This window comes from Rathayibacter sp. AY1C5 (assembly GCF_002931705.1).
GTDB lineage: Bacteria > Actinomycetota > Actinomycetes > Actinomycetales > Microbacteriaceae > Rathayibacter.
In genome coordinates, this window is sequence record NZ_PSWD01000017.1 from 1 (window position 1) to 54,780 (window position 54,780).

Genomic DNA, 54,780 nt, shown 5'->3' on the forward strand with positions numbered 1-54,780 from the left:
GTCGGGGGCTGCGGGGAGGGATCGGGCAGTGCACTGGGCGGCCGGTGGGTTCGCGACCCGGCCGGTCGTCGTGCTCGGAGCATCCCGACCACTGCCGCGCAGGATCCCGCCGATCACGCCCCGTTCGGGCCTCCTGGCCCGACCTGCCGCCGCCTAGGCTGGCGCGGAGGAGGCGACATGGAGCCGAAGGACCCGCGCGACGAGGACCCCTCGAGCGGGCCGGCGCAGCCGCGTCCGGGGGACGGGCCGACGCCGTCCGAGCAGGCGCTGCGCGCCATCCGCGATGTCGCGAACGGGGCGGACCCGACGAGCGAGGCGTTCCGGCTGTCGAACGACTTCACCGACCGGCAGGCCGAGCGGCTCCGGAGTCTCCTCGCGCGCTTCCGCCGCGGGCGCTGACGGTCACGAGGGCGGCCTGCCGCCGGCGGCGGGCGATCGATCGCTGCGCGCCGGTCGTGTCGGCCATCGCCGAGGGCGCGCTCCCGATGCCGCCGTCAGCCACGCCACCCCGCACGGTCGCGATCCGCGCCCTCGCAGGCCGCGGACTCACTCCTCCGGCCCGCTCCGCCGCCCCGCATCACCCCCGAATGGCCGCGATCCGCGCCCCTTCACGCCGCGGACGCCCCGCACGAGCCCACTCCTCCGGCGCTCGGCTAGCCTCGGAGGCACCCGCGAGGAAGGCCCGCATGACCCACGACACCGCCTCGGCCGCCCCGACCCTCGAAGCCGTCGCCGCGCTGGCCGGAGTCTCCCGCGCGACGGTCAGCCGGGTCGTCAACGACTCCCCGCGCGTGAAGGACGGCGCCCGGACGGCCGTGCTCGCCGCGATCGAGCAGCTCGGCTACGTGCCCAACCGCGCCGCGCGCTCCCTCGCCAGCCGCCGCACGCAGACCGTCGCGCTCGTGGTGCCGGAGTCGGCGGCGAAGGTGTTCGCGGATCCGTTCCTCGCCTCGGTCGTGCAGGGCGCCGCGATGGCCTTCGCCGGCACCGAGTACACGCTCACCATCGTGATCGCGTCCGAGGCGGCGCCCGAGAAGACGCGGCGCTACCTGCTCGGCGGCAACGTCGACGGCGCGCTCGTCGTCTCGCACCACAGCGGCGACCACTCCTACGCGCAGCTCGGCGCCTCGCTCCCCGTGGTCTTCGGCGGGCGGCCGCTGACGGAGGAGGGCGGCAGCTACTTCGTCGACGTCGACAACACCGGAGCGGCGCGCACGGTCACCGAGCACCTCCTGGGCCTCGGCCGCACGGCCCCCGCGATGATCGCGAGCCGCCAGGACATGCCCGCCGCGATCGACCGCCTGTCGGGCTGGCGCTCGGCCGTCACCGCCGCGGGGCTCGACGACTCGCTCGTCGAGTACGGCGACTACTCGCCCGAGGACGGCGCGACGGCGATGCGCCGCCTGCTCGACTCCGGCCGGCCGATCGACGCGGTCTTCGCCTCCAACGACCAGATGGCGGCGGGCGCCCTGACGGCGCTGCGCGAGCGCGGCCTCACGGTGCCGGGCGACATCGCGCTCGCGGGATTCGACGGCGACTACTTCGCCGAGGCGAGCGAGCCGCGCCTCACCACGGTGCGCCAGCCCTCCACGGGCCTCGGCGAGGCGATGGCGGACGTGCTGGTGCGCCTCCTGGCCGGCGAGGAGGTGCAGCGCGTGACGCTGCTGCCGACCGAGCTGCTGGTGCGCGGCTCCACGGTCGCGGGCGCGTGACCCCGCGCTGAGTGCGCTGACCCGTTCGCTGAGTCGCCCGGATCGGCTCCCCGCTGCGGTGTGTCGCGAGCCGATCCGGGCGACTCAGCGCTGGACGGGCTCGTCGGGGACGTCGAGCAGGTGGAAGGGGCCCCGGGGGAGCGGGCCTGTGCTCCACAGCGCGACGACGGCCCAGCCGAGGTCGGCGTGCGCGACGGCGCCCTCGGGCAGGGTCCGGGTGAAGAGCGCGTAGTCGATCCCGTCGAGGGGGAGGGGGCTCACGTCCCACGCGGGCCGGTCGGCGGCCAGCTCCTGGGCCCGCGCCTCCGCCGCCACCATCGCCGCTCGCGCCCGGTCCCCGGGCAGGCCGGCGGGGATCACCGAGAGGAGGAGCGAGCCGATCGCGAGCGCGGCCGTCGCGACCGGGTCGGTGACCACTCCGTGCACCGAGCCACGCGGGCCGAGGCGGACACCGGTCAGCCGCAGCGTGCGGACCGAGTACGAGCCGGCGTCCCGCTCGGCGCGGACCGAGAGGTCGTCGACCGGCCCGTCGTCCGTCCGCCCACTCCCGTCGACGGACCACGGATCGGAGACGGGGACCAGCGCGCGCACGCACTCATCCGACTCCCTGCGGTGCCGCCGGTCAAGAGGCGCAGGGCGAGGATCCGCGCTGTGGTGCTCGGATCGGCCGGCCGCTCCGGCGTGTCGTGAGCAGATCCGGGGCACCTCAGTGCGGAGCCGCGGAGATGCTGAGGCCCGCAGGCGCGCCTCAGAACTCCTCGTAGTTGTAGGGCTCCGGGTCCTCGTCGATCACGGGGCGCGCGATCGTGGCGCGGTTGCTCTTGATGCGGGAGCGGATGTCCTCGACGGCGGCCTCGACGGCGCCGGTGGTCGACTCCTCGTCCTTGATGGAGACCTCGACGGGGACGGCGACCAGCTCGCTGCTCGCGTCGAGGGTCATCTTCGCCTCGATGAGCTCGCCGTCCTCGGTGAACGCCGGGACCGTGACCGCTTCGGAGTGCTCCTGGCGGTCGATCGCGGTCACCAGGTCGAGGAGGGCCTCGGTCACGGCGTCGGTCGTCACGAAGCTCTTGGAGGCGTAGGTCAGCTGCTGCATGCCTCCACTCTCCCGAACGGGAGCGCCCCTCGCGCGGGGTTGCGCCTCGTCGGCCCAGCCCGTAGCGGAGGGGCAGCACGACCGGCGCGGGCGCGAGGAGTCAACCCTCTAGGCCGCGATCCGGGCGTCCGCTTCCCTGGTGGCGGGGCCTCGGGAGGAGGCGCGGGGGTCTCGGGATCCCGGGGCCCCGGCACTCGATCGGGAGGGGACCGGATGCGGCGTCGGGGACTCCGCGGCGACCGGGCGTTCCAGGGCGGCCTCCTGATCGGAGTCGGCCTCATGGCGGCCGTCGACGAGATCGTCTTCCACCAGATCCTCGCCTGGCACCACTTCTACGACCGCTCCACTCCGGCGATCGGCCTGCTCTCGGACGGGCTGCTGCACGCGGCCGAGATCCTCGCACTCGTCGGCGGCGGCTTCCTGCTCGCCGACGCCCGGCGCCGATCCGCTCTGCGTCCGCGCACGGCGTGGGCCGCGGGGCTCACGGGGGCGGGGCTGTTCCAGCTGTGGGACGGAGTCGTCGACCACAAGCTGCTCCGGGTGCACCAGGTGCGCTACGACGTCGACCTGCTGCTCTACGACTCCGTCTGGATCGCCTCGGGAGCGGTGCTGCTCGCGGCGGGGCTCCTCCTCCTGCCTCGGCGACGGCGCGCGACGGCGTGACCCCGCACGCCGACCACTCCCTGCTCGACCCGGGCCTGCTGCTCCTGGTCCCGCTGGCCGCGGCGGCGGCGCTCGGAGGGGGCGCCGCGGCACTCGAGCGGCGGCGCGGACGGCCGTGGCCGCTGCACCGCACCGCCCTGCTCCTCGGCGGGCTCGCGACCGCGGCGCTCTGCTTCACGGGTCCGCTCGCGGAGTGGTCGCACGCGGATCCGCGCGGGGCGATGCTGACGCACCTGGTCCTCGGGATGCTCGCGCCGCTCCTCCTGGTGCTCTCGGCCCCCGTCACCCTGGCCCTGCGCGCGCTCGACGTCACCGCGGCCCGACGGCTCTCGCGGCTGCTCCGGAGCCGCCCGGCCCGTCTCCTCGCCCACCCCGTGACGGCGCTCCTGCTCTCGACGGGCTCCCTCTGGCTCGTGCACGCGACCGGACTGCTCGCCGCCGCGCACGCCGATCCGCTGCTGCACCTCGCGCTCAGCGTGCACTTCCTCCTCAGCGGCTGCCTGCTGACGGCGGCGCTCGCCGGAGTCGATCCGAACCCGCACCGCGCCCCGTTCGGCCTGCGCCTGGGCGTGCTCGGAGCGGGCATCGCCGCGCACGGGCTGCTCGCGACCGTGCTCTACGCGGAGGCGCCGGACGAGACCGGACGCCAGGCGGCGCTCCTGCTGTTCTACGGAGGCGACCTGCTCGAGACGGCGCTCGCCGTGGTCGTCTGCGCCCGGCGCTACGCGGCGACGGCGCCCCGGCAACCCCCTCCGCCGAGCGCGCCCTGCTCCCTACGCTCGAACGCATGCTCCTCATCTTCGGGACCCGAGCCGTCGAGGACCTCCTCCGGACGCTCGTCTTCGTCTGCCGCGTCTGCGGGCAGCGCGACGAGCAGCGGATCCTCCGCCGCCGGACGCGCCTCTCGCTCTTCTTCGTCCCCGTCCTGACCGTCTCGACCCGCTACCTGCTCGAGTGCTCGCACTGCCGCACAGTGTCCCCGATCAGCAAGGAGGAGGCGCAGGGCTCCGTCCGCTGGGCCGGCAACTCCGACCAGTGAACGCCCCGAGCGGGAGGCTCCCGCGGTGCGCTCAGCGCACCGGAGCCGGCACCGCCGCGGGACGCGCGGCGACCGCGGCCGCGCGCCGCGTCGCCCAGTTGTTGAGCAGCAGCGCCGTCACGACGATGGCCGCGCCGAGCAGGGCGACGGGCCCCGGCCGGTAGCCGCCCGCCATGCTGATCGCGAAGGTCGTGACCGGGACGAGGTTCTGGAAGAGCGTGCCGTTGAGGGCGCCGAGCAGCTTGATGCCGGCGTTCCACAGCAGCACGGCGACGACGCCGGCCAGGAGGATCAGGTAGGCCAGCTGCGGCCAGGCCGCGAGCACCTCGGCCCCGGTCGGCGGGTGCGCGGAGCCGGTGACTGTCGCCACGGCGACCGCGACGGCGATCGAGGGGCAGCCGAGCGCGGTGGTGAGCGTCGAGTACCGCAGCGCCGACCAGCCGGGGAAGGCCGCGGCTCCGCGCGTGTAGACGACCCAGCAGATCGCTCCGAGCAGGGCGAGCAGCTCGCCGAACCCCAGCTCGCCGTCGAGGAGGAGGGCGACGTCGCCGCGGGTGACGACGAGCGCGACTCCGGCGAGCGCGAGCAGGATGCAGCCGACGGTGGCGGCCGGCGGCAGGCGACGCGCGCCGATGCTCGCGAGCACCGCGCCGATCGCGGGCATCATCCCCATCATCAGGCTGACGTTCGGGGCCGAGGTGAAACGCAGAGCCGTGAAGGCGAGCAGGCCGAAGCCGGCGAATCCGGAGGCGCCGAGCAGCGCCAGCCGCCACCCGCGGCCGTCGAGCCGGAAGGCGCGGAGCCCCTCCGCCCGGGCGAGCAGCAGGGCGAGGACGACCGCGGCGGCGGTGTAGCGGATGAGGGTCATGAAGAAGGAGTCGACCGTCGCCGCGATGCTGTCCGCGACCGGCAGCATGCCGCCCCAGAGGATCGGCGGGATCAGGCAGAAGAGCAGACCTCGCGACCGCATGGCGCCCCTGACCCGTCGGGTGCGGCCGCCCCGGGCGGGGGCCGTCGCTCGATGGTGGACCCCGGCGGCTCGGCGCACAAGAGCGCCGCCGACCCCCGAAGAGCCCGCCGCGGGGCCGAGCGGAGAGGGGTGCGCCGGGTGTGGAGGAGGCTCGGCGAGCCGACTGACCTACTACGACGAAGACGAAGAAGCCGCAAGGACCTTGCGTGGCCCCTTTAGGGTGACAAAATTCACTTGCTTCCATCATCTCCGTGCCCCTAGGTTGATCGCAGCACCCCCGATGCTGTCCTCTGTCAGGCCCTGCTCCGATCCCCCCGTCGGACGCCGATCCTCACTCGGGTCGCGCCCACCCCGGCGACGACCTCCGTTCCGCGCGGGCGCTCATCAGCGCACATCGGCCCCCGGCCGCGGAGAGGAACAGTCATGAGCACACAGCCCGGCCACGGCGCGGACGAGCCGGCGGCTCCCCGTCGCCGGGCGACCTGGGAGGCGCACGACGAGACGGCCTCGCGCCCGCTCTCGGGACGCCGTGCCGCCCGCTCCGGGCGCGAGCGGGTCTCCGCTCCGCGCCGCCTCGCGTCCGCGACGCCTGCCGGAGCGGTGACGGTCCCCGCCGCCCCGACCGCGGTGCTGGAGCGTCCGGCCGCCCCGCCCGCAGTGGTCGAGCGACCGGCCGCCGCGACCGCTGTCCTGGAGCGTCGGGCCGCGATGGTCGAGGGTCCGGCCGCGCCGACCGCCGTGGTCGAGCGTCCGTCCGCCGCGACCGCGCTCCTGGAGCGCTCGGCCGCCCCGACCGCGCTGCTCGAGCGTCCGCCGGCCCCCGCCGCGGTCCTCGAGCGCACCGCACTCCCCTCCGTCGACGCCGACCGGCTCCCTCCGGCATCCACCCCGATCGCCGGCACGCGCCCCCGCAGCGGCCGCCGCGCCTCGTCGCGCATCGGCGACCTGGTCGCCGCCCTCCCCGCCCACAACGAGGAGGCCGGGATCGCCGCGGCGATCGAGGGCCTGCGCCGGCAGACCTGGCCGCCGGACCGGATCGTCGTCATCGCCGACAACTGCACCGACGCCACGGTCGAGATCGCTCTCGCGCACGGCGCCGAGGTCTTCGTCACCGTCGGGAACAGCCACAAGAAGGCGGGCGGCCTCAACCAGTTCCTCGCCGAGGTCCTCCCGGGGCTGCAGGACGACGACCTGGTTCTCGTGCAGGACGCCGACTCCGCGCTCGACCCCGGGTTCCTCGAGATCGCCCGCGGCAGGCTGCACGGCGGCATCGGCGCGGTCGGAGGAGTGTTCCGCGGCGGCGAGGGCGGCGGCTTCGTCGGCCACCTCCAGCGCAACGAGTACGCGCGCTACGCCCGCGACGTGCGCCGGCTGAACGGGAAGTGCCTCGTCGTCACGGGCACCGCGGCCGTGCTCCAGGTCGCCGTGATGCGCCGCATCAGCGCGGCCCGCCTGGCCGGCTCCCTCCCCTCCGGAGACGGCATCGGCGGCATCTACGACACCACGGTCCTCACCGAGGACAACGAGCTCACGTTCGCGATCCGCCACCTCGGCTACGACGTGCTGAGCCCCGCCGGCTGCACCCTCGTCACCGAGGTCATGCCGACCTGGGGAGACCTCTGGCGTCAGCGCCTGCGCTGGAAGCGCGGAGCGGTCGAGAACTGCGTGCAGTACGGCTTCACGCGGGTCACGGCTCCCTACTGGGGGCGCCAGCTGCTCACGATGTTCGGCTGCATCATCACCTACGTCTACCTGGCCACGATCGTCTACGCCGTCGGCTGGGGCGAGCTGAGCCTCCAGCCGTTCTGGCTGGCCGTCACCGCGATCTTCGTCGTCGAGCGGATCGTGACGGTCCGCGACCGCGGCTGGCGGTACATGCTCGCCGCCGCGTCGATGTACGAGCTCGTCGTCGACCTGTTCCTGCAGGTCGTCCACACCAAGGCCTACCTGGATGCGCTGACACGCCGTCGGCGCGACTGGTGAAACAGAGAGAGAGACATGTACAACCACATCGGAACAGCCGCCGGAGCCGGAGTCGGTGCCGGAACGCTCGCCATGACCGGGTTCGACTCGGTCTGGCTCGCCCTCGCGGCCTTCGCCCTCATCGCTGCGGGGACCGCCGTCCTGCGCATCGCTCCTCGCCGCAAGCGCGAGGTCTGAGACACGGTGGCGGGCGGGGGACAGCCCGCGCCCGTCACCGTCCCACGACCGCCGTCGCCGCGGAGGTCCGGCTCGCGGTGGAGTAGCCGGTCTTCGTCCCGGTGACGGTCAGCGTGATCCGCTTCCCCGCCTGAGCCTTCGTGAGCGTGAACCGCGGCGACGTCGCTCCCGCGATGGCCGCGCCGTCCGCCTTCCACCGGTAGGTGAGGTTGACGGGGGTCGGCGTCCACGGACCCGGGGCTGCCGTGAGCACCGCTCCGACCCGGGCCGTGCCCGTGACGGTCGGCGTCGCGGCGCCGAGGGTGCCGGCGGCGACCGGTGCGGTCGGCTGCGAGGTCGTCGGGCCGGAGCCGTCGGCGGCGCTCACCGTCACGGTCACCCGCTTGCCGACCGCGGAGGAGGGGACCACGAGATCCGGACCCGTCACTCCCGCGATGTCGACGCCTCCCGCCGCCCAGCGATGCACGAGCGGTCCCGTCCGGCCGGCGGAGGAGGACAGGGTCGCGCCCACCGCGGCGGTCCCGACGACGACCGGAGCCGGCGCCGCGTCGGACCGGTAGACCGCGACGTGGTCGACGAGCATCGTCCCGCCGGAGCTCTTCGGAGCGGCTGCACTGTCGCACCCGCACACGCCGTTCGGCAGCCCGCCCCCGATGGCGAGGTTCAGGATCAGCAGCACGTCGTTCGGGACCGCGGCCTGCCACGCGGCCGTCCCCACCTCCGACTCCCGCACCACGTGCCGGGTGACGCCGTTGACGAGGAACTCCACGCGCTCGTCGCCGGGCACGGTCCGGTCGAGCAGGGCGGAGTAGCGGTGGAACCCCGTCACGCAGGACGCGCAGTCCAGCATCCCGCTCGTCCGGCCGGCGGGCTCGTCGCAGGGGCCGCCGTCCGGCGCTCCGCAGTGCAGCGTCTGGATCACCTGGGCGGTGCCGTTGACGGCCTCGAGCATGTCGAACTCGCCGGTCGCGGGCCAGTCGATGACGGCGTTCGCGTCCCGCCCGAGAGCCCAGAAGGCGGGCCAGTAGCCGGTGGCCTGCGCGACGTCCGGCAGCTGGATCGAGGCGGTCATCAGCAGTCGGCCGCCCGCCGGCGCCGAGAACGACTTGTCGGCGGTGACGATCCGCCCGGACGTCCATGCTCCGGCGGAGTCGCGGAGGGCGCGGATGCCCAGAGCGCCGCCGCCCGTGAGGAAGACGTTCGCCGTCGACGCGGTCGTCCGGTCGACCGCCCCGGTGCCCCAGGTGCCGACCTCGTGCTCCCACTGGCTCCCGACCGGCGCGCCCGCCGGCCCGGTGAAGTCGTCGCGCAGGAGCGTGGTCCAGCCCGGGGCGTCGGCGGGCGCCGCCGTGACGGCCTGGCCGGCGGACGAGGCGGTCGGAGTCGCGGACGCCGGTGCGAGGGCGGCGACCGCCTGCGGGGGTGTCGCCGCCAGCACTCCGAGGCACAGGGCTGCGAGGGCGAGGGCGAGTCGCGGCCGGTCGAGGAGTCGTGAAGGCATGGCGAGTCCTCTGCGTCGAAGGGGCGCGCAGCTGCACGCGCCTCGACGCTAGTGAGGAGTACTCGCTCTCCCCCCACCCTCCAGGCGGGGTGATCTCCGGCACGAAAGCTCACGACCGGGCTCGGCCGGGCCGGGTCCAGGGTGCTGGCAGAGGGGCGGCCGCCGTCGCCTCCGATCGCCCGTTCGAAGGAGAACACCATGCACCGTCGTCTCACGGCCACGCTCGCCGCGATCGCCCTCGCCCTCGGAGGGGCCGTCGCCGTCGCTACCCCCGCCTCCGCCGGGCAGCTCGTCTACCGGAACGGCGGCCCGGGCAACTGCTGCGAGGTCCGCTCGCAGCGCGACTCCCTGGGTCGCGCGCAGGTCACGGTGTGGTGGCACTGCGACCAGGCGAGCAACGTCAAGGTCATCTGGAGGAACGGCCCGGACAGCGGCTGCAACACGATGAGCGTCATCAACCGCAAGTTCAGCGACAGCTCGGGAGTCGCGTCCCGCTTCGACCGCCTCGTCTCCTGCTGACCCGGACGGGCTGCCCCTGATCCCTTCCGCGAGACGCCACCTCGGTACGCGGCACGTCGCGCGAGGTACTCGGGTGGCCTCTCGCGGGAGGGGGGGCGGCGGCGGCCCCGCTCAGTGCTCGGCGCGCCCCGAATCCTCGATGAGGCGCACCTTCACGTTCACGGCGAGCGGCCCCGAGACCGACGGGTCGGCGGCGAGCAGCGCGTGCATCCGCTCGCCCACCAGGCGGAGCGTCTCGGGGGCCGGCAGTGCGGCGGACGCGGCGATGTGCGCGCTCACCGTGGTGAACCCCTCCGACCGGTCGATGTCGACCAGCACGTCGGGCTGCCGCAGGTCCAGCTTCACGGCGAGCGCGTCGGCCGCGGCCTCGACGATCGGCTGGGCGGGGTAGACCCCCGCGACTCCCTCGATGTCGCGGATCTCGGCGGTCAGCCGCTGCGAGAGCTCGGTGTCGTCGGTCATTCCCGCTCCTCCCGGTGGGGGTACACGTCGTCGACCGTCACGTCGATCGCGCCGACGGTCAGCTCGGTGTGGCGCTCCAGGGCGTAGCGGATGCGCTCGCGCAGGCGGTCGGCGGCCACGGCGACCGGCAGGCCGAACTCGAGGGCGCAGGTCACGTCGATCCGCACCACGGCGCCGGGAGCCGAGACGTCGCCGTCGAGGGTGCAGCGGCCCATGATGACGCCGCCCATCGTGTCGCCGGCGCGACGGATCATCCCGCGCACGGCCGCCTCGGTGAGCGCCAGGCGGAGGGTCGGGTCGGGGTGGCGGACGGGGATGTCGCGGCCGGAGCGCACCTCGGAGCGGATCGCGTCGAGCAGGCCGGCGATCCAGACCTCGTCGCGGTCGGGCTCGCGGTCGGCCTCCTGGCGCAGCGCCCGCGCCGAGAGCTCGGTGAGGCGGGTGAGGTTCGCGAGAGCGAGCCGGCACGCGGCCGAGTTCTCGATCGAGGGGTCGCGCGGCTCGCGGCCGCGGTCGAGGTACTCGCCCAGCTCCTCGAGCGTGTGGCCGTCGAGGTCGTCCTCGGGCACGGCGGCGTCGTCGGTCATCGCCATGCCTCCAATTCGTGGAGCAGGAATCGACGGGCCCGGGCGAGGAGGCCGCGGACCGTCGAGACGGGGAGTTCGAGAGCGTCGGCGATCTCCTGGTAGCTGTAGCCGGCGGTCTCGCGGAGTAGCCAACAGCGTCGCTGATCAGCAGGCAATCGGTCCAGCGCTTCCCAGACCGCGTCCAGCTGGAGTCGCGCCTCCACGATGCGCTCGGGCGAGTGCTCGGGCGGCGCGGGCGGATCCCAGTCGTCGATGTCGTCGTGGCGGCGGCGGACGCGGATCCGGTCGATCGCCTTGTGGGTGACGATGCGCATCAGCCAGTTGCGGATGTGCGCCGGGCTGTCGAGATCGGCCAGACGCCGCCAGCCGGTGAGGAACGCCTCCTGCACCACGTCTTCGGACTCCGCCTCGGAGCCGAGGAGCTTCGCGGCGTAGACGCGCATGAGGGCGCCGTGGCGGCGGGCGAGCTGCTCGAACGCCTGCACGTCGCCGTCGACGGCGCGCGCGGCGAGGGTCGCGTCGGACGCGTTCAGGAGGGGGTCGTCGTCGATGAGCGCCTCCTCCGCGGTCCCGCGCGCGGTGTCCCCGCGCGCCGATGCCCTCAGTGTGGGGCGCCGTCCGGCATGACTACCAGCCTTGACAACGGGCCGCCGAATCCGCTGGCCGGATTGCGAGTGCCGCCGATGGGGGACGTCTCGAGACGGGATTCGTGACATTCCGGCTCCTCGACACGTCTTGATTCCGTACCCCTCGTGCGTCCCCCCGAGCGCACGGACCCCGAACCCGGAAGAAGTCCCCATGCACTGCTCCCTCCGCCGCCGCCCCGGGCGGACGTCATGAGCGAGTCGACCTTCACCCTCGGCAGCCCGTTCGCGGGCGACGAGCGGGCCGACCGGCGCTACGAAGCCTCCGGCGACGATCCGTCCGCCGCGTCCGCCGTCTACTCCGAGGCGTACGGCGGAGGGGAGTTCCGCGTCGCTCCGTCGCAGCGCGGCTTCTCCTACCGCTACGCCGTCCGCGGCAGCGACCGGGTGACCCTGCGCACCTCCGACTGCTCCGGCGCCCTCACCGGCCAGGTCCCCCACCTGAAGGAGTACGTCGTCGGCTGGTTCCGCGCCGGCGGCGGACGCCTGAACCTGCCGCCATTCACCCGGACCGGCGCGCTGTCCGCCCCGTTCCTGTTCCCTGCGGAGCGCCAGTTCGGGCTCGAGTTCGAGCCGCACCGGCAGAACCTCATCCACTTCGCCCCCGGGTTCCTCGAGGACGTCGCGACCGAGACGCACGCCGGCCCCCGCCAGCCCGTCTCCTTCGACCACGGGGCGGACGCCGACCCCGGCGTCCTCGCCCGCTGGCGCGCCGCGGTGACGGAGGCGAGCGCCGCGCTCGCGACGGCCGCGATCACTCCGCTCGTGCGCTTCACCGCCGAGCTCGACCTCGCCCGCGTGCTGCTTCTGCTGTTCCCGTGGCGCGCGTGGGACGTGCCGGCCGTGCTCCGGCGCCCGTCCGCCTCCCGCACCCGTGTCGCGCTCGACTTCCTCCAGCACCACGCCCACGAGCCGATCACCCCGGCCGACGCCGCCCGCGCGGCCGGACTGCACACCCGCACACTGCAGCAGGCGACGAAGCGGCACCTCGGGGTGTCGCCGTCGGTCTACCTGCGCGACGTGCGCCTGGACCGCGCCCACTCCGACCTGGTCGCCGGCGACCCCTGCTCGACCACCGTCGCCGCGGTCGCCCGCGAGTGGGGCTTCGGCAACCTCGGCCGCTTCGCGAGCGCTTACCAGGTGCGCTTCGACGAGAAGCCGAGCCACACGCTGCGCCGCTGACGCGCAGCCCCAGCGTGCCCGAGGGCCCGGACCGTCTCACGGCAGTGCCGGCCCTCGTCGTCTCCGGGTGCGTCCCGAGGGGCCGTTTCGGAGGATGCTTCTCGTGTCCTCCGACCGGTCTTCCGGACACGGACCTCGTGACACTCGGCGCCGGCTCAGCCCGGCTGATGCACGTGGATGTCGCTGCTCGACGTCACGCCGTTGAGCTCGAGATACAGCTGCCCCTCGACGACCGACACGGTCAGCGTGTTGCGGCGCTCGAGTACCGCGACCGCGGCATCCAGGAACCCCTGGTCGAAGCTCTGCACGGTGATCTGCTCGAGCTGGTGGACGCGCTTGCCGGACCACGCCGCGATCACCTTCTCCGGGTTGCGATGCGTGTAGACCGTCGTGCGGTCGGCCAGCTTGCTCCCGAAGTGCAGTCGCTCGGCGTCCGGCGCGCCCACCTCGATCCACGTGGTCAGCCTGCCGGTGAGATCGCGGACCAGCACCGCCGGCTCGGTCGCCGTCGACGAGATCCCCTCACTGAAGGTGATCCCCTCCACGTATTCGAGGCAGTACGCGAGCACGCGCGTCATCATGTACGCGTCGGTCTCGGAGGGGTGCCGAGCGGCCCGCAACGTGATGTCCTCGTAGACACCGCGGTCCACATCAGCCAGCTGTATCGCGAAGTTGTACATCACTGCGCCGGCTGCCACGTGTGCGAGCTTATGTCCTCTCGCTCATCGAGGAGCGCGAGGCTTCTCCGGCGCCGGTGGGGGCATCGTGTCCGCGCGCCTCCACCCAGGAACGGCCCGGCAGGAGGCATCCACTCCGTCGAGAGCGTCTCACTCCGGGCGACGTCGGCGCGCATGCGCAGGTCGATGACGACGGGAGCCGACCGCTCGGCTCGCCGGGAGGGCGCGAGGCCCCGACCAGGCGACCGGACCACTCCGTTCATCCGCCTCGGGAATTCCCCGCCACTCTCTCGCCTTCTTCTGCCTGCATGCAATATATTGCATGCAGTCATCCGACCACCTCATCCCGAAGGAGCAGCCATGTCCACGTCCGCGTTCACCCCTGAGGGCGACCGGCCCACCGTCGTCCTCGTCCACGGCGCGTTCGCCGAGTCGTCCAGCTGGAACGGAGTCGCCTCCCGGCTCCTCGCCGAGGGCCTGCCCGTCCTCGCGGTCGCCAACCCCCTCCGCGGGCTCGCCCCCGACGCCGAGTACCTCCGCAGCGTCCTCGACGGGATCGACGGACCCGTCGTCGTCGCCGGCCACTCCTACGGGGGCTCCGTCGCGAGCGAGGCGGCGGAGGGCGCAGCGAACGTGCGGGCGCTCGTCTACGTCGCCAGCTTCCTCCTGGAGCCGGGCGAGAGCACCGGGGAGCTGACCGGGAGGTTCCCGGGCGGCGAGCTCGGCCCCGCCCTGACCCCCGTCCCCTTCGCGTCCGGCGGGTTCTCCGGCGACGACCTCTACATCCAGCAGGACCGGTTCCGCGAGGTCTTCGCGGCCGACGTCGACGAGCCCACCGCCGCTCTGATGGCCGCGACCCAGCGGCCGATCGCGGCCGCCGCGCTCGAGGACTCGGCCACGGCGGCCGGGTGGAGGAGCATCCCCTCCTGGACCCTGATCACGCGTCAGGACCTCGCCGTCCCCGCCGAGTCGCAGCGGTTCATGGCCGAGCGCGCCCGCTCCACCGCGGTCGAGATCGACGCGTCGCACGCCGTGACGGTCTCGGAGCCGGACGCGGTCGCGGAGCTGATCCTCGACGCGGTGCGGGCGACGCGGTGACGGGGCGGGCGGGCCGAGGGGCCGCCTCCGGCCGCCGGACCCGGGCTGCCGCGGTCGTCCTCTCGTCCGCGCTGCTGCTCGTCGGCTGCGCGGGCGCGGCCGATCCCGGCCCGGCCGTCGAGGACGCAGCCGAGGCCGCGGCGGGCGGATCCTTCGCCCTCGCGGAGGTGGACGGCGTCGACGGCTCGGACTTCCTCGTCGTCTGCCCCTACGAGTCGCCGGAGTCGGTCGAGGAGCGGACCGGGATCTCCTGGTCCGGGCCCGACCGGTCCGAGGACGAGGGGGTGCAGACGCTGATCGTGCTCGACGGCCGCGAGGTCGTGACGACGAGCGGACTGGACCGGGACCGCGTCGACTTCTGCTCGGGCGACCGGTGGGAGCCGCTCTCGCTCGACACTCGGCTCGCGGTGGGCGGAGCGGGCGCGGTGTCGGTGGAGTGACGCCGGTGGCGGCGGTGGAGTGACATATGCAATATATCGCGCGGTGCTATCGTCGTCGTATGCCCATCCCGAAGACGACCGCCGTCACCCCCCGGTCCCTCCTCCGCGACGACGTCTACCGTGCCCTGCGCGACGCGATCGTCGACGGGACGTTCGAGCCGGGGGAGCGCCTCCGCGACCAGGAGCTCGAGGCCTGGCTCGGAGTCAGCCGGACGCCGATCCGGGAGGCGCTGCTCCGGCTGGCCCGCGTCGGCCTCGTCTCGGCAAAGCCCGGCCGGGCGACGATCGTGACCCCCGCCACGGCCGAGAGCATCAGCGACGCCCAGCAGATCGCCGCCGCCATGCACGAGCTCGCCACGCGCCTCGCCGGCCCGGCCGTCACTCCGGAGGCGCTCGCCGCGATGGAGTCGGCGAACGACGACTTCGCGCGGGCGCTGGCGGAGGGCGACGTCGAGCTGGCGCTGCGCTCCGACGACGCGTTCCACGCGGTGCTCACCGGGCTCAGCGGCAACGGGATGATCGAGGACGTGCTCGAGCAGGCCACTCCGCTCATCCGCCGTGCCGAGCGCCAGCGCTTCGCCTCCCTGGCGGCCCGCGGATCCGTGGAGCAGCACCGCGCGATCGTGGAGTCCCTCCGCGCGGGCGACACCGACGGCGCCGCCCGTCTCAGCCGCGAGAACTGGATGACGCTCGACCGCCACCTGCACTCGGCCTGACGCGCTGCTCCTCCGCGGGGAGGAGTCCGCGCTCGGTCATGCGCGAGGCCGACGCGATCGCATCCGCGACGAACCGCTCGGTCAGGTCGGCATGCCCTCGCCCGCGCGCTCCGCATCCGTCCCGAGAGCTGAGCGCCGCCCTCCCCGCGCCTCCGCCGCCGGGATGCGGGTCGAGGCGGGTGCCGGGCGCGGCGCGGAACGACGGACGGCCGACGCGCGGGCGGCCGGAGCGCTCTGGAACACTCGAGCGAGGGGCGGGGGCTCCGGAGCGGGGGAGCCGTGGCGTCACGCTTCGTCGAGCTCGACGGTCTGCGCGGCCTCGCCGCCCTCGGCGTGGTCGTCTACCACTTCACCACCGCGTTCTCGCTCGATCATCCGGATGCACCGCCGGGATCCGTCGCGCTCCCGTTCGGCGAGTTCGGCGTCCAGCTCTTCTTCGTCATCAGCGGCTTCGTGATCCTGATGTCCGCGGACCGCGCGCGGCGGCCGTCGGACTTCGCGATCTCCCGCGTCAGCCGCCTCTACCCGGCCTACTGGATCGCGGTGGTCGTCTCGATCGTCGTCGGCGCTCTCGCCCGCGTCCCCGGCACCGACCTCACGCCGCTGGAGCTGCTGCTCAACTTCACGATGGTGCAGCGGTTGCTGCTGGTGCCCAACGTGAACGGCGCGTTCTGGACGCTGGCCGTCGAGATGCAGTTCTACCTGCTGGTGCTGCTCGTGCTCGTCCTCACGAAGTGCCGGTTCACGGATCGGCTGGTCCGCGTGCTGGTGGTCGTCTGGCTCGGCGTCGCCGCGACCGCCTCCGTCGCCGCCCACCTCGCCTCGGGAGGCGTCGACGTCGTCTCGGCGCCGGTCGCCGTCCGGGTCCTGGCGAACCTGACGCTGGCCGAGTACGGACCCCTCTTCTGCGTCGGAATGCTGCTGTTCCTCTCGCGACGGCAGGGGCGCTTCGAGCTCCTCGCCGTGCCGGCGGCTCTGATCGCGGCCCTGAACGCCCAGCTCCTCCACGGCGGGCCGGACGGAGCGGTCGTCCTCGGCGTCTGCGCGGCCGTCACGGTCGTCGCGATGCGGCGCCGGACCGCCGTGCTGAGATGGGCGCCGCTGCTCTGGCTCGGGCGGATCAGCTACTCGCTCTACATCCTCCATCTGGTCGTGGGCAGCGCGATCGTCAGCGCGCTCTGGCCGCTGATCGGCCGCGACGGAGCCGGACTCGTCGCCTTCCTCGTCGTCCTCCTGCTGTCGTGGGGCGTCAACGCGGTCGCCGAGGAGCGGTGGAGCCCCGCCTGGCGCCGCGCCCTCACCCGTCGGCGCGACCGCCGGCTCCCGGCGGGGACGGCGACCGCGGCCTGACGCGGCTGTGCACTCCGCTGGCCGCTCAGCGAGTGCGCCGAAGGAGCCTGTGGACGCCGGTGGCCGCGAAACGCATCTCCGCTCGACGTTCCCTGCACCTTGGCTGAGCCACCGGGACGTCCGAGCCCCGGGCCACGTCTTCATCATGTGCCACGGATCGTGAGCACCGCGGCCCCGGCCACGACCTCTGACCATCTGGAGAAGATCATGACCAACGTCACCCCCACCAGCCTCGCCAACGCCTCCTCGGCCAAGCACGGCACCGCCACCTCGGCCGGCAAGAACACGATCGCCGACGGCGTCGTCGAGAAGGTCGCCGGCATCGCGGCCCGCGAGGTCCCCGGCGTGCACGACCTGGGCAACGGCGCCGCCCGCGCCATCGGCGCCATCCGCAACGCGATCAACGCGCAGGACCGCGGCCAGGGCATCTCCGTCGAGGTCGGCGAGAAGCAGGTCGCCGCCGACATCACCGTCGTCGCCGAGTACCCCGTCGCGCTGCAGAAGCTCGCCGACAGCATCCGCTCCGCCGTCTCCGAGGCCATCTCCTCGGTCGTCGGCATGGAGGTCGCCGAGGTCAACGTCACCATCTCCGACGTCTTCATCCCCTCGGACGACAAGGACGACGAGACCGAGAGCCGCGTCAAGTGACTCCGTCCCACATCGGCCTGGTCCTCGGCGCGGTCCTCGCGCTGACCGCTCTCGTCTTCGGCTTCTGGGCGCTCCTCTGGGTCGCCCTCGCCATGGCGATCGGCTACGGCGTCGGGCGGGTCGTCGAGGGCAAGCTCGACCTGCGCTCCCTCGGCGACACCCTCCGCGGGCGGCGGTCTTCGTGACCGCGGCGGTGATGGCCGACGAGGCCAGCCACGGCCGCACGACGATCAGCTCGCGCGCCGTGCGCCGAGTCGTGTCGGCCGTCACCGCGGAGGCGCTGGACGTGGACTCGTCCGATGTGTCCGTCGAGCTCGACGACGAGGGAGGACGCCTCCACGTCGTCGCGCACGCCCCCATCCACGTCACGCCCCTGGGCGAGACGGGCCGCCGCTCCTCCGGGACGCTGCTGGACCGACTCAGCCGGGCGCAGACGACCATCCGCTCGCGCTGCCTAGAACTGACGGGCTCCACGATCGGCCGGGTCGACCTCCGGATCACCGGTGCCGACCTCCGAGAACGAAGGAGGGTGTCGTGACGACTCCCACCACTGCCGGCCGGGCGCTCTACCCGCGCCTGGTGCGGCGCGAGACGCACTCGTCCCGCTCCGGATCGGCGATCGTCCTCGCCGTCCTGCTCATCCTCCTGTTCGCGTGGCTGGGCACGGAGGCGGTCCTCGCCGTCCTCGGCCAGCCCGCGCTGCTCGTGGCCCCGCAGGACGGAGCGTCCTCGCTGCTCAACGCGGCCGCGGCGCCCATCGCGCTGACCGCCGCCGCCGGCGCCGTGCTCGCGCTGATCGGGCTCGTCCTGATCGTCGTGTCGCTCAAGCCCGGCCGCCGCGGCCGTCGCGCCGTCAGCACCGACCGCACCGCGGCGATCGTCGACGACCGCGTCATCGCGCAGGCCGTCGCGCGCACCGCCGGCTACGCCGGTGACGTCGACCCCGACAACGTGTCGGTGTCGGTCGGATCCCGCGTCGTCGACGTGACGGTCTCCCGCACCTCCGGCCGCAGCATCGACGTCACGCCGATCCGCGAGGCCGTCGACGCCGAGCTCGCCACGTTCGACTGCACCCCGCGCCTGCGCTCCAAGGTGCGCCTGTCCGAGAAGGGAACGGTCCGCTGATGACCACCACGAACCGATTCCTCAACCGGCTGCTCCTGTTCGTCGTGGGCCTCGTCCTCCTCCTCGCCGGCGGCGCCGTCGCGGTGGGGTCGCTGCTCCCGCAGGTGCAGGAGAACGTGTCCACCGCCGCGCAGGACGCGGCCGACCCCACGAGCCAGGCCCTCTCGGGCGGCACCCCGTGGATCCTCTGGGTCATCGCGGTCGTCGCGCTCGTCCTCATCCTGCTGCTGGTGCGCTTCATCGTGCGCCAGGGCCGCGGCCGCACCTCCACGCTGCTGCGCGTCGGCTCGGGAGAGGGAGCGGGGACGCCCACGGGCGGCTCCGTCACCATCGACGCGAAGGTCGCCGAGCAGGTCCTCGAGGAGGCCCTGTCGCAGGAGCCGTCCATCGTCGCGGTCGACGTGACCGCGTTCGAGATCAAGCACCAGAAGGTGCTGCGCGTCACCGCGCACACCCGCCGCGGCGCCTCGCCCGCCCGCACCCGGCAGACGGTCGACCAGGCCGTCCGCCAGTGGGACGCCCTCCTCGGCGAGGAGACGCCCGTCGTCATCCAGATCGTCAGTGGTCTGCGGACGAAGATGAGCGGCACCGCCCGCGTGCAGTAGCCGCCGGCACCACCGTCCGGCCCTCCCGATCGGGAGGGCCGGAGAGCCCCGCTCAGGCGGGATGGAAGTCTTTCTGAAGGAGCACCCCATGTCCGATCCGATGGAGCCCGGCACCGTCGAGCTCATCCGCACCGATGAGCAGCCGACCCCGAACGAGCAGAGCCGGCGCGAGTCCGCCCGCCGCGACGGGAAGCCGTCCGAGCCCGAGTCGACAGAGAGCCGGGTCGCGACCGCCGCCGGCGAGAGCGCCCAGCGCGTGTCCGGCGTCCACCACCTCGGTGGAGCCGTCGCCCGCGGCCTCGACCGCGCCTCCCGCCGCGTGCTGGGCACCAGCACCGTCCCTGGAGTCACGGTCTCGAAGGCCGACGGCGTCACCACCGTCGACATCGACCTCGTCGTCGAGTACCCCCACCCCGTCCGCGAGGTCCTGGACGCCGTGCGCGATCAGGTGCAGCGCGTGGCGGAGCCGGTCGCCGGCGGCCACGTCGTCGTCAACGTCGAGGCGACCGACGTCCACGGCCCGTTCGACCCGATCGAGAAGCCGGAGGAGGACGAGGAGCCGCTCGTCGACACCGCCAAGCGCGCCGCGTCCGACGCCCGCGACTCCGCCAAGGAGGCCGCCGGGAACGCTCGCGACGCCGTCTCCGGTGCCGTCGACTCCGCCCGCGGACGTCTGGCGGACGCCGCCGACGACGCCGCTGACGCGATGGACCGTGCGGCCGACGAGCGCGACGAGCGCGCAGCCGCCCAGAAGACGGCCGACGCCGAGCGCGCCGCCGAGCGCGACGAGGACGACCCCCGCGTCGAGACCCACGCGGCCCCGGCCGTCGTCGAGACCGCGGAGTTCGTGGTCCGCGTCCAGGTCGAGCCGGTGGACGACGACGGCGACCCCCGCACCGCGACCGTCGAGGTCGCTCCGGCGGAGGAGTCCGAGCACGTCGAGCGCGACGAGGCCGCGGCCGATCGCGACGCCGCGTCCGACGACGCCGACGCCCACCGCTCCGAGGACGACCGCGCGTCGTCCGCCGCCGGTCGGGAGTAGTCCCGTGCGCACCCGCTCGTACGGCGCGCGACGCAGGCCGCGTGCGGCCTGGATCGCGCTCGGCACGGGCGTCGTGCTCTCGTTCGTGGTCGTCGTCGCCGTGCTGCTGCCCGTCCTCGGGCTGATCGGCGCGGCGGACGGCACCACGGCCGGGGCGCTCGACGTCCCGGTCGGCGCGATCGTCCTCTCGATCGTCCTCAGCTACGCGGTCGGCCTGGCCTGCCTCGCGGTCGCGTTCCTCTCCCGCAACGCGGCCCTCGCCTGGGTCGCCGCGGTGGCCGCCGTGATCGCGACGCTCATCGGCTCGATCTGGCCGCTCGTCGCGACCGGATTCGCCAGCGTCGACCAGGCGAAGGACGTCATCCCCTTCATCCAGGACCTGATCGCCCGGGTCCGGGGGTAGCGTCGGGGCGATGAGCTCCGACTACCTCCGCGCCTACGACGACCAGCTCCGCTCCGACGCCGAGACCCCGAGCGCCGTCTCCGTGACGCGCGAGGGGCCTCTGCGTCTGGTGACCTTCGCCGGCGGACGCGGCTTCGTCACCTACCGCGACCTCGCCGGCGCCTCCTCCGCGGAGATCGCCCGCCTGGTCGCCGCGGCCTGCGCGCACTTCGACGCCGATCCCGGCATCACCCGCGTCGAGTGGAAGACCCGCGGCCACGACGAGGCCCCCGGCCTGCACGACGCGCTCGTCGCGAACGGCTTCGCGCCGGACGAGGCCGAATCGATCATGATCGGCCCGGTCGAGGCACTGCTCTCGGACCGGCCGGTCCCGGAGGGGGTCGTCCTGCGGCGGGTCGTCGACGAGCCGGACGTCCGCGCGTTCAGCGCCATGATCGACGCCGCCTTCGAGGAGGAGGTCGACGTGTCGATCGCCGATTCGCTCGTCGCCCGCCTGGCGCGCGGCGACGGCATGGAGCTGTGGGTCGCCGAGGTCGACGGGCGCATGGCGTCCGGCGGCCGGCTCGAGCCCGTCCCGGGCACCGCCTTCGCCGGCATCTGGGGCGGAGCGACGCTGCCGGAGTACCGCGGACGCGGGCTCTACGGCCTGGTCACGGCCGCCCGCGCCGCCTCCGCACAGGCACTCGGGAAGACCCTCGTGCACAGCGACTCGACCGAGTACTCGCGGCCCATCCTGGAGCGCGCGGGCCTGGTCCGGGTGTCGACGACGACTCCGTACCGTCGACGTCGTCCGTAGTCCGCGCTCCGTGGGTTCGCGAGGATCTCGAGACGCGCGCTGAGCGCGCTACTCGATCAGCATGTCGGGGACTTCTGCTGGTCGAGTAGCCCGAAGCGGCGTATCGAGACCTGCCCGTTCGTGCGTGGAGATCTCGATACGCGCGCTGCTCCGATCAGCTCGGGGACGTGATCTCGAGCGCGATGTTGTCGGGGTCGCGGAACTCGAGGAGGCTCATGCCGCCGGCGTCCTTGATCGGCTCGTGGGCGATGCCGAGGTCGTCGAGCACGGCCGCGGCGGCCTTCAGCGCGTCGAGGTCGGGGACGGTGAAGCTGACGTGGTCGAGCCCGACCCGGTCCTCGTCGAAGCGGTCGTCGCCGGGCGCGACGGGGCGCAGGCCGAGCAGTCCGCCCGGGAACTGGTAGATCACGCCGCCGAACACGAACGCCAGCTGCTCCTTCTCCTCCGGCGACGCGTCGGCCGGCGGCGCCTCGAAGGCGACGTCGAAGCCGAAGACGGAGTCGTAGAAGGGGCGCGAGACGGCGATGTCGCGGACGGTGAGTCGGACGTGGTTGTAGTCGACAGCGGGGATCGGCACAGGGGTTCCTCTCGGCGGGGCGGGCGGAGTGCCCGTCTCCAGTTGTTCGGAGGCGGCGGGCCGCCGGTTCGGGGCTGGCGCCGCCTCCGGGGATCGGGTAGCGCGTCAGTCCAGCTCGGTCGGGCGCGCCGGCTCGGCCAGCAGGGCGCGCGCCGCCATCCCGATCACCGCGCTGTAGGTGGGGTAGGCGAAGCGGACGTTCGCGAGGGTCGCGAGGTCGACTCCGGCCGCCATCGCCGTGGTCACCGACTGCACGACCTCGATCGCGTTCTCGCCGACCGCGTGCGCACCGAGCAGCAGCTCGCGGCGCCGGTCGGCGATCAGCGTGAGGAACCCGTTCTCGCGGTCGTCGATGACGGCGCGGTCCAAATTGGAGAACGGCACCGAGGCGACGACGCACTGCGGGTCGCGCTCGCGGGCCTGCTCCTGCGTGAAGCCGACGCCCGCGTAGTCAGGGTCCGTGAATCCGCCCGCGGGCAGGAGGAACTGGGGCGTGCGCCGGTTCGCGCCGAGCACCGCGTTCTCGGCGGCGGCCTCCGCCTCGAACTGCGCCGCCTGGACGAGCATGTCGCGCCCGTTCGCGTCGCCGACCGCGAAGATGTGCGGCACGACGGTGCGGAAGTACTGGTCGGCGGGGATCGCCGAGCGGACGACCTCGATGCCCGCGTTCTCGAGTCCGAGGTCCTCGACGTCGGCGGGCCAGCCGGTGGCCATGATCACCACGTCGACCTCGGCCGTGCGGTCCTCGCCGCCCTCGCGCCACGCGATCGCGAGCGAGCCGTCGTCCTGCCGCTCGATGCCCGACACCGTCTCGATCCCGGTGCGGACGCGGACGCCCTGGCGCTCGAAGGCGGCGCCGACGTGCTCGGAGATGCTGGAGTCGGAGGTCATCAGGATCCGCGGGGCGACGTCGAGGAGCGTCACCTCGGAGCCGAAGGCGTTGAAGACGGTGACGAGCTGGGCGCCCGTGTTGCCGCCGCCGATCACGGCGACGCGGCGCGGCAGCTCGGTCAGCCCGAGCACGTCCTCCGGCACGGTCGCGAGCTCGGCGCCCGGGATCGGCAGCCGCCGCGAGTGCCCGCCGACGCAGACCATGATCGAGCGCGCGCGGATCCGCCGCCCGCTGTCGAGCACGAGGGTGCTCTCGTCGACGAAGCGGGCGCGGCCCTCGTGGATCAGGTCGACCCCCGCCTCCTCGAACCGCTGCGCCTCGCGCTTGATCGAGCGCACCAGGTCGACGCGCTCGTGCACGTGGCGCACGGTCGCGGCCCAGTCGAGGACGGGAGTGCCGATCTCGATCCCGTAGTCGCCGGCGGAGCGGGTCTCGCGCATCATCCGCGCCGTCTTCGCGAGGACGCGGGTGGGCACGCAGCCGGTGTTGACGCAGGTGCCGCCGACGCGCGCGGCCTCGAGCACGACGACGCGCGCTCCCAGCTCAGCGGCGCGGAGGGCGGCGGCCGTCCCCGCGGGTCCTGCGCCGATGACGGCGACGTCGTACTCGGCCTGCTCGGGAGTGCTGTCGGGCACGGGGACCTCCGGTTCTGGGTGTGCTCCGATCCTGCCGCTCCGCGCCCCGCTGCACCCGGCCTTGACAGCCCGCCCGCGGACCGGCGTCGCGGGCGTCCCGACGCTGAACATCGGCCGAGGACGGTTGCTCGGCGGGCGCCCGGCACGGTGGGATGACCGGGTGGGCTGCGGCGGGGGACTCGAGCGGAAGGCGCTCCGATGAGCGCCCGCACCTTCGGGGTGGAGGAGGAGTACCTCCTCGTCGACGCCGGCACGTTCCTCCCGACGCCCGCGGCGCCGCTGCTGCTCGGCTCCGTGCGCGGCTCCGCTGCGGTCGCCCTGGCCGCCGAGCTCAAGGCGGAGCAGATCGAGGCGGTCGGCTCGCCCGCCCGCACGTACGACGCGCTGCTGGCCGGACTGCGCGAGGGCCGCCGCCTGGCCGACGACTCCGCCCGCGAGGTCGGTGCCCGCGCCGTCGCGGTCGCGACCAGCCCCGCCGCGTTCGAGCCGCACCTCTCGGCCGACGAGCGCTACGACCGGATGGCCGAGCGCTTCGGCCTCGTCGCCCGCGAGCAGTTCACCTGCGGCCTGCACGTCCATGTCGGGATCGGGTCGCCGGAGGAGGGGATCGCGGTCCTCGACCGGCTGCGCGGCTGGCTGCCCGCCCTCCTCGCCCTGAGCACCAACTCCCCGCTGAGCGCCGGTGTCGACACCGGGTTCGCCAGCTGGCGCTACCAGTCGTGGGGGCGCTGGCCCACCGCCGGCCCGGTCGGCATCTGGGGCGACGTCGAGCAGTACCGGAGCGTCGTCGCCTCCCTCACCTCCTGCGGCGTGCTGCTGGACGAGGGCATGCTCTACTTCGACGCCCGTCTCTCCCGTGCGCACCCGACCGTCGAGGTGCGCATCGCCGACGTCCCGCTGCACGCCGAGGACTCGGCGCTGATCGCCGTCCTGATCCGGGCGCTCGCCGAGACGGCCGTGCGCGACGCGGGCGCCGGGGTCCCGCCCGTGCCGCTGCCGACTCCGGTGATCGCCGTCTCCTCGTGGCTGGCGAGCCGCCACGGCACGACCGGCGATTTCATCGATCCGGTCGACGGCTGCCCGGCCCCCGCCTCCGCGGTACTGGCACGCCTGCTCGACCACGCGGGTCGGGCGCTGGCGGAGTCGGGCGACGAGGAGGTCGCGGTGTGCGGCGTCGAGCGGGTCCTGGCGCGGGGCACGGGCGCCGAGCTGCAGCGCGCGGTGTGGGAGCGGACGGCGTCCGCGGCCGAGGTGATCGCGGACGCGGCGGAGGCGACGCGCGCCTAGAGGCTCGCTGGTCGCAGGCTCACGGCTCGCTGGTCGCGGGCTCGGCGGTTCAGGGCTCGCTGGTCGCGGGGTCCGCCGACCCGGACTCCACCGACCCGGACTCCACCGTTCCGGACTCCGCCGCCTCGGGCTGCGGCGACTCCGGCACCAGCTGGTAGCCGCCCTCGATCGTCCCGTCCGGGCGGAGCAGGATCTGCGTGTACACCGGGGCGCCGCTGCGGAGCGTCGTGCCGCTGACCCGGAGGGGCTCCCCGGCGAAGAACGCCTCCGAGCCGGTGCAGCCGGCGAAGAAGGACGCGTCCGGGCGCTGCACGGCGAGGCACACCGTGGTGCCGTTCGGCTCGGTGATCAGCAGGCGGTCGTTCTCGGCGGTGTCGAACCCGGAGCCGTAGACGACGGCCTCCCCGGCGAGCAGGGCGAGGCCCGGCGGGACGTCGGTGGTCGGCTCCCAGCCCTCGACGAGCGCGGCGAAGCGGTCGGCGGGATCCGCGGAGGCGGTCGGCGGGGCGACGGGGTCCGCGGGCGGAGGGAGGAGGAGCGCGGTGGGGACGATCGCGCCGACCGCGGCTCCGCCGACGATCGCGGCGGCGAGCACGAGGCGGCGGCGGGGGTGCGGCGTCCGCGGGGCCGGCCGGTCGGGGTGCTCGGCGGGCGACTCCGGAGTCCCGGAGCCGGCGGTCGCCGACAGCGGAAGTGCGGTCGCCGGCAGGGGGAGACGCGAGTCGATCGCCGTCCCGGGATGCGCCGCGCCCGGCTGCGCTCCAGACGGCGCGGCGCCGGTCCGCGCGCCGGACCGCGTCACTCCGGGAGGCGCGTCCTCCGCCTCCAGCTCGCCGAGCCGTCGCAGCGCCTCGCGCCGCTCGTCCCGGTCGGCGCCGTCGTCGCGGGGTCGGGCCGACAGGATCCGCTCGAGATCCCTGCGCTCGTCGTCCTCGGCCTGCACTCCGTCAGTATGGCGGCGCCGGACACGGGAACGGCCCGCGACCCCCGGGACTCCGCCTTTTCAGCGGTGTCCCGGTGGCCGCGGGCCGTTCCGGTGCGGGCGTCAGCCCGACGGGTTCTCGACCGGGTCGCCCTCGGGGTCGGTGGCCGTCTCGGGGTCGACGTGCTCGGGGTCGGTGGTCTGCGGGTCCTCGGGAGTGTTCTTCTCGGTCATCGGATCCTCCTTGTCGCTGGATGCGGAACGTGCGGACAGGTTCCACGCTACGGCGGGAGCTCCGTGGAGCGCGCCCGGTTGACTCCGCCGCCCGGTGTCCGGAACCGAGGTCAGGAGCGGCGGATCCGCCCGAGCGGCCCGTCACGCTGCTTCCGGCCTCGGCTCCGGACGCCGCTCGCCTCAGCCGGCCCCTTCACCCGTGGCAGCCGCGGGCGTCCACCGCAAGGCCTGGCAGCGCTCTGTCGCGATTCGTACGCTGAACCCATCGAGCCGAGGAGCAGCAGCGCCACATGATCCGCACCACCGTCACCATCGAGGGCAAGACCTACGGGCTGTCCCAGGGGACCGACGTCGCCGAGCTGAAGCGGTCGGCGACCGAGGCGACGCAGGCCGGAGGAGGCCTCGTCGACTTCGTGATCGTGGGCAACCGCCAGGTCAGCGTCCTGATCTCGACGGGTGTTCCGGTGATCTTCGAGGAGCTCGAGGTGCCGGACGACGACCGCGACACCGGTGACGTCCACCAGCCGTGGGACGACATCGACTACCTCGACTGACCCCGTCCTCCCGGTCGCGCCGAGTCGCGGCCGGGTCCCAGACGCCTGAGGGGCGCCGCCGGCTGGACCCGGCGTCTCTCGGGCACCTCGTGCCGCGCTACTCCGCGGACTCGCTCTCGGCCAGCTCGCCCTCGACCAGCGTGCGGGCGGCCGAGGCGAGGGCCGAGCGGATGCGCTCCGCCGGCTCGTGCAGCATCGCCGCGATCGCGTCGACGTCGTGGCCGCCGGTGTGCCGGAGCAGCCAGGCCTGGCGCTCGAGCGTCGGCAGGGCGTGCAGGCGGCGGTGGAAGCCCGAGCGCAGCAGGTCGTCCTCGCGGATCGCCGCGGGGGCCTGCTCGGCGCGCTCCATCGCGGAGCCGCCGCGCTGCACGCTCGCGCGCCCGACCTCGGAGCGCATCAGGTCGAGGGCGCCCGTGTCGTCGAGTCCCTGCGGCCGTCCGCTGCGGACGGTGACCGCCGCGTGGCGGAGGGCGGCGCTCGCCGCGGAGTCCGACAGCGTGAGGCGGTAGGCGTACGCGTAGAGGCCGAGGGCGCGGTTCTCGAGGGCGCGGCCGGCGAGCAGTTCGCCCTGCTGCTGCGACTGCGTCATGCCGACGGCGGCGACGGGTCTGTCGTAGGTGGTCACGGTGACTCCTCGGCTCCGCGCGCTCCCGGTCGGGAAACGCGTCGGAGGCGATGCTAGGGAGTCGAGAACGATCGTTCTACCCTTGACATTTCAGAATCTTTTTCGATGCGTGCGCATGGAAGCGCTTTCCCGACAACCGTCCCGGAACGTGGAAGCGCTCTCACTCCCGCGCCGAGAGGATGCAGAACTCGTTGCCCTCCGGGTCGGCGAGCACGACCCAGGACTGCTCGCCCTGCCCGATGTCGGACCGCGTCGCCCCCAGGCCGACCAGCCGCGCGACCTCCGCCTCCTGGTCGTCCGGCACGAAATCCAGGTGCAGGCGGTTCTTCACGGTCTTGCGCTCGGGCACGTCGAGGAAGAGCAGGCTCGGCCCGCGGCCCGATGGGGCGAGCAGCTCGATGCCGTCCTCGTCCTCGTCGACGACGTCCCAGCCGAGGGCCTCCTGCCACCAGTGCCCGAGGGTCCGGAAGTCGGTGCAGTCGACGATGATCTCTTCGAGTCGGAGGGCCATGCACCGACGCTAATCGGCGCGGGGCGTGTCGGGGAAGTGCGTCCGGCGGGTCCGCGCGGCGCCGCGGCTCCGTCCGGCCGTGTCGTCCGCGGGACGGGTGCCCGTGCCGGTTCGGCACGACGGCTGGCGGCCGGAGCGGCGGCGCGGCATCCTCGACGCGGGTGCCTCTGCGCCCCGGGGACGAGGAGCAGCATGAGCACCGCACGCGAGCAGTGGGAGGCGCGCTACGCCGACTCCGATCGGATCTGGTCGGGCCGGCCGAACGCGACGCTGGTCGGGCTGGTCGGCTCGCTGCCGCCGGGCCGCGCCCTCGACCTCGGCGCCGGCGAGGGGGCGGACGCGCTGTGGCTGGCGTCGCTCGGCTGGCGCGTGACCGGGCTCGACCTCTCCGAGACGGCGCTGGGCCGGGCGCGCGCGGCCGCGGCCGAGCGGGGCGCCGACGTGGACTTCGTGCAGGCCGACCTCGCCGAGGACTGGCCGGTCGTGGGGGAGTTCGATCTGGTGACGGCGAGCTTCCTGCACTCGATGGCCGAGTTCCCGCGGATCGACGTGCTGCGGCGGGCGGCCTCCGTCGTCGCTCCCGGCGGCCGCCTCGCCGTCGTCTCGCACGCCGCACCCCCGCCGTCAGCGAGCGGCGACGACCACCGCCACGGAGCGATGCACCTCGTCGGCCCCGAGGAGGAGCTCGCCGAGCTGGCCCTCGACCCCGCCGAGTGGACCGCGGAGCTCGTCGAGACGAGGGAGCGCGCCGTGACCGCTCCCGACGGCACGGCAGCCGTGCTCCTGGACGGCGTGATGCTCCTGCAGCGACGCGGCTGAGCAGGCGCCGCTCGAGGACCCGCGGCCGGGCTAGCGTGGTCCGCGACCCCGACCCCGCAGGAGGCGCCGATGCCGCTCGATCCGTACCTCGCCGCCCGGCTGCCCCTCCTGGCCGGCCTCGCGTATCCGCTCGACGCCGAGCAGGCCGCCCGCATGGCCGCCTTCGAGGAGGATCCGGGGCCCTGGTCGCTGCCCGAGGGGATCGACGTCGTCACGGAGACCGCGTCCGGCCCGCACGGACCGGTCCCGCTGCGCGTGTACTCGCCCGCCGCACCCGAGCGCGCTCTGCTCTGGGTGCACGGAGGAGGGTTCGCCGCCGGGAGCATCGACATGCGCGAGTCGCACGTCGTCGCGGCGGAGCTCGCCCACCGGGCGCGGGCCCGGGTCGTCTCCGTCGACTACCGGCTCGCCGGCCCCGACGTCCGCTACCCCGTCCCGCTCGACGACGTGCACGCCGTCTGGCGGCACCTCCGCAGCACGGAGTCCGGATCCACACCCGTCGCGATCGGCGGCGCGAGCGCGGGAGCGGCCCTGGCCCTCGGTGCGGTCCTCCGCGAGCGCGACGCCGGTGCGCGGCTGCCGGAGCACGTGCTCCTGGCCTACCCCTTCGCCCACTTCCCCAACCCCGCCGTCGACGACGCGATCGCGGCCGAGCTGCGCGAGCTGCCGCCCGTCCTCCGCTTTCCTCCGTCGAGCATCGAGGGCATGGTGCGCACCTACCTCGGGCGGACCTCCGACCTCCCCGTCGAGGCGCTGCCCGGCTCCGCGCCGCTGGCGGGTCTGCCTCCGGTCACGGTCCTCGTGAACGAGTACGACGAGCTGCGGGGGTCGGCCGAGCTGCTCCTGCGCCAGCTCGCGGAGGCGGGCGTCTCCGTGACCGGGCACCTGGCCGCCGGCATGCCCCACGGGCACCTCAACCGGACGCCGGCGCTGCCCGAGGTCGACCGCTCGCTGCACCTCTTCGCCGCCCAGCTGCGCGCGATGGGCTGAGGCGCTCTGCCCCGTCCCGTCCCGCTCTGCCCCGCTCAGCTCAGGCGCGGTCCGCACCGTCCCGCTCAGGCGCGGTCGTGCAGGGTGACGTGGTAGCCGTCCGGGTCGGCGAAGGTGAAGGTGCGCCCGAACGGGCCGTCGATGGGAGCCGCGACGACGGGGTACCCGTCGGCGACGAGCGCGTCGTGGATCTCCTGCACGCCGGTCGCGTGCAGCCAGATCGCGGCGCCCACCCCGGGGCGGGAGGCGGAGTCGAGGTCGGTGCCGGGCGCGAGATCGCGCAGGGCGAAGGCGATCGGAGTCGTCGTGAAGACGACGGCGTGCGGCGGGCCGGCGGGCGAGCGGACCAGGCCGAGGTACTGCTCGTAGAACGCCTGGGACGCCGCGAGGTCGCGGACCTGGAGCGAGACGAAGTCGGGGCCGGTGACGGGCATGGGGTTCCTCCTCGGTTGTGTCAGCTTTCTGACACACCGGAGCGTATGTCAGAATACTGACATGAGTCAAGACGGCATCGACCTCGAGACCTCGCTCGGCTACCTCCTCAAGGAGGCGTCGAGCGCCCTGCGCGCGGCGATGGAGGCCGTGCTCCGCCCGCTCGGGATGACGGTCACCCACTACTCCTGCCTCGAGCTCCTCGCCCAGCGGCCGGGCCTGTCGAACTCGGAGCTCGCGCGGGGCGCCTTCGTCACCCGGCAGTCGATGAACGTCCTGCTGCAGACTCTGGAGCGCGACGGCGTCGTCACCCGCCCCGACGCGGCTCCCGTCGGCAAGGCGCTCCCCGCCCGGCTCACCGGGCGCGGACGCCGGAGCCTGGCCGAGGCGTCCGCCGCCGTCCGCGGGGTGGAGCTGCGGATGCTGGAGGGGCTCGCGGAGGAGGAGCGGCAGGCGGCGGCGCGCCTGCTCCGCGGGATGATCCGATCGCTGCGGGTGGACGACCGCGCCTGAGGGGCGCTGTTCCGCCGTCTGTAGGAACGGGCGCCGCGCGCTCGCCGGTACGGTCGCGCTCATGGCAGCAGGAGGAGCGGTGCGCCCGCTCGACGTCGGGATCGTCGGCGGCTCGATCGGCGGACTGTTCGCCGCGGCCCTGCTCGTCCGCGACGGGCACCGCGTGACGGTCCTCGAGCGGTCGGCGACGGGCCTGTCGCGGCGGGGCGCCGGGCTGGTGGCCCAGCAGGACCTGATCGACCTCCTGCACGCGATCGGCCGCGACGACGAGGCGCGGGTCGGCGTCGTTGCGCACGAGCGGATCACCCTCGACCGCTCCGGGCGCGTGATCGGCCGCGACCCCTCCCCGCAGACGCAGGTGTCGTGGGACCACCTCTACGACACGCTCCGCTCGCGGATCCCCGCCGACCGCTACCTCCTCGGCCACGCCGTCGCCGGGGTGCGCCCCTCGACCGGGACGGACCCGGTCGTCGTCGAGCTGCGCGACGGGAGCGGCCTGGAGTTCGACGTCGTCATCGGAGCCGACGGCCTCGGATCCGTCGTGCGCGCGGCGGTCGCGCCCGAGGCGCCGGGCAACCGCTACGCCGGCTACTCGACCTGGCGCGGGCTGATCCCGGAGTCGGCGCTCCCCGCCGGGGCCGCGGCGACTCTGCTCGGACGCTTCGCCTTCTACACCGCGCCCGGCGAGCACATGCTCGGCTACCTCGTCCCCGGACCAGCCGGCGAGGTGGAGCCCGGCCGACGGCGCTACAACTGGGTCTGGTACCGGCCCCTCTCCGAGGACGCCCTCCGCGGAGTGATGACGGCGTCCGGCCGTCCGTCGGAGAGCGTGTCCCTCGCGCCCGGCGATCTCGCTCCCGATCTCCGCCGCCGGCTCGAGGAGGACGCGGTCGACCGCCTGCCGCCGCCCTTCGCGGCTGCCGTCCTGGCCGAGTCGCAGCCCTTCCTGCAGGCGATCGTCGACTACGTCCCGCCGCGGACGGTCCGCGGCCGGGTCGCCCTCCTCGGTGACGCCGCCGTGACGGTGCGGCCGCACACGGCCATGGGCGCGGCCAAGGCGGCGGGCGACGCGCTGGCCCTCGCCGCCTCCCTCGCGCGGCACCCGGTCGACGAGGCACTCGAGCGCTACGAGGCCGAGCGGCTCCCCGTCGGCCGCGCCATCGCCGAGTACGGCAGGCGCGTGGGCCGCTCGATCCCGCTGCTGTCCGAGTGACCGCAGCAGCATGCGCCCGGCCGAACCCGGATCGACGGCGCGAGCCGATCCTCGGTCGGAGCGGACAAGGCTCGCGCTCGCCCTTCAGCGTGCAGGGTCCGATGCGCTGCCCGGCGGCGACTCGAAGGGAAGCTGGAACGGGGGTTCGCAGCATCGCATGGTCGCCACCACGTGGCGCCGGCGCGGACGATTGCAGTCGATAGCGATGAATTAGGTTTCGGCTAGAGGTGACTATCATCGGCTAGATGTTGCCTGAGCAGAACCCCTACAGCCCTGGATCCGGTCGGCGGCCGCCCGAGCTCGTTGGTCGGACTGGCGAGCTCGAAGCGTTCGACACGATCCGCGCTCGTGTCACGCATGGAATGAGCGATCGCGGCATCGTCCTCACGGGCCTCCGCGGCGTCGGCAAGACGGTGCTGTTGAACGAGATGCACCGCATGGCGGAGTCGTTCGAGTGGCTCACGGTGCGCCTCGAGGCGCGTCGGGATGAAGGCGGCGCGCGGGCCGTACGGCGTGCCCTGGCTCGAGAGCTCGTCGTGTCCGCTCGCAAGCTCACCCGCTCGAAGCCGACGGCGCTGATGCGAGAAGCGCTCGGCACGATCTCCTCGTTCAATGCGAAGGTCGGTGCAACGGGGATCGAACTCGGAGTCGCACTCAACGACGGACGTGCCGACTCCGGCGACGCTGAAGTCGACCTCCTCGAGCTCGTCGAAGACGTTTCCACCGCTCTGGGGGAGCGTCGTCGTGCCTTCGGTGTGTTCGTCGATGAGATGCAGGACCTCGATGCGGAGACGATGGGTGCGCTCATCGCCGCTCAGCATGCGGCGAACCAGCGGGAGTGGCCGTTCTACATCATCGCCGCCGGCCTCCCGAATCTCCCCCGTGTCCTCACGGAGACGCGTTCGTACGCCGAGCGCCTCTTCAACTATCGACAGATAGGCACCTTCTCTCGCGATGATGCGGCGCACGCTCTCCGAGAGCCCGCGGAGCGGCTCGGCGCTGAGTTCGCTCCCGATGCGCTCGAGATTCTCCTCGAAGCCGCAGGCGGCTACCCGTACTTCATTCAGGAGTACGGGCAGGCCGCATGGAACCTCTCCAGTCGTCTTGTCACTCTGGCCGACGCCACGGCAGCAGTGCAGTACGGGACCGAACAGCTCGATGCCGGATTCTTCCGCTCACGATGGCAGCGAGCCACGCGCTCAGAGCGACGAATGCTCCGCGCCATGGCAGCCGACGGTGAGGGACCCTCCTCCACCGCTCTCGTCACGCAGCGAATGGGTATCCCGACAACCAGCCTCGGGCCCTACCGTGCCGCGCTCATCAGCAAAGGACTGGTCTACTCACCCGAGCACGGCCAGATCGCCTTCACGGTCCCCGGCATGGCTGGATACGTCGACCGCCACCACGAGGACCTCGACGACGGGAGCCCGAGCGTCTGAAGTCGACCAGACGTCTCCTCTCTCAAGGGCTCGGAGTCCGGTCGCGTACGGGACGTCGCAGAACAGTAGGCCTGGGGAGGCATCAAGACGGAGAACCAGGGACGGCCCTGATCTTCCGGCTGGTCTCCTCAGGTGAGCCGAGGTCCGTGCCCGTCACGAGTTCATCCGCCGCCCCCGCCTGGCCGCTCCCCGCCGTCCGCCGCGCGTCCCTTGCTCCTCGACCGCGGAGACGGCACCCTCGGGTGACGGCCCACGGCGAAGGAGACGCATGGACGACGACGGACTCCTGGCTGCGCTGCTGCGGGGACGGCCGGCGACGCTGGCCGACGCGGCGGAGCTGACCCACATCGACGCGGCCGAGGTCGCCGCGGCGATCGAGCGGCTCCGCGGCCGGGGGCTCATGGGCGGCGAGGGCGAGCAGCTCGACTTCCCGGCGCCGATGGAGTGGGCGGCCGCGGCCATCGCCCGGCACACCGAGTCGGCGCGGCGGGCGGGCAGGGAGTCCCTGGACGGGATCGAGCGCGTCGTCGCGGGCCTGCCGATGCTGCTCGGCGCCTGGCGGGTCGGCGAGGACACGTCGGATCCCGTGCCGACCCTCCTCCGCCACGGGCCGCACGCGTCCGAGGACCTCTGGTTCGACCTGGTGCGCCGCGACTCCGGCTCGCTCGTGGCGGTGCTCCCGAACGTGGAGCGGTTCCTCGACCCGCCGACGGAGCGGGCGATCCGCTTCGGGCACGCGCTCGCGGCGAAGGACCGGGTGCGCGTCATCATGCCGGCCGCCGGCGCGCGCGACCCCCGGGTGCTCGCCCGGGTGGAGGCGTACCAGGCGGCGGGCGTCGAGTACCGGCTCCTCGAGAGCCCGCCGAGCTGGTTCTGGGTCGACGGCGACCACCTCGCCGTCCCGTTCGAGTGGGGCGAGACGAAGCCGACCAGCGTGCTCGGCGTGCGCCATGCGGCGCTGGCCGGTCTGGTCGAGTCGTACTTCGAGGTGCTGTGGCGGCAGGCCGCTCCGATCGGAGCGGTCGACCAGAGCTGGCTGCCGCTGCTCCGGCTGATGCGCCAGGGCGTCACGCTCGAGACCGCGTCGCACCGGCTCGGCATGAATCCGCGGACCGGCCGCCGCCGCGTGGCCGCCGCGATGGAGCACTACGGAGTGGCGACGCTCTTCGCGCTCGGCACGGCGTGGGCGGCGGACTCGCGCACCCGCGACGGCGACGCCGGTGCCGGAGAGCCGGTGCTCGATGATCCGGAGGCGCTCGAGCCGGGAGCGCTGGACGACGGCGAGATCGACCTCGCCGAGACGGTGCCGCGCGATTGAGCTCCCGCGGGACCGAGCCGTGCGGCCGACCCCTCGACGCCTTCGGGTGGCAGTGAGGAGTCGGCCGATGCGCCCGCCCGGGCACCTCTCCAGTGTCCGGACGTGACCACCGCGGGGACAAGAGCCTGTAGCGGACACGTCCGGAAGAGGACACCGCACCCGGGAGCGGATCGCCGGCGCTCCCGCTCCGGGGCGGGCGCGTGCCAGGCTTGCCGCATGGATCTCGAGGTGCGGCCGGGGCTCGTCGTCCCCGCATCGGAGCTGCAGTGGCGGTTCTCGCGCTCCTCCGGGCCCGGCGGGCAGCACGTGAACACCTCCGACAGCCGCGTGCAGCTCACCTGGAGCGTCGAGGAGTCGACGGCCCTCTCGGACGAGCAGCGCTCGCGCCTGCTCGAGCGCCTCGGGCGGCGGCTCGTCTCCGGAGCGGTCACCGTCACGGTGGCGCAGGAGCGCTCGCAGCTGCGCAACCGCGAGACGGCCCTCGAGCTGCTCCGCGGGATCATCACCGCGGCCCTCGCGCCGCCCTCCGCCCCGCGGCGCCCGACCCGGCCCACGCGCGGCTCCACCCGCCGCCGGCTCGCCGCGAAGCAGCAGCGCTCCGAGACGAAGCAGCAGCGCCGGCGGCCGCCCGGCGACTGAGCGGAGCCGGGGGTCCGTCCGGCGGGTGCGCCAGGCCGCGGTGCCCCGATCGCGCCGGACCCGGCTCAGGGAGTGAAGAACGCCTCGATCGCCGCGGTCAGGGCGACCAGGTCGTCCACGTGGGCGAGCTCGCGCGCCGAGTGCATCGAGAGCAGCGGCACTCCCACGTCGACCGTGGAGATGCCGAGCCGGGTCGCGGTCAGCGGGCCGATCGTCGATCCGCACGGCACCGAGTTGTTCGAGACGAACTCCTGGTACCCGACCCCGGCGCGCTCGCAGACGCCCGCCCACAGCGCCGCGCCGCGCGCATCCGTCGCGTAGCGCTGCGTCGCGTTGATCTTGAGCAGCGGCCCCTTCCCGGCCACCGGCTGGTTCGCGGGATCGTGCTTCTCGGAGTAGTTGGGGTGCACGGAGTGGCCCGCGTCGGCCGAGAGGCACCAGGAGGCGGCGATCGCCCGGGCGCGCTCGTCGACGCCGGCGCCGAGGGCCGTGCCGATGCGCGAGAGGACGTCCTCGAGGAACGGCCCGCTCGCTCCGGACCGGCTCGCCGAGCCGAGCTCCTCGTGGTCGAAGGCGGCGAGCACGCTGATGTGCGCGGGCGGCGCCGCGGGATCGGCGCTCGCCGCGAGGAGCGCGACGAGGCCGGCGTGCACGGAGCTGAGATCGTCCATCCGCCCGGCGGCGAGGAGCATCTCGTCGAGGCCGAAGCGGCGCGGCGCCTGCGTGTCGGCGGTGAGCAGGTCGTAGCCGGCGATGTCGGAGGCGTCGTCGAGCCCGGCGTGCGCGGCGAGCAGCTGGAGCAGGTCGACCTCGGAGGCGTCGCCGATGCCGAACACGGGGACGGTGTGCTTCTGGCGGTCGAGGGTGAGTCCCTCGTTCGCCGTGCGGTCGAGGTGGATCGCGAGCTGCGGGATCCGCAGCAGCGGGCCGGTCCGGAGCAGGCGCGTCGAGCCGTCGCGGGTGACCACGCGCCCGGCCAGCTCGAGCTCGCGGTCGAGCCAGGAGTTGAGCAGCGGGCCGCCGTAGATCTCGACGCCGGCCTGCAGCCAGCCCTTCGAACCGATCGTCGGCCGGGGCTTGAGCATGAAGCCGGGGGAGTCGGTGTGGGCGCCCAGGATGCGGAAGGGCGTGGTCGCCCCGGAGCCCTCGGGCAGGTGCCAGGCGATGATCGCGCCGTCGCGGACGACGTAGTACCGGCCGGGCCCCGCGGGCCACGCCTGCGTCTCGTCCAGCCCCGTGAATCCGGCTCCCTCGAGGCGCCGTGCCGCCTCGGCGGCCGCGTGGTACGAGGAGGGGGAGGCGGTCAGGAACTCGGCGAAGTCGGCGATGTGGTCGTCACGCGTGGTCATCCCTCCAGTGAAGCACGCGGCGCGGCCGGGACGGGGAGGGTGCCGGGGGAGCCCCTGCGGCGGCCGTCACGGCCGGGCAGGGGCACCCCGGGGCGGAGGGTCAGCGCCGGGTCAGGTCGACGTCGGCCTCCGCGGCGATCGCCTTGATCAGCGCCGAGGCGTTCTCCCCGCCGAAGCCGGCGGCCATCGCCTCGTCGATGTAGTGGCGGGCCGTCGCGACGCCGGGGACGGGTGCGCCGACGCTGTCCGCGTAGGCCTGGATCAGCCCCGCGTCCTTCTGCATCAGCGCGAGGGCGAAGGACGGCGAGTAGTCGCCGGCGACAGCCTGCTCGACCCGCTGCGGGCGTCGCACTTCCCCGTTCGAGTCCGCGACGGCCGAGGACGCGGTCATCACGGACGCGGAGTTCACGTCAGTTGCCGCGGATCTGATGAACATCCGCAGCACGATCGGGTACGTCTCGAGCAACCTCAACCAGCTCGCCCCTCGGTGGCGCCAGCGGGCGAGGGCTGATGCGCAGAAGTTGTGCGCGGGAAGAGGTGCTGAACCGCTCGTCGCCGCGTGAGGAGGGGGCGACGAGCGGTTCAGCGCTGGTCTTTCGGGTGTCGTTAGCGCACGACTCCGTCGATCTCGAAGCTGTCGAAGCTGCCGGCGAGGTACGGGTCGGGGAACTGTGACTTGCCGAGGAAGTTGCCGCTGGTGCGGCCTAGGTCCTTCGGAGCGAGCGGCATGGCGGTGTTCTGCCCGACCTGCACTCCGTTGGCGAAGATCGTTCCCGTCGTCGTGCCGTTCGTATTCGCCTTGAAGGTCACCTTGATGTCGGTCCACTGCCCAGCGGGCATCGTGAAGTTCGTCGAGATCCGTGTCTCCGCTCCATTACCGGAGGTCGTGAGGGCGAGCCCTAGCTTCCCGTCAGTCGACTTCGGCGTGAGGAACACGTACTTCTGGGTGCTGCTGCCGAAGTCGAACAGCCGGCTGAAGGTGGAGATCGAATCGACCTTCACCCTCATCGAGATGGTCAGGTCCTTCGAGCGTGACAGGATGTCCGACGGCAGCTGGGCGAAGGCCCCGTCGCTTCCGTTCAGCCGCAGCACGCTCGCCGTGCCGTCGGTGGCGGTTGCCGCCGTCCCCTTGAGCGCGAGCGCGTTGCCGTTGCCGGAGGCGTCGGGGACGGTGCCGTTCGACGATGAGTCGAAGGTGTAGGTCACCCAGTCGGCCGGGAGCGGCTGCAGGGCTTGAACGGTCACGGACACCGTGTCGGTGGTCGCAAGGACGCCGTCGCTTGCCCGGAGTGCGAACACGTAGCTGCCGGCGGTACTCACCGACGCAGACGTGCGGCGAGCAGTCGGCGACGCGAAGGTCGCGGTGGCACCGGCAGGAGCAGACTGCACGCTCCACTGCGTCGTCAGGGTTCCGTTCGGCGAGCCGAGTCCGTCGTCGGAGGCGGATCCGCTGAGCTGGATCGGATCGAGTCCGAGGGACAGCCCGGCCTGGTCGGGTCCGGCGTTGACGGTCGGCGCCGCATTCGCGCCCGGGGCGGTCGAGACCAGGTGGACGATGTACGTGCTGCCGGCGGGCGCATCGAACGGGACGCGGACCGGCGCGGGAAGCGTTCCCGCGAGAGAGGCGGGCCGGTAGACGTTGACGGTGCGCTGGCGCACGCCGTTCACGATGACCGCGTAGCTGCCCTGCGCGAGGCCGCTGACCTCCGCGATGCCGGAGTGTGCGGTGCCGGTGCGGTTGAGCATGTCCAGGCGCAGGTCGGCGCTGTTCGAGCCGACGATCGCCTGCGAGTAGGCGTCGTTCTCGAGGTCGACCGACAGCTGCTGGGTCACCAGGTTGAGGCGGCGCTGCAGGCCGTCCTTCGGGATGACGGTGGTGGAGTAGGCGTCCCGCGAGACGTCCGCTCCGTATCCGACGACTCCGAAGATCGGGTCATCGGTGACGACGTCGGCGCTGAGGGTCTGCAGGGTGCCCCACAGTCCGAGATCGCTCTCGCCGGTCATGCCCCGCCAGCCGTTGTTCAGCTTGACGTTCGCGCCTCCGCCGACCCCGAGGGTGCCGAGGTTGCCGCGCTCGGCCTGGTACGACCACGATGCGGCTCCGATGTTGGCCGGCGCGTTGCTGATCTGGCCGGAGTTGATGGTCGCGAGTCCTGCGACCTTGCCGGCGTAGTTCAGGCGCTGCAGCTCGGCGCGGCGCGCGGCGGTGATGGCCGTGGTTCCGGTCTCGAGTGCTGCGGTGTGGTTGATGTAGTCGTCCATCGTGTAGCCGGCGAGGGAGGCGCTGTACTGGAACTGCCACCAGTTCTCGCCCGTGATGGTGGTGGGGTCGGAGTACCAGTACCAGACGGGCATGCGTCCGCGGGCGGCCTCCGTCTTGGCGACGATGTCGCGCATGACGCGCAGGGCGTTCGTCTTGTCATCGTTCACATTGAGCTTGGCGAGGGTGTAGACCGCCTCCTCCCCCGTGTTGTCGTAGCTGTACTCGGAGCCGTAGGGGTAGGCGTTGGAGGAGAAGTTGGCGTACTTGATCGCCATCTTCGCTTCGATGTCGTTGGCCTGCGTGTCCAGTCCCTCGGCGCGCAATGCGGCGATGAGATCGGGTGTCGAGAGCTCACCCATGAGTCCGGTCTCCCAGTTGTAGGCGACGGGTCCCTCGTAGAGCTCCTTGAAGATCCCGTAGGCCGTCGTCAGGTACCACTGAGCGGGGTGGGCGTAGGCGATCGCGGAGGGGTTCTGCTTGGCGATGTTGTACATGCCGAAGAACGTGTTGTAGACGTGCGGGTAGGCGTAGCCGCGGTAGCCGGGCGTGGTGTTCAGGCTGCCGGGCTTCCCCTGCTCCCAGAAGTCGTAGACGGTGTACTTCGGCGCGGCGCTGGGCGACGTGTTCCCCATCAGGTTCTCCCAGACGGCCTTCTGGAGGTAGTCGTCGAGGGCCTTGATCTGGGTGGCGTCGGGCAGGGCGACGAGCTTCTCCGCGAGGAACTGGCCGTGCGGGAGTCCCCAGTCGTCGCCGAGCCCGTAGTAGCCGGCGTACTCGTTGCGGCGGCCCTGAGGGGCGTTCGTCGTGGTGGCGAGGCTGCCGTCGGGGGCGTTCATCATCCAGTCGTCGAAGGTGTAGTTGCGGATGTCGCTCGCGGAGAGTCCGTCGGACGGCTTCCACTGGGTCTTCTCGACCATGAACTTCGCATGCGTGTCGAGGAGTCCCGCGACACTGTCGATCACGGAGAACTGGAGGACGGACTGCCGCGCGGCGCCGGTCTGGTCCGTGTACGAGACGGTGACGTCGTTGGCGCCCAGCTGCGTGCGGTCGAAGGTCATCCCGTAGATCCGGTAGTCGCCGTTGCTCCGGGAGAACGTCACGACGGGGTTCGTGGGCGCTGACCCCTTGAGGTCGTTGCGGTTGCGCGCGGTGACTGACGTGATGGTGCCCTTGATCCGGAACGCCATCTCTGCGCGCCGGTCGATGGGCACGATGAGTCCGGGGACGACCGTGGTGTCGAGCAGCCCTCGATCGAACATCGTCTGCTTGAGTGCTGCGTCGTCATCGACCTTGCCGATGCGATAGGTGTAGCTCTTCGTCGCGCCCGGCGCGATGGCGACACTGGTGGAGCTGAGGTAGCCGCGGTTGGTCTTCTGGATCGCGGTGGAGTGCGGGTAGTAGATGTTGAGGCCCTTGATGTTCGAGCTCTCGTTCGCCGAGTTCCAGGCCCAGGAGGTGTTGCCGACTTCCTCGGTGCGCCAGCGGTCCTGGTACTCGAAGCCGGAGCCGGATGCGGTGTCGGCGGTCATGGCGATGAACGGGCCCTGGCCGCTGGGACGCTCGAGAGTGACGTAGGAGCCGTTCTTACCCACGTAGGAGTGTGTGAGGACCCGGGTCTCGTAGATCGAGTCGCCCTGCCTCCATAGCTCGTTGCCGGGAACGGGGACACCCCAGTCGCCGATGACGAGCTGCGTGGCCGCGGTGTTCTTGACGTCCTGCTTCCAGACCAGGGAGCCGTCGGAGGCGAGAGAGTACGTCTCGGTGACGGTGAAGCCCTTCACGCCTTCCGCGTTGGTGGAGTTCTGGTGGGTGACCGTCACACTGCTCGACGTCGCCGAGACGGTGCGGCCGTCGGCCGACTGGGAGGTCCACGCGGTCTTCCAGGGGTTCGCGCCGACACCGGTGGTCGACACTGCTCCCGTGCCGTTCGCGTAGGAGAACATCAGGTTCCCGAACCACTGGCGGTACTTGCTGTTCGTCTCGCGGGCCTGCTCCGGAGCGCTGTCCGGGTTCATCAGGTATTCGGTGTCGTGTAGGTCGCCGACGATCTTGAGCGACTGCATCGACCCGTCCGCGGCGAAGCTCGCGCGGATCTTGTCGGAGGCGAGCGTGTAGGGGTAGCTGGTGGCGGCGTCGGCGGTCTGGCCGACCACCACCGATCCTGCTGCGGCGATGACGCCGATCGTGAGCGCCGCGAGCAGCCGAGAGGCTCTGCGTGAGAGGAGGGACATGTCCTGCCTTCTTCGTCGAAGTGCGGATGCGGTGACCGGCGGCCGCCGCAGAGGAGCGAGGATCCGCCCGGCGGTGGGAGCTCGCCCGGGAATCAGGAGTGGTTCACGGGAAGCCAGATGCGCATCGACACGGGACCTCGGGATCCCCACGACCGGTACGGGGTGAGCGCCACGGTCAACGGCCGTCGGTGCGGGGTTCGAGGGATTCTGGAGAAGGGCCATTCGTGCTCGTCGCGTTCGGCGACGCTGCCGGCGAGCGTCACACGCCCCTCTCGTGCGATCGGGACCGCTCCGGCGTCCAGGGCGATGTCGTCGACGTGGGCGCCGGCGGGGAGGTCGACGGACTCGAGGCAGAGGATGTCCGGTCCGTGCTGGACGGCGACGGTGCCGCGGGTGGCATCGATCCTCTCGTCGGGCTGCACGAGGACGGGTTCGAAGGGGAGGTCGAGTTCGATCCGGTCGCCGACGCAGAAACGCCGTTCGAGGTGGAGCGTGCCGTGGAACGGTCCGGTCGGCGTCTCGGCAGCATCCCCGTCGGCGGAGACGACGACGACGTCCGCGTTCGTCGCCCAGGTCGGGATCCGCAGCGTCAGAGTCCACGGCTCGACGGGTGTGCGCGTGATGGTCACGGCGACTCGCCCCCGCTCCGGCAGGTCGCTGGAGACCTCCATCGAGACGTCTCCCTGGAGGAGAGCGGCGGAGATCGTGGCGGACGCGTACTGGTGCAGCTGCACACCCTTCGCATCGGTGGTGGCGAGGTAGCCGGACAGCGAGGCGAAGGTGCGGGCGAGGTTGTTGGGGCAGCAGGCGACGTCGAACCACGCCGCCCGCTGACTGGAGTCCGCGCGCTTGGACTGCTCCTCCGGGGAGGACGCGACGCCCGGCTCGCGCCGGTGGAGGGTGTTCGCGTAGAAGAAGGAGCGGCCGTCCTCGGACACGGCGGTGGCGATGATGTTGTGCAGAGTGCGTTCGATCAGGTCCGCGTAGCGCGGGCGGCCGGTGGCGAGCAGCAACCTCCACGAGAGCATGATCGAGCCCACGCCGGCGCAGGTCTCGCAGTACGCGCGGTCGTTGGGTAGCTCGAAGTCGGCGCCGAACGCCTCGTCCTGGTGATGCGAGCCCATTCCACCGGTGATGTAGGTCCGGCGTGCGACTGTGGCCTCCCACTGCCGCTCGACGATCGCGAGCAGCTCGGCGTCATCAGTGTCCACGGCGACGTCGACCACCGCGGACGTGAGGTAGAGGGCGCGCACCGCGTGTCCGCGGAGGACCTTGGCCTCGCGGATCGGGACGTCGTCCTGGAAGTAGGCGCGACCGAACTCGACGTCTTCCAGGCTCTGGTGACCGCGGCGGTCCAAGAACACGCGGGCTTGCTCGAGGTAGCGCTCCTCCCCCGTGGCGCGGGCGAACTCCGTGAGCGCGACCTCGATCTCCGGATGTCCGCAGACCGTCTGGCGGCCGTCCGCCCCGAACTCCGAGCAGATGTGGTCGGCGAGACGGCGCGCGGCCTGCGTGAACCCGTCCTCACCGTGGGTGCGCAGTCGCGCGACCGCGGCCTGGAGGAGGTGTCCGGCGTTGTACAGCTCATGGCCCCACTCGAGGTCGCTGTAACGTTCAGCCTGACCGTGCCGGCCGAAGCGGGTGCCGAGATAGCCGTCGCTCTCCTGCGCACTGACGATGCGGGCGGTGAGAGCGCGGATGATCGATTCGGTCTCCGGGTCCTCACGTCCGGCGGTGTGCCAGCAGAGCCCTTCGAGGGTCTTGTAGACCTCGGAGTCGGCGAACTCGCGTCCGCGACGGCCTTCGGCGAGTCCGCCCCCGACGGCGAGCTCGAAATTGCGCAGCCATCCGGCGCGCTCCAGCCAGCCGAGGTTGTGCTCGAAGGTGGCGGTCGCGTTGACGGCGACCCGACGTCCCCAGAACCCCTCCGGGTCCAGCTGGACCCGGTCGATGGCGAGGGGTGTCAGGGTCCCGGCGGCCGGGTCAACGGGCAGGGCTGGGGAGAAGGTCATGACGGGATCTTTCAAGAGTGGCGCGGGACGAGAGGAAGGACGACTGCTACTTGACGCTGCCGACGGCGAGGCCCTCACGCAGCAGCCGGAACGACAGCACGTAGACGGCCAGCAGCGGCAGCGAGGAGATGACCGCGAGAGCCATCAGCCCGGGCCAGTCGATCCCGTACCCCGACGTCTGCTGCGCGATGAGAGCGCTGATCGGGTAGTTGACCGGAGAGAGGAAGAGGTTGATCGCGAAGAGGAACTCGCCCCAGGCGACGAGGAAGATCAGCGAGCCGACCGTCGCCATGCCGTTTCGAACGATCGGGACGACGACGGCGAAGAAGGTGCGCAACCGACCGGCCCCGTCGATGGAGGCGGCCTCTTCGATGGCGTCGGGCACCGCGGCGAAGAACGGTCGCAGCAGCAGCACGGCCCACGGCAGCAACATCGCCGTATCGGCGAGGACGAGACCGGCGGTGGTGTCCAGAAGACCGAGCCTGCTGAAGATCGCGAACAGAGGGATGATGCTCGCCGTCTGCGGCACCATCTGCAGGAAGATCAGCAGCCCGAGGACGAGACCGGCGACGACGCCGTCGACGCGGCGCAGCGCGTAGGCGAACGGGACGCCGAGCGCGAGCACCAGTGCAGTGGTCCCGAGGGCGATCTGCGCCGACTGGGCGAGCGCCGTCGCGAGGGCGGGGTTCGCGAGCGCCTCCGCATAGGCGTCGAAGGAGGGCGCCGAGAGGATCGCTCCGCCGACCACGTCGCCCTGGCGCTTGAGGGAGGTGAGCACGATCCAGACAAGGGGCAGCCCGTACAGGACGTAGAGCACCACGCGTACGGTGAAGGCGACCGGCTCCCGGGTGCGGGACGGTCGCGCGACGCGGGTCGCAGCGCCGCCTCGCAGGCGGGTCAGGGGGGCGGTGAGGGTGCTCATCAGGACTCGCTCCTGGTCGATCGGACGTAGACGACGGCGAGGACCGCCACGATGGCGAGGGCGATGATGCCCGTCGCGGAACCAAGTCCGTAGTCGTGCTGGACGAAGGCCTGGGAGTAGCTGAGGTAGGGCAGCGTGGACGTCGCGTCTCCGGGGCCGCCGGCGGTCATCACGTAGATGAAGTCGAAGCTGCGGAAGGCGTAGACGACGGTCAGGATCGCCAGGATGACGGCGGTCGGCCGCGCCGCGGGGATGAGGATGCTCCGGATCTCCTGCCAGCGGCTCGCGCCGTCGACCGAGGCCGCCTCGAGGATCTCGGGGTCGATGCCCAGCAGAGCCGACCGGAAGACCAGCGCATTGAAGGGGATGACGGCCCAGGCGTTCACGATCGCGACCGAGAGCAGCGCGAACCTCGCGTCGTAGAGGAAGGGGACGCCCTCCGCCGAGAGGCCGGTCGCCCGCACGAGCGTGTTGACCAGACCCTGATCGGCGAGGAGGAACTTCCAGATGCTGCCGTTCACCACGGGCGGCATGGCCCAGATGAACACCATCATCCCCAGGAGGAAGGCACTGCCCAGCCGGGAGGAACGGAGGGCGATCGCCGCTCCGAGTCCTCCGACGACCCCGACGACCGTGACCAGGACCACGAAGGCCCCGGTGCGCAGCGTGGCGCCGCCGAGGTCGGAGCCCTGGAGCAGCGCGAGGAAGTTCTGCACTCCGACGAACGGCCAGTCCCCGTTGAGGGTTCCGGAGCTGACCTCGCTGACGCTCATCCTCATCAGCAGGTAGATGGGGTAGAGCGACAGCGCCGCGAGCAGCACTCCTCCCGGTGCGGCGAAGCCCAATCGGCCGCCGCCGACACCGGATCGTCTCCGGGTCGTGGTCGAGGTGCTGCTCACGGTCGTTCCGTTCTCTCGTCGGTCTCTGCTACTGCTGAAGCAGCGGCGTCAGGGTCGTCATCAGGTCGCCCGACAGCTGCTCGGGGGTCCCGCTACCGGCGACCGCCGCGCTCCAGGACTCACCGACGGTCTGCAGCACCTTCGCGACGTTCTCGGACGGGATCGCCGGGTCGGGCGAAGTGTGGCCGTCGTCCTGAAGGATCGCCGCGAACTGGGAAAGGATCGGATCGCTGCCGACCTTGTCGTCGGCAGCCGCGTCGGCGCGGGCGGGGATCGAGCCGAAGGCGTCGAGCAGCGTCAGCTGCCCCTGCTTCGAGAAGAACTCCTGCTCGAGGTACTCCTGCGCGAGCTCCTTGTTCTCGGAGAAGGCGCCCACGTTCTGCACCTCACCGCCGAGGTAGACGGAGCCGTCTTCACCGACGGGGATCGGCACGACCCCGTACTCGAACGCGGCGTCCTTCTCGGCCGAGGTGATCTGCCAGTTGCCGTTCACGGCGAAGGCCGTGTTCCCCGCGGCGAACTGCTGGAAGGGGACCGTCTGGTCCCACGTCGCCGCCTCCTTGGTCAGATAGCCCTTCTCGGTCCAGTCCTGCACCATCGCGAACGCGTCCTGCAGCGGCTGCTGCTCGGGTGCGGCGTAGTCCCACCCGGCACGCGAGAGCCACGGGAACGCCTGCCACTCTCCCTCGGAGTTCGCCTTGCCGGTCAGCGTGATGCCGTCCTTCCCGGCGGCCGTGGCCGAGGCGAGATCCGCCTCGAGCTCCTCGAACGAGGTGGGAGCCTCGACACCCAGCTCGGTGAGGATGTCCTGGTTGTACCAGAGGCCGATCAGGTTCACGAAGCCCTGCACGCCCATGACGTCGTCACCGACCTTCTGCACGACGGCGTCAGGGAACTGCCCGGCGTCGGCGTACTGGTCCCACCACTCGTTCATCGGCTCGATGGCCTTCGCCTCGGTGAGGGTGAAGGTGTCGGCGGCGTTGTAGACGACCACATCGGGGCCGGTGCCCGTTCCCGCGGCCTGCACGAGCTTGTTCGTCAGCTGGTCGAACGGAACGTAGACGTTCTCGACTGCGACCCCCTCGTGCGTCGACTCGAAGTCCGACGCGAGCTCCTCGAGTCCGGCGGTCTGGCCGTCGACGGAGTAGTAGTGCCAGACGGTCAGGGTGTCGCCGCCGTTCCCGGCCGAGGCGCCTCCTGCGGACGACGGCGTGCAACCGCTGAGGAGAAGGGCCGCAGTGGCGGCTGTGACCGCTGCGACAATGCTGATCCGGGTGCTGTGACGCCTCACGACGTGCCTCGCTTTCACTGTCTTCATTGACTCGGCCACCTGGTGCCAGGTATTTCATCGATGAAATCGAGGACCGCTGTCGGCGATAGTAGAGCCGCCGGGCCGCCTCCGTCAATATCCGCGATTCACCCGGTCGTATCGCGGTGCGCTGGTCGAGGCGTGCATACTGTGCGCACCAGTTCATCGATGAAACGGAACGGCCATGACCTCGCACCCCGTCCACCGAGCGCACGGCATCGTGCACCCCGCCTTCACGGTCGGGACGATCGATTCGCGGCTCTTCGGATCGTTCGTGGAGCACCTGGGCCGAGGCGTCTACGGCGGCTTGCTCGATCCTTCGCACGAGAGCGCCGACGCCGACGGATTCCGCACCGACGTCCTCGCGCTCGTCGAGGAGCTCGGAGTCACGACCGTCCGCTACCCGGGCGGCAACTTCGTCTCGGCGTACGACTGGCGCGACGGCATCGGTCCGGTCGAGAATCGTCCCGTCCGGCTCGATCCGGCCTGGCACACCGTCGAGCCGAATCGCTTCGGGATCGACGAGTTCGTCCGCTGGTGCCGGGCGGCGCGCGTCGAGCCGATGATGGCGCTGAATCTCGGGACCGACGGAATCCGCTCGGCCCTGCACCTGCTGGAGTACGCGAACCACCCCGGCGGCACGACGCTCTCGGACGAGCGGCGCGCGAACGGCGCCGACGAGGCGCACGACATCCGGCTCTGGTGTATCGGCAACGAGATGGACGGGCCGTGGCAGATCGGCCATCTCAGCGCCGGCGAGTACGGGCGTCTCGCCGCCCGCACCGCCGCCGCCATGCGCGCACTCGACCCCGACCTCGAACTGATCGTCTGCGGCAGCTCGAACGACCGGATGGCCACCTTCGGAGCCTGGGAGCAGGAGGTGCTGCTGCACACGGTCGAGCACGTCGACTTCGTCTCGTGCCACCAGTACTTCCGCTACGACGGCGACCTCTCCGCGTTCCTCGCCTCCGGCGTCGCCATGGACCGCTTCATCACCGCCATCGCCGACACGATCGGACAGGTCCGAGCACAGAGGCGATCAGAGCGTCCGATCGCCATCTCCTTCGACGAGTGGAACGTGTGGGACTTCGTCGCACACGATGAACGAGTCGCCGGAGGGCTCGAATGGGAGGAGGCGCCCCGACTCCTCGAGGACCGCTACACGGCAGCGGACGCCGTCGTCGTGGGCGACATGCTCATCAGCATGATCAACAGAGCCGACATCGTCCGGGCAGCGAGCATGGCTCAGCTGGTGAACGTCATCGGTCCGATCATGACCGAGCCGGACGGCCCCGCCTGGCGGCAGAGCACCTTCTGGCCGTTCGCCCAGGCACGGCGCTCCGCCGGCGCCACCGCGCTCCGGACCGTCGTCGAGGCGGACAGCACGGGAGCGGGCGATGACTCCGCTCCCGTCCTCGCCTTCGCCGCAGCGGCGCACGCCGACGGCTCGCTCGACCTGATGATCGTCAACCGCGCGACCGACGGCGTCACGGACACCACGGTCGACCTCACGTCGTTCCCCACCCTCACGGTGACAGAGGCACTGATCCTCCGACACGAGGACCCCTTCGCGACGAACTCGGCGGAGCTCCCCGACACCGTCACTCCGCGGCCCCTCGCCGTAGCGCTGACCGACGGCGTCCTCTCGCTCCGGATCCCCGCCATCGCCTGGGTGACCGTGCGCCTCTCGCCGACCGTCGACCTGGGATGATCGGGGAACGCTCATGGGAGGGATGATGCCGATGCCGCGATCGCGAACCCGCCCGGTGACCATGGCCGATGTCGGCGCTGCTGCAGGCGTCACCGCTCGCACGGTCTCCAACGTGCTCAGCGGCAACGCCAACGTCAGACCCGAGACCCGCGATCTCGTCCTCAAGGCAGTCCGCGATCTCGGATACCAACTCAACGTCTCCGCGCGCGGACTGCGCACCGGCCAGACCGGGCTCATCACCCTCGCGATCCCGGATCTCGCGATCGAGTACTTCGGCCAGCTCGCGACGGTCATCATGTCGGAGGCCGAGCGGCACAGCTGGACCGTGATCATCCAGCAGACCGGAGCGCGCCGAGACGCCGAGATCGCCGTCCTCTCCGGCTCCAGCCGCCAGCTGTCGGACGGACTGATCTTCCAGCCCCACGCACTCGGCCCCGGAGACGAGAAAGTACTCGTCGGGGACCGCCCACTCGTTCTCCTGGGCGACAGGATCTTCGACGGCCCGGTCGATCACGTGACCATGGCGAACACAGCCGCCGCGGCCACCGCCACGCAGTACCTGATCGACCGCCAACACCGGCGCATCGCCGCGATCGGCAGCAACCCCGCCGGCGGATCCGTCAGCGCCGCAGCACTCCGCTTGGACGGATACCGCGGTGCCCTCGAGGCGAACGCGATCCCGTTCGACCCCGCCCTCGTCGCGGTCGCCACCGAGTGGCACCACGCCGACGGCGCCGTCGCGATGACGCAGCTGCTCGACTCCCGCGTCCCTCTGGACGCCGTCTTCTGCTTCAACGACACCCTGGCCTTCGGGGCACTGCACGCACTGCACGTTCGCGGCATCCGCGTACCGGAGGACATCGCCGTCGTCGGCTTCGACAACGTCACCGCCGCCGCCTACGCGATACCCGCCCTCACCACGATCGATCCCGGCAGCCGCCAGATCGCCAAGACGGCCGTCGACCTCCTCGCTCAGCGCATCCGGAACGGCCCTCCGGCGCACCCGAGCGAGATCGTCGTCGAGCACTCGCTCATCTCCCGCCGCAGCGCGTAGCACAAGCACATTCGTCAGCGACGAGCCGGTCCGCGCCCGAGAACACGTCTGGCTTTGATCGCTGCGACTTTCTCCTTCGTGCCCTCGTACCAGGGCACGGTGCGCAGCAGCGCGGCCCTCGATCCGGTGGAGAGCATTACGGCGCGGCCGCGGGGCATCGCTCCGAGCTCGTCCACGGTCAGGATCCGTTCGCGCTTCAAGGCGGTCGAGGTTGAGCGGACGCCCTTGTTGTAGCTGGCGGAGGTCGTTTCGCGGTCGTAGTCACTGACGAGCTCGGAGACGTTCTGCAGGAAGTCGTTCTCCTTGACGCTGCCGAGGTAGAGGAACGCGTTCGACGCGCTCCACAGCTTCAACATGCCCTCCTTTCCCCGTGCCGCTCATCCAGGCGTCGATCCTCCCGCCCGACGGCAAGCGCGCCTAGCCGCGAAGCCCGCGTCTCTGCGGGACGGAGGCGCCTTCGTTTCCGCGGCGGGACGGCGCTCGTCGCTCCTGTGGTGGAAGCGCGCCCGTCACTCCTGCGTGCCCGTCACTCCTGCGTGCCCGTCACTCCTGCTCAGCCGCCGCGAGGGCGCGGTCGAGCCAGTCCGCGAGCAGCAGGCGCTCCGCGGGCGTGAGACCAACGAGCTCCGGTGCGAGGGCCCGGACGCCGACGAGGGCGGTGAGCCGCCCGCCGTCGCCGGGGGAGGGCGGGTCGGCGAGGATCCCCGCGAGCACGCTGTCGAGCGCGGCGTCGGCGAGACCGGGGTCGCGGTCGGCGGCGGGGGTGGAGAGCAGGGTGGTGACCACGCCGGTGCCCGCCGCCTGGATGAGGCCGACGGCGCGCTCCTCCGGCACGCGGAGGCGGCCCTCGGCGGCCACTCGCTGCACGCGCGCGGCGAGGACCCGCCGCCCGGAGAGGGCGGCCGGCGATCCGGAGGCGCGGCCCGGATCGCTGAGGAGGCGGAAGAGCGCGGGGTTGGCCAGGCCGAACTCCACCTGCGCGGCCCAGCCCGAGCGCAGGTCCTCGACCGGGTCGACGCCCCCGGCGACGGCCGCTTCGACCGTCCGCGCCTTGGAGTCGACCCAGGTGGCCAGCACGTGCTCCGCGACCGCCTCGAGCAGGCCGTCCTTGTCGCCGAAGAGGCGGTAGATCGCCGGGGCCTGCAGCCCGGCCGCCTGGGCGACCGCTCGCGTGGTGACGGCGGCGGGGCCCTCGTCGCGGAGGAGGCCGGCGGCCGCCTCGACGATGCGCAGGCGCGTGTCGGTCGGAGGAGTGGGGCTGGTCACGTATCGACGGTAGCGCACGGTTGCTATCAAGGGAATTCCGTGGTTATCTTCCTCGTGGTATCGCTGATACCCCTCATCGGAAGGCTCTCCCCATGATCATCGTGACCGGTGCCACCGGCGCTCTGAACGGCGCCACCGTCGACCACCTCCTCGACTCCGTCCCCGCCTCCGGGATCGCCGTCGTCGCCCGCGACGCCTCGAAGGCCGCCCGCTTCGCGGAGCGCGGAGTGGAGGTGCGCGTCGGCGACTACGCCGACCCCGCCTCCCTCCCGGGCGCCTTCGACGGAGCGGATCAACTGCTCCTCGTCTCCTCGAGCGATCCGCGGGCCGACGCCGTCGCCCTGCACGGCACCGCCGTCGAGGCGGCCGTCGCGGCCGGAGTCGGACGGGTCCTCTACACGAGCCACCAGGGCGCCGCCGCCGACACCCCCTTCGGCCCGGGCCGGGACCACGCGGCGACCGAGCGCCTGCTCGCCGAGTCCGGACTCGCCTGGACGTCGCTCCGCAACGGCTTCTACGCGCACAGCCTGGGTCTGTTCCTCGGACCGTGGCGGGAGACCGGCGTGATCGAGGTCCCCTCGGACGGTCGCGTCTCGTGGACGGCCCGCGAGGACGAGTCGGAGGCGGCCGCCCGGCTTCTCCTCTCGGGGAGCCCGCAGGACGGGCCGATCATGCTGACCGCGACGGAGGCTCCGACGTTCGAGGAGATCGCCGGGATCGCGGCCGAGGTCGGCGGGCGGCCCGTCGAGCTGCGCGTCCTCGGCGACGACGAGTGGGTCGCCGCGCGCGTCGCGGCGGGTCAGTCCGAGTTCCTCGTGCGCTTCACCCTCGGGATGCACCGGGCGGCCGAGCGCGGCTTCTTCGCGGGCACCGGCCCCGAGCTCGGGCGCCTCCTCGGACGCGAGCCGCGCAGCGTCCGCGACCTGCTCGAAGCCGGGCAGGCAGCCGTCGCCGGATGACGCCGGGCGGGCCGCCCCGGGCCCGCCCGCGTGACGAGGCGCCGCGCCGTCCGTCGAAGCGCGGCCGAGGCGGCGGCGTCTCGGCGTCAGGGCGGTTTCCCGGCTCCCCCCGCACGACGACGGGAGCCCGCCGCACCGGTGAGGTGCGACGGGCTCCCGAGGAGTGCCGTGCGTCAGCCGCAGCTGCGCGCGCTGTAGGGCGCGGTGGCCGTGGCCGTGACGGTCTTGCCGCCGACCGTGGCCGTGCCGGTGACCGTCGCCTCGCCCGCGGCGAGCTGCGTCGAGCGCACCGTGAACGCGGCGGAGCCGGAGGCGCCCGGCTTCACGCCGGCGATCGTCTTCACGCCCTCCGGGGTGCTGATCGAGACGTCCATCGGCACCGTGTCTCCGTTCTTGCCGACGACCGTCAGCACGACCTTGCCGGCGACGCAGCGCGACGTGGCGGTCGCGCTCACCTTCAGCGAGGACTGCACGGTGACCGTGACCTGCACAGGCATGCGCGACGCGTCCTGCGCGACGCCCGAGACCGTGAAGGTCCCGGCCGTGGCGTAGGCGGCGGGCGCGACGGCGTCCCAGGCCACGCCGACCGTGCTGGTGGTGCCGGCGGCGGTCGTGATCGTGGCGCGGGGCAGGACCGGCGCGGTGCCGACCGTGGTCGTCGCGGTCAGCGGAGCGACCGAGGCGACGGCCAGGCCGGGGGCGTAGCCCTCGAGCACCTTCTGGTACTCGGAGCGCGTCACCGGGATGACCGTGCCGTGGCGCGGCTTGCCGCCGTCGGCGTTCTGCGGCAGGCCCGTGCGGAGCTTCGCTCCGAGCGGCTGCCAGGAGTCGCCGTTCGCGAGGTCGTCGGTGCCGAACGGGATGTAGTGGTTCGGCCCGTCGTGGTAGTTCGGCTGGTCGATGAAGAGGAACCAGTCGAGGCCGTTCACGTCGCCCTCGTTGGCGGGGAAGACGTTGGGGCCCTCACCGCTGGTGAAGGTCTTGCCGGGCTCGCCGTTGGGCAGGCCCGAGGCCACCTTCTCCTTGACCAGCGACCACTCGTCCGCCGGTCCGCCGGTGCCGGGCAGCGAGCCCGAGACGGTGGCCAGCAGGTCGGTGCTCTTCTCCTCGCGGAGGGTCATCGACGCCTCGTCCTTGGTGAAGCGGTAGTAGGTGTCGCCGTCCTTCGCGACCGTCGAGTCGATGGTGCCCTTGCCGGCGCCGCGCTTGACGTCGATCCACGGCTTCGCCTCCGAGAAGGAGGTGAAGTCCTCGGTCGTCGCGTACATCATCTGGTTGTAGGTGACGGAGGCGCGATCGGCCGTGTTCGTGGTCGGGTACATGTTCGAGGCCCAGAAGACGACGTAGGTCTGGAGCTCGTCATCCCAGTACGCCTCGGGGGCCCATGTGTTGCCGGCGAAGTCGGTGGAGACCTTGACGTGGCGCTGGGCGGACCAGTTCACCAGGTCGGTCGACTCCCAGACCTCGATGTACTTCGAGCCCGACTTCTGCGCGGTGTCGAAGCCGCCGGGGAGCCCGTCGATCTTCAGGTCGGTGGCGAGCATGAAGAACTTGTCGCCCTCGTGCGAGCGGATGATGAACGGGTCGCGCAGGCCCATCGTCCCCAGGTTCGAGGTGAAGACCGGCTTGCCGCCGTTCAGCGTGTTCCAGCTCAGCGCGTCGTTGCCCTTCGAGGCGGCGAGGCTGATGCGCTCGGCGCCGTCGCCCTCTCCGGTGAAGAACGCCCAGACGTACGCCTCGGTGTCGTCGGTGCCGGCGGGGAGCGGCTGCACCCGGAGGGTGAAGTCGCGGGTCCGGGTGGTGGATCCGCTGGTCGCGGTCGCGCGGACGACCACGTCGATCGCGGGGCTCCCGGTCGCGGGGCGGTCGACGTCGATGGTGCGGGTGCCGGCGGCGCTGCCGTCGCGGACGGTCGCCCCGCTCGGGCTGACGACGCTCCAGGCGATGCTCGAGCCGAGCGTGCCGGTGGTGGGCACCGAGACGTTCGTCCGGATGTCGCCGACGTCCGGGATGGCGATCGCGGCGAGGTCGCGCTGGACCTTCGTCGCGTCGTCCAGCTGCGCGGCGACGCGCACCGTGTAGTCGACCGAGCGGGTCTCGGTGCCGACCCTGTAGGTGGCGGTGAGGGTGGCGGTGGCGTCCGGCTGTCCCGCGGCGGGGCGCGTGACGGTCGCGGTGCCGCCGGTGATGGCCACGGCCGCGCTGTTCGACGTCCAGGTGATGCCGACGCCGCTGGCGGTGGTGGGCACCGTGAAGCCGGCGGTCGCCTCCGTGGGCACCGTGACCGACGCGACGGCGCGGTCGAGGGCCTGCGAGGAGTAGAGCGCCTGCACGGAGCTGCTGCTGAGGGCGCTGTCGTAGACGGCGAAGTCGTCCATCTCGCCGTTCCAGCCCGGGTCGTTGTAGGTCGAGCGCGCGATGTACGCGACGAGCGACGGGCCGAACGAGGAGACGTCGCGGGCGATCGTGCTCTGCGAGATCTGCGCGCCGTTGACGTACACGGTGAGCTTGCCGGTCGAGCCGTCGATGACGGTCGTGTAGAGCGAGAGGCCCGAGGGGGTGCGCGCGCCGACGGTCGGGGTGCCCGTCGCTCCGGCGCCGACCTCGGTGTTGTAGGGAGCGCCCGCGTTGACCGAGTTGGTGACGACCGACTTGGTGTAGCCGGAGAGGTTGCTCGGGTTGAGCAGCCAGTAGCCGGAGGAGAACGAGGCGCCGGAGGCGACGGGCGCTCCGACGAACGCGGCGGCGACGTTGCCCGTGCCGCCCTTGTGGGCGAGCCAGGTGGAGAAGGTCAGGTCCTTCTTGCCGACGAGGCCGGCGGTGGGGATCTCGAGGTAGGGGGCGGCCGCGGCGGATCCGCCGGGGAGGCTGATGAGCCCGTTGCGGAACTGGGCTCCGGAGCCGCGCAGCGTCGCGCTGTAGCCGTTGCCGCTGGTGTCGGCGACCGTGGTGCCGGTGGGGGCGGTGTCGAACGTGTAGTGGAGGAGCGGGGTCTCGGTGGCTCCGAAGGCGGAGCTGGGGACCGTGGCGCCGAGCAGCGCCGTGGCGGCGACGGTCGCGACCGCCAGAGCGGTCCTCACCGCCGATCGTGATCGTCTCATGCAGATAGGCCCTCGTGATCGGGTGCGGCGTCGAGGCACGATCCGCAGGGCCGCGGAGGTGTGCGTCTTCGCACGGGATGTGAAAGTGAACATCCTAGATCGCGGTACCGGATCCTGACCAGACCCCGGGAGAGGTCTGCGGGCTCGTGCAGAACGCCCGCCGAGAGCGCGATCCCTCGCCCGCCGACGCACAGGCCCTCCTCTCCGCCGACGTTCTGCAGGAGCCGGCCGGGTGGCACGATGTCCGCATGGCCTCCGACCGCCCCGTCCTGCTCGTCGTCGACGTCGCCGACGGCGGCCGCGAGGATCCCGAGTTCGAGATCGAGCTGCAGCTGCTGACCGCGAGCGTCGTCACGGCCGCCACCGCCGCGGGCTTCGTGGTCGACCGCATCCCTGCCGAGCAGGCCGGCGCCGCCGAGCTCGAGCGCCGGCTCGCCGCCGCCGACGCCGTCGTGGTCACCGGAGGGGAGGACGTCGACCCGTCCCTCTACGGCGGCCGACCCGACGACCCGCACCGCGGCCAGTCCTTCCCCGCCGCCGATCGCGCGCAGATCGCGCTCGTCCGCCGGGCCGTCGAGACGCGGACCCCGCTGGTCGGGATCTGCCGCGGGATGCAGCTGGTCAACGTCGCCCTCGGCGGCGACCTCGTGCAGCACCTGCCCGGCGCGG

Annotated in this window: 58 protein-coding genes (1 of these 58 only partly in view); 34 read left to right on the forward strand and 24 right to left on the reverse strand. The window is 72.5% G+C overall.

Annotation, left to right across the window (positions count from 1 at the left end; translation table 11 throughout):
• Positions 1-177 precede the first annotated feature (177 nt).
• Together C5C57_RS12215 and C5C57_RS12220 are read left to right on the forward strand one after the other, a co-directional pair.
• Complete coding sequence (locus C5C57_RS12215; protein ID WP_104225836.1) at positions 178-399, forward strand: hypothetical protein; 222 nt, start codon at positions 178-180, stop codon at positions 397-399.
• A gap of 287 nt (positions 400-686) precedes the next feature.
• Positions 687-1,712 carry a LacI family DNA-binding transcriptional regulator gene (locus C5C57_RS12220; RefSeq protein ID WP_104223963.1) on the forward strand — a complete coding sequence of 342 codons (1,026 nt, stop codon included), beginning with the start codon at positions 687-689 and terminating at the stop codon, positions 1,710-1,712.
• Positions 1,713-1,796: 84 nt separating this feature from the next.
• Here the strand turns inward: C5C57_RS12220 and C5C57_RS12225 are convergent, their stop codons facing one another.
• Both C5C57_RS12225 and C5C57_RS12230 read right to left on the reverse strand, forming a co-directional pair.
• Entirely contained in the window at positions 1,797-2,303 is a 507-nt protein-coding gene (locus C5C57_RS12225; protein WP_104247220.1) for a hypothetical protein, read from the reverse strand.
• Positions 2,304-2,460: 157 nt separating this feature from the next.
• On the reverse strand, positions 2,461-2,808 hold the full coding sequence (locus C5C57_RS12230; RefSeq protein ID WP_104223965.1) for a hypothetical protein: 348 nt from the start codon (positions 2,806-2,808) through the stop codon (positions 2,461-2,463).
• Between the two features lie 213 nt (positions 2,809-3,021).
• Between C5C57_RS12230 and C5C57_RS12235 the strand changes: the two genes are divergently transcribed.
• From C5C57_RS12235 to C5C57_RS18660, 3 genes are read left to right on the forward strand one after another with little or no spacing between them, the layout of a single operon-like run.
• On the forward strand, positions 3,022-3,471 hold the full coding sequence (locus C5C57_RS12235; RefSeq protein WP_104247221.1) for a DUF2243 domain-containing protein: 450 nt from the start codon (positions 3,022-3,024) through the stop codon (positions 3,469-3,471).
• The gene (locus C5C57_RS12240) at positions 3,468-4,400 is read left to right on the forward strand and encodes a cytochrome c oxidase assembly protein (RefSeq protein ID WP_104247222.1); all 933 of its coding nucleotides are present in this window, start codon (positions 3,468-3,470) and stop codon (positions 4,398-4,400) included. Before C5C57_RS12235 ends, C5C57_RS12240 begins: the two co-directional genes overlap by 4 nt.
• Positions 4,352-4,510, forward strand: a complete 159-nt coding sequence (locus tag C5C57_RS18660) for a hypothetical protein (protein ID WP_374953052.1) — start codon at positions 4,352-4,354, stop codon at positions 4,508-4,510. The genes C5C57_RS12240 and C5C57_RS18660 overlap by 49 nt, the downstream gene beginning before the upstream one ends.
• A gap of 31 nt (positions 4,511-4,541) precedes the next feature.
• Here the strand turns inward: C5C57_RS18660 and C5C57_RS12250 are convergent, their stop codons facing one another.
• Positions 4,542-5,480 carry a DMT family transporter gene (locus C5C57_RS12250; protein ID WP_104247223.1) on the reverse strand — a complete coding sequence of 313 codons (939 nt, stop codon included), beginning with the start codon at positions 5,478-5,480 and terminating at the stop codon, positions 4,542-4,544.
• Between the two features lie 423 nt (positions 5,481-5,903).
• Here C5C57_RS12250 and C5C57_RS12255 point away from each other — a divergent pair, with 423 nt between their 5' ends.
• A complete protein-coding gene (locus C5C57_RS12255) occupies positions 5,904-7,463 on the forward strand; it encodes a glycosyltransferase family 2 protein (RefSeq protein WP_258072376.1) in 1,560 nt (519 codons plus the stop codon).
• Between the two features lie 15 nt (positions 7,464-7,478).
• The gene (locus tag C5C57_RS18155) at positions 7,479-7,640 is read left to right on the forward strand and encodes a hypothetical protein (RefSeq protein ID WP_167305255.1); all 162 of its coding nucleotides are present in this window, start codon (positions 7,479-7,481) and stop codon (positions 7,638-7,640) included.
• A gap of 34 nt (positions 7,641-7,674) precedes the next feature.
• Here C5C57_RS18155 and C5C57_RS12260 read toward each other — a convergent pair whose 3' ends face one another.
• Positions 7,675-9,141 (reverse strand): family 16 glycosylhydrolase, encoded by a 1,467-nt coding sequence (locus tag C5C57_RS12260; protein ID WP_104297664.1) that lies wholly within the window; start codon positions 9,139-9,141, stop codon positions 7,675-7,677.
• Between the two features lie 198 nt (positions 9,142-9,339).
• Here C5C57_RS12260 and C5C57_RS12265 point away from each other — a divergent pair, with 198 nt between their 5' ends.
• Positions 9,340-9,660, forward strand: a complete 321-nt coding sequence (locus tag C5C57_RS12265; protein WP_104297665.1) for a hypothetical protein — start codon at positions 9,340-9,342, stop codon at positions 9,658-9,660.
• A 111-nt stretch (positions 9,661-9,771) separates the two neighbouring features.
• On the opposite strand, the gene C5C57_RS12270 is transcribed toward C5C57_RS12265, so the two are convergent.
• Genes C5C57_RS12270 through C5C57_RS12280 form a run of 3 tightly spaced genes read right to left on the reverse strand, consistent with a single transcriptional unit; the run spans position 9,772 to position 11,194 of the window.
• Positions 9,772-10,122, reverse strand: a complete 351-nt coding sequence (locus C5C57_RS12270) for a hypothetical protein (protein ID WP_104223972.1) — start codon at positions 10,120-10,122, stop codon at positions 9,772-9,774.
• Positions 10,119-10,709 carry an Asp23/Gls24 family envelope stress response protein gene (locus tag C5C57_RS12275; protein WP_146076902.1) on the reverse strand — a complete coding sequence of 197 codons (591 nt, stop codon included), beginning with the start codon at positions 10,707-10,709 and terminating at the stop codon, positions 10,119-10,121. Before C5C57_RS12275 ends, C5C57_RS12270 begins: the two co-directional genes overlap by 4 nt.
• The gene (locus C5C57_RS12280) at positions 10,706-11,194 is read right to left on the reverse strand and encodes an RNA polymerase sigma factor (RefSeq protein WP_244248147.1); all 489 of its coding nucleotides are present in this window, start codon (positions 11,192-11,194) and stop codon (positions 10,706-10,708) included. The genes C5C57_RS12275 and C5C57_RS12280 overlap by 4 nt, the downstream gene beginning before the upstream one ends.
• A gap of 351 nt (positions 11,195-11,545) precedes the next feature.
• Between C5C57_RS12280 and C5C57_RS12285 the strand changes: the two genes are divergently transcribed.
• Positions 11,546-12,535, forward strand: a complete 990-nt coding sequence (locus tag C5C57_RS12285; protein ID WP_104247226.1) for a helix-turn-helix transcriptional regulator — start codon at positions 11,546-11,548, stop codon at positions 12,533-12,535.
• A 155-nt stretch (positions 12,536-12,690) separates the two neighbouring features.
• Here C5C57_RS12285 and C5C57_RS12290 read toward each other — a convergent pair whose 3' ends face one another.
• On the reverse strand, positions 12,691-13,233 hold the full coding sequence (locus tag C5C57_RS12290) for a YaeQ family protein (protein ID WP_104247227.1): 543 nt from the start codon (positions 13,231-13,233) through the stop codon (positions 12,691-12,693).
• A gap of 339 nt (positions 13,234-13,572) precedes the next feature.
• On the opposite strand from C5C57_RS12290, the gene C5C57_RS12295 reads away from it, so the two are divergent.
• From C5C57_RS12295 to C5C57_RS12350, 12 genes are all read left to right on the forward strand, one after another.
• Entirely contained in the window at positions 13,573-14,310 is a 738-nt protein-coding gene (locus C5C57_RS12295) for an alpha/beta fold hydrolase (RefSeq protein WP_104247228.1), read from the forward strand.
• Positions 14,307-14,750: a hypothetical protein gene (locus tag C5C57_RS12300; RefSeq protein WP_104247229.1), complete on the forward strand. Its 444-nt coding sequence runs from the start codon at positions 14,307-14,309 to the stop codon at positions 14,748-14,750. The genes C5C57_RS12295 and C5C57_RS12300 overlap by 4 nt, the downstream gene beginning before the upstream one ends.
• 59 nt (positions 14,751-14,809) lie before the next feature.
• Positions 14,810-15,466 (forward strand): GntR family transcriptional regulator, encoded by a 657-nt coding sequence (locus tag C5C57_RS12305; RefSeq protein ID WP_104247230.1) that lies wholly within the window; start codon positions 14,810-14,812, stop codon positions 15,464-15,466.
• A 279-nt stretch (positions 15,467-15,745) separates the two neighbouring features.
• Entirely contained in the window at positions 15,746-16,816 is a 1,071-nt protein-coding gene (locus C5C57_RS12310; protein ID WP_181027146.1) for an acyltransferase, read from the forward strand.
• Between the two features lie 207 nt (positions 16,817-17,023).
• Positions 17,024-17,464: an Asp23/Gls24 family envelope stress response protein gene (locus C5C57_RS12315; protein WP_104223989.1), complete on the forward strand. Its 441-nt coding sequence runs from the start codon at positions 17,024-17,026 to the stop codon at positions 17,462-17,464.
• Positions 17,461-17,649 carry a DUF2273 domain-containing protein gene (locus C5C57_RS12320; RefSeq protein ID WP_104223990.1) on the forward strand — a complete coding sequence of 63 codons (189 nt, stop codon included), beginning with the start codon at positions 17,461-17,463 and terminating at the stop codon, positions 17,647-17,649. The genes C5C57_RS12315 and C5C57_RS12320 overlap by 4 nt, the downstream gene beginning before the upstream one ends.
• Positions 17,646-18,002: a hypothetical protein gene (locus C5C57_RS12325; protein ID WP_258063245.1), complete on the forward strand. Its 357-nt coding sequence runs from the start codon at positions 17,646-17,648 to the stop codon at positions 18,000-18,002. The genes C5C57_RS12320 and C5C57_RS12325 overlap by 4 nt, the downstream gene beginning before the upstream one ends.
• A complete protein-coding gene (locus tag C5C57_RS12330) occupies positions 17,999-18,589 on the forward strand; it encodes a DUF6286 domain-containing protein (protein ID WP_104225847.1) in 591 nt (196 codons plus the stop codon). Before C5C57_RS12325 ends, C5C57_RS12330 begins: the two co-directional genes overlap by 4 nt.
• Positions 18,589-19,194 carry a hypothetical protein gene (locus C5C57_RS12335; RefSeq protein ID WP_104238125.1) on the forward strand — a complete coding sequence of 202 codons (606 nt, stop codon included), beginning with the start codon at positions 18,589-18,591 and terminating at the stop codon, positions 19,192-19,194. Before C5C57_RS12330 ends, C5C57_RS12335 begins: the two co-directional genes overlap by 1 nt.
• An 88-nt stretch (positions 19,195-19,282) precedes the next feature.
• Positions 19,283-20,236, forward strand: coding sequence for an Asp23/Gls24 family envelope stress response protein (locus tag C5C57_RS12340; RefSeq protein WP_181027147.1), 954 nt, complete (start codon positions 19,283-19,285; stop codon positions 20,234-20,236).
• Positions 20,237-20,240: 4 nt separating this feature from the next.
• Entirely contained in the window at positions 20,241-20,639 is a 399-nt protein-coding gene (locus tag C5C57_RS12345; RefSeq protein ID WP_104247233.1) for a hypothetical protein, read from the forward strand.
• Positions 20,640-20,649: 10 nt separating this feature from the next.
• The gene (locus C5C57_RS12350; RefSeq protein ID WP_104247234.1) at positions 20,650-21,435 is read left to right on the forward strand and encodes a GNAT family N-acetyltransferase; all 786 of its coding nucleotides are present in this window, start codon (positions 20,650-20,652) and stop codon (positions 21,433-21,435) included.
• Between the two features lie 154 nt (positions 21,436-21,589).
• On the opposite strand, the gene C5C57_RS12355 is transcribed toward C5C57_RS12350, so the two are convergent.
• Positions 21,590-22,012 carry a VOC family protein gene (locus C5C57_RS12355; protein WP_104223996.1) on the reverse strand — a complete coding sequence of 141 codons (423 nt, stop codon included), beginning with the start codon at positions 22,010-22,012 and terminating at the stop codon, positions 21,590-21,592.
• Positions 22,013-22,117: 105 nt separating this feature from the next.
• Positions 22,118-23,539, reverse strand: coding sequence for an NAD(P)/FAD-dependent oxidoreductase (locus C5C57_RS12360; protein WP_258063244.1), 1,422 nt, complete (start codon positions 23,537-23,539; stop codon positions 22,118-22,120).
• A gap of 198 nt (positions 23,540-23,737) precedes the next feature.
• Between C5C57_RS12360 and C5C57_RS12365 the strand changes: the two genes are divergently transcribed.
• Positions 23,738-24,826 (forward strand): glutamate--cysteine ligase, encoded by a 1,089-nt coding sequence (locus C5C57_RS12365; RefSeq protein WP_104297666.1) that lies wholly within the window; start codon positions 23,738-23,740, stop codon positions 24,824-24,826.
• A 49-nt stretch (positions 24,827-24,875) separates the two neighbouring features.
• On the opposite strand, the gene C5C57_RS17795 is transcribed toward C5C57_RS12365, so the two are convergent.
• A complete protein-coding gene (locus C5C57_RS17795) occupies positions 24,876-25,769 on the reverse strand; it encodes a hypothetical protein (protein WP_146078798.1) in 894 nt (297 codons plus the stop codon).
• 503 nt (positions 25,770-26,272) lie between these two features.
• Between C5C57_RS17795 and C5C57_RS12375 the strand changes: the two genes are divergently transcribed.
• Positions 26,273-26,536, forward strand: coding sequence for a hypothetical protein (locus tag C5C57_RS12375; protein ID WP_104224053.1), 264 nt, complete (start codon positions 26,273-26,275; stop codon positions 26,534-26,536).
• 97 nt (positions 26,537-26,633) lie between these two features.
• Here C5C57_RS12375 and C5C57_RS12380 read toward each other — a convergent pair whose 3' ends face one another.
• Positions 26,634-27,161 (reverse strand): hypothetical protein, encoded by a 528-nt coding sequence (locus C5C57_RS12380; RefSeq protein WP_104288004.1) that lies wholly within the window; start codon positions 27,159-27,161, stop codon positions 26,634-26,636.
• A 160-nt stretch (positions 27,162-27,321) separates the two neighbouring features.
• On the reverse strand, positions 27,322-27,672 hold the full coding sequence (locus C5C57_RS12385) for a VOC family protein (RefSeq protein WP_104260527.1): 351 nt from the start codon (positions 27,670-27,672) through the stop codon (positions 27,322-27,324).
• 192 nt (positions 27,673-27,864) lie between these two features.
• Here C5C57_RS12385 and C5C57_RS12390 point away from each other — a divergent pair, with 192 nt between their 5' ends.
• Both C5C57_RS12390 and C5C57_RS12395 read left to right on the forward strand, forming a co-directional pair.
• The gene (locus C5C57_RS12390; protein ID WP_104288003.1) at positions 27,865-28,491 is read left to right on the forward strand and encodes a class I SAM-dependent methyltransferase; all 627 of its coding nucleotides are present in this window, start codon (positions 27,865-27,867) and stop codon (positions 28,489-28,491) included.
• 69 nt (positions 28,492-28,560) lie between these two features.
• Complete coding sequence (locus C5C57_RS12395) at positions 28,561-29,481, forward strand: alpha/beta fold hydrolase (RefSeq protein ID WP_104297667.1); 921 nt, start codon at positions 28,561-28,563, stop codon at positions 29,479-29,481.
• Between the two features lie 65 nt (positions 29,482-29,546).
• Here the strand turns inward: C5C57_RS12395 and C5C57_RS12400 are convergent, their stop codons facing one another.
• Complete coding sequence (locus C5C57_RS12400; RefSeq protein ID WP_104288001.1) at positions 29,547-29,915, reverse strand: VOC family protein; 369 nt, start codon at positions 29,913-29,915, stop codon at positions 29,547-29,549.
• Between the two features lie 61 nt (positions 29,916-29,976).
• Here C5C57_RS12400 and C5C57_RS12405 point away from each other — a divergent pair, with 61 nt between their 5' ends.
• The 5 genes from C5C57_RS12405 (at position 29,977) to arfB (ending at position 35,035) form a co-directional block, all read left to right on the forward strand.
• Entirely contained in the window at positions 29,977-30,426 is a 450-nt protein-coding gene (locus C5C57_RS12405) for a MarR family winged helix-turn-helix transcriptional regulator (RefSeq protein ID WP_104263257.1), read from the forward strand.
• A gap of 61 nt (positions 30,427-30,487) precedes the next feature.
• Positions 30,488-31,639, forward strand: a complete 1,152-nt coding sequence (locus C5C57_RS12410; RefSeq protein WP_219812165.1) for an FAD-dependent monooxygenase — start codon at positions 30,488-30,490, stop codon at positions 31,637-31,639.
• Between the two features lie 245 nt (positions 31,640-31,884).
• On the forward strand, positions 31,885-33,078 hold the full coding sequence (locus C5C57_RS12415; RefSeq protein WP_104225860.1) for an ATP-binding protein: 1,194 nt from the start codon (positions 31,885-31,887) through the stop codon (positions 33,076-33,078).
• 268 nt (positions 33,079-33,346) lie between these two features.
• On the forward strand, positions 33,347-34,396 hold the full coding sequence (locus C5C57_RS12420) for a hypothetical protein (protein WP_104269565.1): 1,050 nt from the start codon (positions 33,347-33,349) through the stop codon (positions 34,394-34,396).
• A gap of 216 nt (positions 34,397-34,612) precedes the next feature.
• Positions 34,613-35,035 (forward strand): alternative ribosome rescue aminoacyl-tRNA hydrolase ArfB, encoded by a 423-nt coding sequence (gene arfB, locus C5C57_RS12425; RefSeq protein ID WP_104224044.1) that lies wholly within the window; start codon positions 34,613-34,615, stop codon positions 35,033-35,035.
• Between the two features lie 65 nt (positions 35,036-35,100).
• On the opposite strand, the gene C5C57_RS12430 is transcribed toward arfB, so the two are convergent.
• From C5C57_RS12430 to C5C57_RS12460, 7 genes are all read right to left on the reverse strand, one after another.
• The gene (locus C5C57_RS12430) at positions 35,101-36,384 is read right to left on the reverse strand and encodes a M18 family aminopeptidase (RefSeq protein WP_104260523.1); all 1,284 of its coding nucleotides are present in this window, start codon (positions 36,382-36,384) and stop codon (positions 35,101-35,103) included.
• A gap of 100 nt (positions 36,385-36,484) precedes the next feature.
• A complete protein-coding gene (locus C5C57_RS12435; protein WP_146078797.1) occupies positions 36,485-36,820 on the reverse strand; it encodes an NAD-binding protein in 336 nt (111 codons plus the stop codon).
• Positions 36,821-36,990: 170 nt separating this feature from the next.
• A complete protein-coding gene (locus C5C57_RS12440; protein ID WP_104257467.1) occupies positions 36,991-40,878 on the reverse strand; it encodes a DUF5695 domain-containing protein in 3,888 nt (1,295 codons plus the stop codon).
• Positions 40,879-40,970: 92 nt separating this feature from the next.
• Entirely contained in the window at positions 40,971-42,890 is a 1,920-nt protein-coding gene (locus C5C57_RS12445; protein WP_104297668.1) for a glycoside hydrolase family 127 protein, read from the reverse strand.
• A gap of 46 nt (positions 42,891-42,936) precedes the next feature.
• Positions 42,937-43,812: a carbohydrate ABC transporter permease gene (locus C5C57_RS12450; protein WP_104224039.1), complete on the reverse strand. Its 876-nt coding sequence runs from the start codon at positions 43,810-43,812 to the stop codon at positions 42,937-42,939.
• Positions 43,812-44,711, reverse strand: coding sequence for a carbohydrate ABC transporter permease (locus C5C57_RS12455; RefSeq protein WP_104247247.1), 900 nt, complete (start codon positions 44,709-44,711; stop codon positions 43,812-43,814). Before C5C57_RS12455 ends, C5C57_RS12450 begins: the two co-directional genes overlap by 1 nt.
• Before the next feature lie 28 nt (positions 44,712-44,739).
• Positions 44,740-46,002, reverse strand: coding sequence for an extracellular solute-binding protein (locus tag C5C57_RS12460; protein WP_181069195.1), 1,263 nt, complete (start codon positions 46,000-46,002; stop codon positions 44,740-44,742).
• A gap of 202 nt (positions 46,003-46,204) precedes the next feature.
• Here C5C57_RS12460 and C5C57_RS12465 point away from each other — a divergent pair, with 202 nt between their 5' ends.
• Both C5C57_RS12465 and C5C57_RS12470 read left to right on the forward strand, forming a co-directional pair.
• Positions 46,205-47,731: an alpha-N-arabinofuranosidase gene (locus C5C57_RS12465; protein WP_104260521.1), complete on the forward strand. Its 1,527-nt coding sequence runs from the start codon at positions 46,205-46,207 to the stop codon at positions 47,729-47,731.
• 31 nt (positions 47,732-47,762) lie between these two features.
• The gene (locus C5C57_RS12470; RefSeq protein WP_104257515.1) at positions 47,763-48,785 is read left to right on the forward strand and encodes a LacI family DNA-binding transcriptional regulator; all 1,023 of its coding nucleotides are present in this window, start codon (positions 47,763-47,765) and stop codon (positions 48,783-48,785) included.
• A gap of 14 nt (positions 48,786-48,799) precedes the next feature.
• Here C5C57_RS12470 and C5C57_RS12475 read toward each other — a convergent pair whose 3' ends face one another.
• Positions 48,800-49,141, reverse strand: coding sequence for a TraM recognition domain-containing protein (locus C5C57_RS12475; RefSeq protein ID WP_104247249.1), 342 nt, complete (start codon positions 49,139-49,141; stop codon positions 48,800-48,802).
• Between the two features lie 187 nt (positions 49,142-49,328).
• Positions 49,329-50,051, reverse strand: a complete 723-nt coding sequence (locus tag C5C57_RS12480) for a TetR/AcrR family transcriptional regulator (RefSeq protein ID WP_104273706.1) — start codon at positions 50,049-50,051, stop codon at positions 49,329-49,331.
• A gap of 92 nt (positions 50,052-50,143) precedes the next feature.
• On the opposite strand from C5C57_RS12480, the gene C5C57_RS12485 reads away from it, so the two are divergent.
• A complete protein-coding gene (locus C5C57_RS12485; RefSeq protein WP_104297670.1) occupies positions 50,144-51,010 on the forward strand; it encodes an NAD(P)H-binding protein in 867 nt (288 codons plus the stop codon).
• Between the two features lie 173 nt (positions 51,011-51,183).
• Here C5C57_RS12485 and C5C57_RS12490 read toward each other — a convergent pair whose 3' ends face one another.
• Positions 51,184-54,090 (reverse strand): immunoglobulin-like domain-containing protein, encoded by a 2,907-nt coding sequence (locus C5C57_RS12490; protein ID WP_181069197.1) that lies wholly within the window; start codon positions 54,088-54,090, stop codon positions 51,184-51,186.
• A gap of 269 nt (positions 54,091-54,359) precedes the next feature.
• Between C5C57_RS12490 and C5C57_RS12495 the strand changes: the two genes are divergently transcribed.
• Positions 54,360-54,780 carry the 5' portion of a gamma-glutamyl-gamma-aminobutyrate hydrolase family protein gene (locus tag C5C57_RS12495; protein WP_104348596.1) on the forward strand. It continues 317 nt past the right edge of the window, so the window shows 421 of its 738 coding nt (coding positions 1-421); the start codon lies at positions 54,360-54,362; its stop codon lies off the right edge, out of view.

What these genes read in the sequence shown, in the direction of transcription:
- C5C57_RS12215 (WP_104225836.1), top strand. Translation starts at nt 178, where the DNA reads ATGGAGCCGAAGGACCCGCGCGACGAGGACCCCTCGAGCGGGCCGGCG.
- C5C57_RS12220 (WP_104223963.1), top strand. Translation starts at nt 687, where the DNA reads ATGACCCACGACACCGCCTCGGCCGCCCCGACCCTCGAAGCCGTCGCC.
- C5C57_RS12230 (WP_104223965.1), bottom strand. Translation starts at nt 2,808, where the DNA reads ATGCAGCAGCTGACCTACGCCTCCAAGAGCTTCGTGACGACCGACGCC.
- C5C57_RS12235 (WP_104247221.1), top strand. Translation starts at nt 3,022, where the DNA reads ATGCGGCGTCGGGGACTCCGCGGCGACCGGGCGTTCCAGGGCGGCCTC.
- C5C57_RS12250 (WP_104247223.1), bottom strand. Translation starts at nt 5,480, where the DNA reads ATGCGGTCGCGAGGTCTGCTCTTCTGCCTGATCCCGCCGATCCTCTGG.
- C5C57_RS12255 (WP_258072376.1), top strand. Translation starts at nt 5,904, where the DNA reads ATGAGCACACAGCCCGGCCACGGCGCGGACGAGCCGGCGGCTCCCCGT.
- C5C57_RS18155 (WP_167305255.1), top strand. Translation starts at nt 7,479, where the DNA reads ATGTACAACCACATCGGAACAGCCGCCGGAGCCGGAGTCGGTGCCGGA.
- C5C57_RS12260 (WP_104297664.1), bottom strand. Translation starts at nt 9,141, where the DNA reads ATGCCTTCACGACTCCTCGACCGGCCGCGACTCGCCCTCGCCCTCGCA.
- C5C57_RS12265 (WP_104297665.1), top strand. Translation starts at nt 9,340, where the DNA reads ATGCACCGTCGTCTCACGGCCACGCTCGCCGCGATCGCCCTCGCCCTC.
- C5C57_RS12270 (WP_104223972.1), bottom strand. Translation starts at nt 10,122, where the DNA reads ATGACCGACGACACCGAGCTCTCGCAGCGGCTGACCGCCGAGATCCGC.
- C5C57_RS12275 (WP_146076902.1), bottom strand. Translation starts at nt 10,709, where the DNA reads ATGACCGACGACGCCGCCGTGCCCGAGGACGACCTCGACGGCCACACG.
- C5C57_RS12285 (WP_104247226.1), top strand. Translation starts at nt 11,546, where the DNA reads ATGAGCGAGTCGACCTTCACCCTCGGCAGCCCGTTCGCGGGCGACGAG.
- C5C57_RS12295 (WP_104247228.1), top strand. Translation starts at nt 13,573, where the DNA reads ATGTCCACGTCCGCGTTCACCCCTGAGGGCGACCGGCCCACCGTCGTC.
- C5C57_RS12305 (WP_104247230.1), top strand. Translation starts at nt 14,810, where the DNA reads ATGCCCATCCCGAAGACGACCGCCGTCACCCCCCGGTCCCTCCTCCGC.
- C5C57_RS12315 (WP_104223989.1), top strand. Translation starts at nt 17,024, where the DNA reads ATGACCAACGTCACCCCCACCAGCCTCGCCAACGCCTCCTCGGCCAAG.
- C5C57_RS12335 (WP_104238125.1), top strand. Translation starts at nt 18,589, where the DNA reads ATGACCACCACGAACCGATTCCTCAACCGGCTGCTCCTGTTCGTCGTG.
- C5C57_RS12340 (WP_181027147.1), top strand. Translation starts at nt 19,283, where the DNA reads ATGTCCGATCCGATGGAGCCCGGCACCGTCGAGCTCATCCGCACCGAT.
- C5C57_RS12350 (WP_104247234.1), top strand. Translation starts at nt 20,650, where the DNA reads ATGAGCTCCGACTACCTCCGCGCCTACGACGACCAGCTCCGCTCCGAC.
- C5C57_RS12365 (WP_104297666.1), top strand. Translation starts at nt 23,738, where the DNA reads ATGAGCGCCCGCACCTTCGGGGTGGAGGAGGAGTACCTCCTCGTCGAC.
- C5C57_RS12375 (WP_104224053.1), top strand. Translation starts at nt 26,273, where the DNA reads ATGATCCGCACCACCGTCACCATCGAGGGCAAGACCTACGGGCTGTCC.
- C5C57_RS12385 (WP_104260527.1), bottom strand. Translation starts at nt 27,672, where the DNA reads ATGGCCCTCCGACTCGAAGAGATCATCGTCGACTGCACCGACTTCCGG.
- C5C57_RS12390 (WP_104288003.1), top strand. Translation starts at nt 27,865, where the DNA reads ATGAGCACCGCACGCGAGCAGTGGGAGGCGCGCTACGCCGACTCCGAT.
- C5C57_RS12395 (WP_104297667.1), top strand. Translation starts at nt 28,561, where the DNA reads ATGCCGCTCGATCCGTACCTCGCCGCCCGGCTGCCCCTCCTGGCCGGC.
- C5C57_RS12400 (WP_104288001.1), bottom strand. Translation starts at nt 29,915, where the DNA reads ATGCCCGTCACCGGCCCCGACTTCGTCTCGCTCCAGGTCCGCGACCTC.
- C5C57_RS12405 (WP_104263257.1), top strand. Translation starts at nt 29,977, where the DNA reads ATGAGTCAAGACGGCATCGACCTCGAGACCTCGCTCGGCTACCTCCTC.
- C5C57_RS12410 (WP_219812165.1), top strand. Translation starts at nt 30,488, where the DNA reads ATGGCAGCAGGAGGAGCGGTGCGCCCGCTCGACGTCGGGATCGTCGGC.
- C5C57_RS12415 (WP_104225860.1), top strand. Translation starts at nt 31,885, where the DNA reads ATGTTGCCTGAGCAGAACCCCTACAGCCCTGGATCCGGTCGGCGGCCG.
- C5C57_RS12420 (WP_104269565.1), top strand. Translation starts at nt 33,347, where the DNA reads ATGGACGACGACGGACTCCTGGCTGCGCTGCTGCGGGGACGGCCGGCG.
- arfB (WP_104224044.1), top strand. Translation starts at nt 34,613, where the DNA reads ATGGATCTCGAGGTGCGGCCGGGGCTCGTCGTCCCCGCATCGGAGCTG.
- C5C57_RS12430 (WP_104260523.1), bottom strand. Translation starts at nt 36,384, where the DNA reads ATGACCACGCGTGACGACCACATCGCCGACTTCGCCGAGTTCCTGACC.
- C5C57_RS12435 (WP_146078797.1), bottom strand. Translation starts at nt 36,820, where the DNA reads ATGTTCATCAGATCCGCGGCAACTGACGTGAACTCCGCGTCCGTGATG.
- C5C57_RS12440 (WP_104257467.1), bottom strand. Translation starts at nt 40,878, where the DNA reads ATGTCCCTCCTCTCACGCAGAGCCTCTCGGCTGCTCGCGGCGCTCACG.
- C5C57_RS12445 (WP_104297668.1), bottom strand. Translation starts at nt 42,890, where the DNA reads ATGACCTTCTCCCCAGCCCTGCCCGTTGACCCGGCCGCCGGGACCCTG.
- C5C57_RS12450 (WP_104224039.1), bottom strand. Translation starts at nt 43,812, where the DNA reads ATGAGCACCCTCACCGCCCCCCTGACCCGCCTGCGAGGCGGCGCTGCG.
- C5C57_RS12465 (WP_104260521.1), top strand. Translation starts at nt 46,205, where the DNA reads ATGACCTCGCACCCCGTCCACCGAGCGCACGGCATCGTGCACCCCGCC.
- C5C57_RS12470 (WP_104257515.1), top strand. Translation starts at nt 47,763, where the DNA reads ATGCCGCGATCGCGAACCCGCCCGGTGACCATGGCCGATGTCGGCGCT.
- C5C57_RS12475 (WP_104247249.1), bottom strand. Translation starts at nt 49,141, where the DNA reads ATGTTGAAGCTGTGGAGCGCGTCGAACGCGTTCCTCTACCTCGGCAGC.
- C5C57_RS12485 (WP_104297670.1), top strand. Translation starts at nt 50,144, where the DNA reads ATGATCATCGTGACCGGTGCCACCGGCGCTCTGAACGGCGCCACCGTC.